This window comes from Mariprofundus sp. NF (assembly GCF_013387455.1).
Taxonomy (GTDB): domain Bacteria; phylum Pseudomonadota; class Zetaproteobacteria; order Mariprofundales; family Mariprofundaceae; genus Mariprofundus.
Genome location: NZ_VWNC01000002.1, coordinates 405,563 through 462,495 on the forward strand (window position 1 = coordinate 405,563; position 56,933 = coordinate 462,495).

The following is a 56,933-nucleotide window of genomic DNA, read 5'->3' on the forward strand; positions in this document are numbered from 1 at the left end:
CCCATCGTCAGCATGCCGCACATGTAAAAGAGATCGTCGCCAGCAAAGAGGCTGCTCAATCAACAGATGCAAAATCCTGCCCCAAATGCGGCAGTGAGATGGTGCTGCGTACCAGCAAGAAGGGCCCCAATGCAGGCAATGAATTTTGGGGCTGCTCCGCATTTCCAAAATGCAGAGCAGTTACTGCATTTGAATAAGCAAAGACTCGGTCACTTTAGCTTTTCTCTTGGTTCTAGGGTAACTTAAGAAATGGCAAGAGAATACTATTCAGGATTGATCGAAGAGTTTGTTAGCACATCTGTCGAAGAAGTGCTGGGCAAGTTAGCTGACAACAACCAATTCAGCTTGGAACTCACTCAGAAGAATGCTTGGAAAGAAGAGATTGTACTCTTGCAAAGCATACTCAATGGTTATGCTGGAAAGATTTACTTTGAGTATTCAATTCCTCGCATGGGCCAGCGCATTGACGTGTTGCTGCTGATCCATGGCGTGATCTTTGTGCTCGAATTCAAGGTGGGCGAGCGAGCATTTCATCAGCACCACATCGATCAGGTTTGGGACTACACGCTTGATCTGAAAAACTTCCATGAGACCAGCCATGATCTGGTGATCGCCCCGGTGCTGATTGCCACCAAGGCCAATGATGGACCGCTGAATATTTTGATGACGCCCCAAAACGACAACCTGCTTTTTCCCATCTTGTGCAATGCGGGCATGTTGCCGGAAGTGATTGCGGGGGTGTTGGCCTTTGTTGAAGCTAAGACCATTGAGCCAGCCCGCTGGGAGCAGGGCAGATATTATCCCACCCCAACAATCATTGAAGCGGCGATATCGCTCTATCAAGGCCACTCGGTTGAAGATATTTCACGGAGGGATGCCGAAGATATCAACTTGGGCGCGACGACCGATTCCATTTCAGGGGTGATCGAGCAGGCGCGGACGACAGGAAAAAAATGCATCTGTTTTGTGACCGGCGTGCCTGGAGCAGGTAAAACGCTGGTAGGGTTGAACATCGCCAACCAGCACATGGATAAAGCCAGTGAGCTCTACAGCGTGTTCCTCTCCGGCAATGGACCGCTTGTGGCCATATTAACTGAAGCTTTGGCTCGTGACCGAGTTCGGCGCTCAATTGAAGAGGGCGAAAAGATCAAGAAGGGTGTGGCAAGGAGTGCCGTCAAAGCGTTGATTCAAAACGTTCACCACTTTCGTGATGACTGTCTGCAAAGTGAAATTGCGCCGATTGAGCATGTGGTGCTCTTTGATGAGGCCCAACGCGCTTGGAATTTAGCGCAGACCACGTCCTTTATGCGGCAGAAGAAAGGCGTGCCCGACTTTGACATGTCGGAGCCTGAGTTTTTGATCTCCTGTATGGACCGGCACGAAGACTGGGCCGTTATCGTTTGCTTGGTTGGTGGTGGCCAAGAGATTAATACCGGAGAAGCTGGCATCAGCGAATGGATCGAATCGATCAATCGCGCATACAAGGATTGGCATGTCTATATTTCGCCGCAAATTCATGACAGTGAATATGCTGCTGGTGAAGCGGTCGCGATGCTTCAGCCCCACCGAGATGTGACCTATATTGATAGCCTGCATCTCTCTGTCTCGATGCGCTCATTTCGTGCCGAGAATGTCTCTGCATTGGTGAAGCAGATTCTTGATCTGGACCTGCAGGCTGCTCGCCAGTCATTCAATTCATTGCAGGGTAAATATCCCATCGTAGTGACGCGCTGCGTGAAGCAAGCAAAAGCGTGGCTGAAGCAGCAGGCCCGAGGCTCTGAGCGCTATGGCATTGTTGTCTCTTCCCAAGCTTCTCGCCTCAAGCCCTATGCGATTGATATCAAGTCACCGATGAATCCCGTGCACTGGTTTCTTGAGGGGAAGGATGATGTCCGTTCCTCTTACTATCTCGAAGATGTGGCGACTGAATTTCATATTCAGGGCTTGGAGCTCGATTGGGCGTGTGTGACTTGGGATGCCGATTTTAGATATAGCGAAGATGGGTGGCGACATTTCTCTTTCCGCGGTAACAAATGGCAACGAATCAATAAAGCTGAGCGGCAGATGTATTTGAAGAACGCCTATCGTGTGTTGCTGACCCGCGCACGGCAGGGAATGGTGATTGTCGTGCCTCAAGGTGATGCCGAAGACCCGACGCGGGATTCGGCCTTTTATGATGACACTTTTGAGTATCTAACATCGATTGGCTTGCCAGCTATTGAATGAACATTTTCTAAGTGCCAGGTTGGGTTGATGCTTACCCTGCACGAAGATGCGTTTTACGAATTCTTTCGCCCCTATCGGCATCCACAATCCAGTTGCGATATCTGGGGTGGCATCGGGCTGGAAACTTTTGGCGAGGATTTGAAACTGGTGAAATCGCTGCCCGCTGCGCATTTGTGGACGGTTGTGGATGGCGATGGCGACCAATGGATTCTGCCCGGCATTCATTGCGTGAATCGGATTTGTTATCTGGTTACTGAAGTTGCCCACGACTGGCGGGATCTTGAGTTTCGCATTCCTGCCAGAGGATATTCGCTGACCCAGTTAGGCCTTTTGCGTCAGCTCAATCAAGCCCGGAAATTCATGGGATCAATCAACGTATAATATGTAAAAAGAGAGCCGAGTGGCTCCCTTAAGTGTTAATTACTTGCAGGGGCCGAGGCGTTTGCCGGTGATGTGACTGACCATCTTCATGCCCTGGGTGTTCATGGTCGTCGTGCCTTTCATGGTCTCACCTGTGTAGGTGTAGGTGCCGTTCATATCTGAGGTGATGCCATCGTTGGTGCAGCGTATGTGCCATGTTACCGTGTGACCGGAAACAGACTGATCGATCATTTTACAGCTATCACTATCATGAGACTTCTGCCTGGGAACCATCATGTCGTTTGTGATGCACTGGCTATGCTGCATATCCGGCAAACTCGGCATGCCTTCAGGCATAGAACTCATATCTATCTTCGTGGTCATCTCCCACTCACCCTCATGCAGGATCTGCTCGGCAAAGCAGACCGAACTGGTGAAGAGAATCAGTAGTGCCGGGATAACTCTGTTGAAGTAATTCATGCTCTTCCTCCCCATCGTTGCAACAGATCGAAATGGTCTCATTAGTTTTACTATAGCATATAGTTTTAAGTCTCGGAAAGACTCCGAGACTTAATGAGAGCGCAAACTGTTAGATGAGTTTGTTGAGCTGGCTGCCTGAGAGGTCAAGCTTGTGGATCATCTTGCCGTGGATGTCGTAGAACTCCTGCTGGGTGCGGTCAAAGGGGTTCTGGTGCTGTTGCCAGCTGGTGCCGCTATAGGCCCGTACAGGTTCGGCATCGGTCTCAACCGATGCGATGTTTCTCATCTCGGCTGTAACGACCGGTGGCACTACCACTGCAGGCAGGCGATCGACGTAAAGTGTGATTCCATCTACCATCATCATGTTACTATTATAGCAGAATTTGCTAAATACCCCTATTTACGGACTCCTTCACCCGACCAGCTTGCCATGCGTGTGTAAAATCCTGCTTGATCAGCCCTTTCGGCTGCATATGATTCACACCCTGTTATCAGCCGGCATAGCTCAGATGGTAGAGCAGCTGATTTGTAATCAGCAGGCCACGGGTTCGATTCCTGTTGCCGGCTCCAGTTTAAAATTTGCAGTCATGAAGAGGGAGCCCGGCCGGCTCCCTTTTTTCATGCCCTGCCTCTTCGCTCTCCACCACAATCGGACAACCTCTTATCTGCTGCCAAACAGGCATAGCTATCTATATCCGCAAGGCAGGCGTACGGTGTACTGGATTAATCAGGAGCCAATACCATGGGTAAAGAACAGAAGAGCAGTAGAGAAGGAAAAAAAGAGGCGGCTAAAACGCCAAAAGAGAAGAAGGCAGCCAAAGCTGCAAAGAAGGCTGCCAGGTAAATTCGGCCTCTCAGTTGCCTGAACAAGCGCTGACTGAATATCGCATGATTTTATAAAAAAGGGGAGCCGATTGGCTCCCCTTTTGCCATTTGCACCGACAATGGGTCAGCAACAATAGTCATCATCGTCAGATTAACGTCGCAGTTAAGTTTGACAGTTCAAACGCTCACAAAGCAATTTTCCGGCAATTCTCCGCTCTCTTGCCCGGCCATCCCTGATAGCATCAACGAGCACAAGCAGCTCATAGAGAACGCTATCCTGTGCCGCTGCTGCTGGTACAGACTTATACAGTGGTGAGAGTGAAGGACCGCGATCTTTTCCCTCCGCATACGGCCATACCGGCGGATTCTGCTGATCATACACAAGCTCGCTCACTATGGGTTCGGCTGCGTAAGAGGTTTTCATACCTCTGGTGATGGTTCCATAATCCGGTGGAAAGGCATACTTAATGCCGTGCAGAAGAAACTCCTCCAGCGCCTGCCGATTAGGTCGTGGCTGAACGCCCTCACCAAGCTGTACCAGCAATTTTGCCCTGAGCGCTCGCTTTACACCGGCATTAATTTCCGAGGCACTCATGCACAACTCATTAGCCAGCTGTAGATAACTCCACGACCGATCTCCTAACGCAATCAGCTTTAGTACAACAACAATATCCTGTGGCTTTAAAATCATGCCCGTATGCTATTCGCGATTCGCGAATGGCGCAAACTTGGCAAGACGGGTACTTTTTCAGGCCTCACAACAAGCAGTGCTTTAGTTTTCTATAATCTGGCTGGCGAATGTTCTGATTGTTTTCTGATCCCCCGTTAGCAGGCTGCCGAGACAAATATTCTAAATCGGAGAAGAGCGGCGGAGCCGTGGCCGATTTTGAATATGCAGGATCGGGAACCCGAAGGGCGGGCTGGTTCCGGGGTGGCTTTCTATCGTTATTTCTTTGCCACCAAAGAAATGACAAGTGAATATATATTCACTTACATTGCCTTTGATTTGAAGCAACTCAGTTGCTGTTAGGGTAATTCCCGTAATTGCACGATGAACCCAAAAAAAGGGGAGCCAATCGGCTCCCCTTTTGTCATCTGTAGCGACAACGGATCAGATCATCTGATCTCTTATTTCTCGTCGGTCCAAGCCTGCAGCCCTTCAATAATCTGTTTGGCCTGCTTGACGTTGGTGATGTTAAACTTGGAGCGCGGGGTATATTCACCATTACGCTTCTGGAAACGGCGGATAGTGAATTTATCCTCGCCATACTCTTCCTTGGCAGCGTCCCAGTTCACATAGCGGAACATGATGGTGGTCCATGCACCCTTGCTGAGAATCACCTTATCCAGCTGCTTGGTGGTCACGATACCGCCCTCTTCATAATCGATGCTTAAATCGTCTGGTGTCATAAGATCCTCTTGCTTGATATGAGTTCGTAATTCGGGGCGCAGCCTATCGCCTCGCCCCGTTTTTGCACTGTTCAACTTAAATCAGCGCTCTACTGAGTGAATCCTCGCCTACTCCTGATAGTAGTAATCGTACTGGCTCAGCAGGGAGTCAGTCAGGCTCCACGCCTCGGTATATGAGAGGCCGCTCTCATCGGGAAAGACAATGCGCACATAGAGATTCTTGCCATGTTTCTTCTGCAGCTGTGCGAGTCGCTTATGCAAAGCGGTGCTATCGGTGGCTTGATATGCAGCATCGGTTGGCCTCTTGATGCCGATATGTAACTTGCCACCCTCCCGATGATATCGAACGAACACCACCTCCTTACCCAGCTGCGAACGGGCCGGACGGATCAGCTTATTATACTTGGTTTGCAGATCAACATGCTGCAGCTCCAGCAACTTCAGCCGCTCAAGTTGGGTGATGCCACTGCTTTTAAATTTGGCGATCTCTGCCTGACTCTCTCGGTTCTGCTGCTCCTGCAAGTTTAACGCCTGCAGTCGCTGTTCAAGCTCAGCTACCAGTTCAACCTGCCGCTTCTCCAGGTTCGCCTTCTCACTAAGTGCTGTATCCAGGCCCCGGGTAGCACCGGAGAGCTGACTCTTGAGCTGCATATTATCCTGCTCACTCTTTTTAAGCTGGCTTATTGCACGGCTATGCTCCTCGCCCAGATTCATCAGACGAAGACGTAGCATCGACGACGCCTCTTCCAAGCGTTTCAGCCGCATATTGAGTTCTGTGTTGATGTTGGTGGTGGAGTAGGCCTGTTCGGCAGCAGAGCGTTCCGCCGCCAGCGAATCCTGCAGCTGATGCACCAGATCCATGTTTTTCACCAGCAGCGTTAACATCGCCAGTAGAAAAACCAGCACGATCACCGTCATGATATCGGTGAATGATGGCCAGAACCCTTCATCCCGATGTTCGTTGCCCAGACGGAGATCGATAAATCCCTGCGGCATACCGCTACTCCTTCGGCAACCGGAAGCCATCTTGCAGCGCGGTTGAAATCTCACGCAGCTGTACAAGCAGCTCCTGATGCTGAAGCCGGGAATCTTCAGCTGCCCTGTCGATACTCTGCTTTAAACCCTCCGGATTAAGTGCTTCGAAATTATCATGCAGCGACTGCACCAGCAGATGCGCCTGACTGACAAGCTCCACGGCATGCAGATTCACACTCTCGCTGGTGACATTAAAGCGTGGCATCAGGCGGGTGGCGGTGATCTGCTCAACCAGAGCAAGGATATGGGTCTGCAGCCCCTGAATGGCAGTAAAGAAATAGGCCAGCAGCAGATAACAGATGATGGCACTCATGGTGGTGGAGAGCGCGGTGGACATACCGTGAATCACCATGCCCATACCGGTCGATGATACCGCCTCCTCGAGCAGGCTGGAGGCGCCGAACAGGGCAATCGACAGCGAGATAATGGTGCCCAGCACACCACAGAGAATCAGGATATTATGAATAAATCGAATCACACCCGTGCGGGTACTCTCGTGGGCTAAAAGCGTGGCTGCCAGCGATTGATGATGCACCGGTGCATGCTGAAGGCGCATGCTCTCCATGGTGTCATAGCGCAGGGATATGATCGAGTCGAGTTCAATGCCGTGCAGCAGATCCGGTTTATCCTGATCCAGGTTCTGCTGGAAAATGGTAAGTGCGGCCTCCTCACGTTGATAGTGAAACAGCAGCATCACGATGCGCAGCATGCCTGTAAAGAAGAGGGCAACGATCAGACCATTGATGGCATAACCTGCTGCCGTTTGCTGATTGGAGAAATAGATCATGGTCAGGGTATCGGAGAAATAGACCCCCAGCAGGATGGTTACCAGTGTGATAACCGCCAGCTGGATGAGAATGTTACGACTCATATGTTGTTGCATCACTGACATGCTGCCTCCCCTTGTGGCCCGAGCAGAAGATGAAAGCTGGAACATAACTTCACCTGATCCTTACTCCGCCCCATAAGAGATCATGAACGCTTATCACGCCCCCTTCAAGCATGAGTGCATGATAACAGGCATCATGCTTTGCATAATAGACTCACATCGCGTCTGTTTCCCATTCAACAAACATCGGCATTAAAGAAAAAAGGCTGCTATCACAATGGATAACAGCCTTATTAGTTGTTTGGATAGAATTACATGCTATCCAGTAAGTTTACAACTTCGATGTACTACCCACATTTAGAGTCGCCGCACTCCAGACAGCAGTTGCAGTTATCAAGACGCACAACAGCCATCGCACCGCACTTGTCACACTGCTGCCCTTTGGCAACGGCATCTGCACCCAGCTTGGTTTCAGCCTCCAGGCGTTTGGCCTGTAGTTCAGCGTTATTGAGCTGACCCTCCATCATGCCGATGGAGATCAGATGCTGCTGAATCACTTCACCAATCTCGGCAACAATCGATGGCATATATTTACCACCACGTTTGTAGTAACCACCGCGAGGATCAAATACCGCTTTGAGCTCCTCCACCAGGAAGGTGATATCGCCACCCTTGCGGAAGATTGCCGAGGTGATGCGGGTCAATGCCACGATCCACATGAAATGTTCCATATTCTTGGAGTTGATGAACACTTCAAACGGACGACGGTGTTCGTCCGGTGTGCCATGATTGACGATCACATCGTTGATGGTGATATACATGGCGTGATCCGAGTTCGGCGTTTTGATCTTGTAGGTGCTTCCCTCAAGGATATCGTCACGCTCAAGCAGCGGCGCGATATGGTGAACTGTTGCCACCTCTTTATCTGCCTCTTCTCCGGGTTTCTTCACTTCGTAACCGGTGATTTTACTGTCGATTTTAATAGCCATCACTTACCTCCTGCACAACCGGACACTTCTCCGGTTTTGCCCTGAATATTGCAGCGTATTTCCATGGTTGCCTTGCATGCCCGGACGCTGCGACCGGTATATGTGGGTGCCCTTAACTCCGTATAAACCAGACAGAGAAGGACCAGCCAATACCCACAGATTTTTTTCGGCCCCGGAGACAGCAAGCTGCCGCCACGACCGCGACACACGATGTGTCGCCAAAACTGAAGGGGTTATCTCTTCAGTTTTGTGAAGCAAGTGAAAACCACGTTTTTCGCTTGCTGTTAAAAGGGGAGGGGCCGGAGCCCCTATCCCGTATCAATCAGAATTTACCGTAGTAACCCTCTTTCAAGGCATCAAAGAGGTTGGCTGCGGTATGCATCTCACCATCATACTCGATCTCTTCATTACCCTTGGCCTCAATCTCGGTGCCATCTTCAAGTTTGAACTTGTAGGTGGTGTTGGTGAGATCTTCCTCTTTCACCAGAACACCCTGGAAGGCTTCAGGATTAAAGCGGAAGGTGGTACAACCTTTCAGCCCCTGCTCATAAGCGTAGAGGTAGATATCCTTGAACTCTTCATACGGAAAATCGGTCGGTACGTTGGCAGTTTTGGAGATTGATGAATCGACCCAGCGCTGCGCAGCGGCCTGAATATCAACATGCTGCTTGGGTGTAACCTCATCGGCAGAGATAAAGTAGTCCGGAAGTTTTGTCGCCTCATCATCGCTGAACGGCATCGCATCAGCATTGACCAGCTCACGATAAGCGAGCATCTCAAAGCTGAACACATCCACCTTCTCTTTCGATTTCTTGCCTTCACGGATGATGTTGCGTGCATAGTGGTGCGCGAAACTTGGCTCGATACCGTTGGAGGCGTTGTTGGCCAGCGACAGGGAGATCGTGCCGGTCGGAGCAATAGATGAGTGGTGGGTAAAGCGGCAGCCCTTCTCAATCAACGCTTCGATCATCGCCTTATCCTCGTCACTACCGGTAGCGAGGAACTTCTGCATATATTTGGAGTATTTCCCCCACAGTACCTTGCCTGCCAGCTTGTCACCGATCCTGATGCCGTCATCCAGCATCTCCGGACGTTTGGACATCATCTCAGCAGTCACTTCGTACTCCTGCTCAAGAGCCGGGGCGACACCCTTCTCTTCAGCCAGCTGCAGACCGGTCTGGAAACCTGTGCGTGCCATCTCATAAGCGATCTTCTCAGTGAACTCGAGTGAATCAGCTGTACCGTATGGCGTGCGCAGCATGGTCAGTGCAGAACCTAATCCTAAGAAACCCATGCCATGACGACGCTTGGAGAGAATCTCTTCACGCTGTTTGGGCAGTGGCAGACCATTGATATCAACCACATTATCGAGCATGCGGGTGAAGATGGAGACCACTTTACGGTAGGCGTCCCAATCAAAACAGGCGTTATCGGTGAATGGCTCACGCACAAATTTGGTCAGATTCACCGAACCGAGCAGGCAGGCGCCATAGGGTGGCAGTGGCTGCTCGCCACACGGGTTGGTGGCGCGCACATCTTCACAGAACCAGTTGTTGTTCAGCTCATTGACCTCATCAATGAGAATAAAACCGGGTTCGGCATAATCGTAGGTGCTAGCCATGATCACATCCCAGAGACGCTGTGCTTTCATGGTACGATAGACCTTACATGCCACATAACCGCGGTCATCCCTGACTGAACCTTTAGGGGCATTGGCCACATGTTTAAATACAATGCGGGTATCTGCATCATCGATCTCGGTCTTGCTGGCCGGGAAAACAAGATCCCAATCGCCATCACTCTTCACCGCTTCCATGAAATCACGGGTGATCAGGCAGGAGAGATTAAACTGACGCAAGCGACCATCTTCACGTTTGGCGCGGATAAAATCGGTAATATCAGGGTGTGAGATATCAAAGGTGCCCATCTGAGCGCCACGACGGCCACCGGCGGAGGAGACGGTGAAACACATCTTATCATAGATATCCATAAACGAGAGCGGCCCGGAGGTGTAGGCACCGGCACCGGACACGTATGCACCCTTCGGACGCAGGGTGGAGAACTCGTAACCGATGCCGCAACCGGCTTTCAGGGTCAGACCGGCTTCGTGAACCATGGAGAGGATACCATCCATCGAATCGGGAACAGTGCCAGAAACAGTGCAGTTGATCGTGCTGGTCGCAGGTTTATGTGCTTCAGCGCCGGCATTGGACATAATGCGGCCGGCAGGAATCGCGCCATTGGCCAGTGCCCAGGTGAACTTCTCAAACCACTCGTCACGTTTCTCTTCATCTTCAACCGCAACCAATGCTCTGGCAACACGCTCGTAGGTCGCTTCGATATTCTCATCAACAGCGTTGTGAAGCTTATCCTTGAGGCGATACTTCTTATCCCAGATATCCAGTGATGCAGGCTGAAAAGTGATATCCGCCACCCCTTTCTGCTGTGTCCCATTAATTGATGCAACCTTCAAAGCGTTACTGTTTGCGCTCATGCACTCCCCCCCGACTATGAACCGGCAGAGTTGCCGGAAACCGAAATCTTGGCAGCGAGTGTAAGCACAATATCTAGGGTGTCAAGCCGTCTCGCCACACTAACTGTAGTGTTTAGACACACACAATTCATCCACCAGTTATCCACAGCTTATTCACCAGTATGGCGTTTATTTTCCTGACTCCCCTATATATATAAAGGCTTTATTTGGAGAGTAGGCAAAGGCCTGATACGATGCGCATCCCATGAACGATACAAATCACAACATCGACACAAACACAATATCTGGTGCCACTGAAACTGCGACCCACTTCGGTTTTGAAACCGTAAGCGGCAGTGAAAAGGTCAACCGCGTGATGGGCGTATTCTCCTCGGTTGCCAGCCAGTATGATATTATGAACGACGTCATGAGTGGTGGCATGCACCGACTCTGGAAACGCTCGATGTTTGCCAAAGCGGCCATCGGTGCAGGCAGTCGAGTCCTCGATGTGGCCGCAGGCTCAGGCGATATTGCTATTGGCCTTGCCAAAAAGATGGGGCCGACCGGCCGCGTTGTATTGACCGACCTCAATGGCCCGATGCTGGCAGAGGGTGCACGCCGGGTTATTGATGAGGGACTGCTACCGGGCAGAGCTGACTGCATACAGTCTGATGGCACCAAACTCGCGTTTGCCGATAACTCATTCGACTGTGTCACCATCGCCTTCGGTATCCGCAACTTCCTCGATATCGAAGCGGGACTGGCTGAGTTCTACCGTATCCTCAAACCCGGCGGCCAGTTTATGTGCCTGGAGTTCTCACGTCCGACACTGCCCGGTCTTGATGTGATCTATGATGCCTACTCGTTCAATGTTATTCCGATGATGGGTGAGAAGGTGACCGGAGACCGTGAATCCTACCAGTATCTGGTTGAGTCAATCCGTCGTTTTCCGGATCAGGAGCGTTTCGCCAAACTGATCCGCAAAGCCGGTTTCGATCTGGTTCAATATGATAACCTCACCGGCGGCATCGTCGCTCTACATCGAGGGTATAAGGTATGATTCCTTACCGCAAAGGACGCAAAGGTGCGCGAAGGAAAACATACAGGGAGCTTTTAACTTGCGAAAAAATGTTCTCCTCTAGCGATCATTACCTGCCATCGTCATCTGACGGCTCACCTGCGACATCCCCGTTATACTCTCTCCCTTTGCGCACCTTTGCGCTCTCTGCGGTGAATAGAATCAGGTTCACAGGAGGTGGACTGTGAGTGTGATGTTTTTGCCTTTGAGATTAATACCGGTGCCGGTGCAGTGTGTGGTGATGACTACCGTACTGGAGCTGGTCTTCTCGCGTGATGCCAGCCTTAAACCCTATCTTGCCGATCTTGAAGGGCGCGTTTTCCGCATCCATGTCTCTGACACCAATGCCATTATGTTCCTCGGTTTTTCACGTGGCAAAGCGTGGGTTCACTCCACCTATGATGGCGAACCCGATGTGCGACTGGCCGGTACCACAGCTGGTTTTGCCCGCATGTGTTTTGCCCATGAAGACCCCGATGAACTGGTATTTCAGCAGGTATTGAAACTCTCCGGTGATTCCGATGCCATGCTGCGTTTTAAAAAGCTGTTTGCTGCCGCTGATCTGGATTGGGAGCGCGAACTGCGCGCCTCCTTCGGTGACTTCTTCGGCACCCGCGTAGCCAAGGCTGCACATGCGCTGGTTGCAGCCGAACAGAGACTGGCTGATAGCACCAAACAGATGCTGCAGAACAATCTTCATCAGATGGATATCCCTGATGCAGAGCGCTTGCAACAGTGGCAGGCCGGTGTTGAGCACTTCTCACATCAGATCAGCAAGCTGAAAGGTCGGGTGACCCGCGCCGAACATCGGTTTGAACATATCTGCGAAGAGAAGAGTGAAGCCTGATGCCGGTGCATAGGCCAGCGTGATCAAACTACCCTCCAACCTGCGCCGCAACCTGCGTCTGATGCGTATCGGCCACATTCTGGCCAGTCACGGCCTTGCCGCCCTGGCTGTGCGCATGCGCCTGTTCTACCCTTACGTCTGGCTGGTACAACTCTTCCGTGGTGATGATCTACCCAAAGATCTGGGTACTCAGATCCGTCTGGTACTGGAGGAGCTTGGCCCCACCTTTATCAAGTTCGGCCAGATGCTCTCCACACGTGTCGATCTGCTGCCACTTGAGGTGGCACTGGAACTGAAGAAACTGCAGGACGATGTGCCTCCGGAACCGTTTGAGAAGGTGCGCCGCGTTATTGAGCAGAGCTTTAAAAGACCATTAACAGGTGAAAATGGTGTCTATGCAACCTTTGATGAGACCCCGGTAGCCGCCGCCTCCATCGCTCAGGTCCACTTTGCCGAACTGACCGATGGCCGTCAGGTGGCAGTCAAAGTGCGCCGCGATCATATCAGCCGTACCATCGAATCGGATCTGGCCATCCTTAAACTTCTGGCCAGCCTCTTCCACCGCTATTTCCCTGAATACCATCGCCTGAAAGCACCGCAAGTAATTGAAGAGTTCGCCATCACTATTCGTGGTGAGTTGAATCTGCGTGCTGAAGCAGCCCACGCCAGTCGCTTTGCTGAAAACTTTGCCGAGATTGAAGGGGTACGTGTGCCCGAGGTGATGTGGGACTACACCCAGACCGAGGTACTGACCACCGAACGTATCTGTGGCACCCCGATTGATGAGAGAGCCAAGCTTGAAGCGGCAGGGCATGACTGTCTGAAACTGTGCGAACGCGCTGCCACCCAGTTTTTCCGTATGGTCTTCACCGATGGTTATTTCCATGCGGATATGCATCCGGGCAATATCTTTGTCGGTGATAACGGTGACATCATCTTTATTGACTTCGGCATTGTTGGCAGACTTGATATTAAATCGCGTCGCTATATTGCCGGCATGCTGCTGGCTTTTCTGCAGGAGGATTACCGTCGCGCTGCCGAGGTACATGTAGAAGCCGGATATGTCCCGGCCGATACCGACATCTCCGCGTTTGAAGATGCCCTGCGTGAAATTGCCGTACCGATCTTTAACCGTCCTCTGGGTGACATCTCGATTGCCGAACTTCTACTCTCAATGTTTGCGGTAACTGAACGTTTCAAGATGGAGACACAGCCGCAACTGCTCTTGCTACAGAAGACTATGGTGGTGATTGAAGGGGTGGCTCGCGAACTGGCCGATCAGGCCAACATCTGGATGCTGGCACGACCGATGATCAGCGAGTGGATGACACGCCACATGGGCCCCGTCGGCAAAGCTGAAGCGATCGGTGAAGAGATTCGCGATCAACTGCATGACTGGATGCGACTTCCAGCCAAGATTGATGGTGTGCTCTCACGCATTGAGGAGGGCAAGGTCACCTTCAACAGTGAACCGTCACACCTCTCCGCTGTGATGGGGGCAATGCTCTCTGCAGGTGGTGGCGGCTGGCTGGCCTGGAGCCTCGCCAACGGTGCGGGAACCGGCATACTGGTTCTCTCTACCACAGTGATGGGCCTCGGTATTCTGCTCGCCATCAGCCGCAGTTAATGGCGATTTGGTGCTTTTCTATCTTTCGTCTATACTCCGCCATAATGTTTCCCCAGTTTAAACTCTATTCCAACTACAGGGCAGGAAATTCATGAGCAATAATTTTGTGTTTACATCCGAATCGGTCTCCGAAGGGCACCCGGATAAGGTCGCTGACCGCATCTCCGATAGCGTACTGGATGCGATTCTTGAACAGGACAAATATGCACGCGTAGCGTGTGAAACCATGGTCACCACGGGTCTGGCTCTGATTGCCGGTGAGATCACCACCTCTGCCGTACTCGATTATCAGGATATAGTGCGTAGCGCGATCAAGGACATCGGTTATAACTCATCTGCGATGGGTTTTGACTGGGAGTCATGCTCGGTACTGGTAAGTCTCGATAAACAGTCACCGGATATCGCCATGGGCGTGAATGTCGGCGAAGGTCTCGATCTTGATCAGGGCGCAGGCGATCAGGGACTGATGTTCGGTTATGCCACCAACGAAACCGACGTATTGATGCCAACCCCGATCCATCTCTCACATCTACTGGTAGCCAAACAGGCTGAAGTTCGTAAAAACAACACTCTGAAATTCCTGCGTCCGGATGCCAAATCACAGGTCACGGTTCGTTATGAAAACTTCAAACCTGTAGCCATTGATGCGGTTGTGCTCTCCACCCAGCATGATCCGGATGTAAGCCACAAGGATCTCTCTGAAGCGATCATGGAAGAGGTAATCAATCCAATCCTTGGCGATACCGGCCTGCTGCATGCAGGTACCGCTTACCACATCAATCCAACCGGTCGCTTTGTGATCGGTGGCCCTGTAGGCGATTGCGGCGTAACCGGTCGTAAGATCATCGTTGATACCTACGGCGGTTTCGGCCATCACGGTGGCGGCGCCTTCTCCGGTAAAGATCCAACAAAGGTTGACCGCTCTGCATGTTACATGATGCGTTATGTAGCCAAGAATATTGTTGCTGCAGGCCTTGCTGACCGCTGTGAAGTACAGGTGGCCTATGCTATCGGCGTTGCACATCCTCTCTCTGTCATGGTTAACACCTTCGGCACAGGCAAGATTGATGACAGCAAGCTGGCTGACATCGTAACTGAAGTGTTTGACCTGCGTCCTAAGGGCATTGTGCAGGCGCTTGATCTGCTGCGTCCAATCTACGCTCAGACTGCTGCGTACGGCCACTTTGGCCGCGAACTGCCAGACTTCACCTGGGAAAAAACCGACAAAGTAGACGCCATCAAGGCTGCTGCAGGGGTTTAATTGAAAGCCGGATAAATGCATCGTGCATTTCCCGGCTAACGCAAAGCCAAAAACGTCACAAAAGAGCTGGAGCTTTTTGGACGGCTGCAAGCCGCCCGAAGGGCGAGGGTCAGGAAGACCCGAGTCACTTTGACTTAACCTGCTTTGACCAGGATAAACAAACCGACCACCTTTGTGTGGTCGATTTGCTTCCAGACTGAGGAGCACTGCAGTGCCGCTACAGCGGCACCAGGCTCAGTCGAAAAATGTTCAACGGTGCTCATATTTTTATGCCTGGGTCATTTGAAAAGCACTCGGGCGAGCCATAGGAGTATGAGAATGTCTGATTTTACCGATTATAAAGTAGCCGATATGTCCCCTGAAACCATTGCATGGGGTCGTAAAGAGCTGACCATCGCCGAAACTGAAATGCCCGGCCTGATGGTGACCCGCGAGAAGTATGCGGCATCCCAGCCGTTGAAAGGCGCACGCATTGCAGGCTCCCTGCATATGACCATCCAGACCGGCGTGTTGATTGAAACACTGACTGCACTGGGTGCTGAAGTGCGCTGGGCATCATGCAACATCTACTCTACGCAGGATCACGCTGCTGCAGCTATTGCTGCTGAAAACATTCCGGTTTTTGCCCACAAGGGTGAGACGCTGGAAGAGTATTGGGAGTTTTGCCACTCTATTATGGAATGGCATGATGGCGGCACACCAAATATGATTCTCGATGATGGTGGCGATGCTACTACCCTGCTGGTTCTGGGCGCCAAGGCTGAACTGGATGCTTCGGTACTGGATAATCCAGGCAGTGAGGAGGAAGTAGCCCTCTTCGCATCAATTAAGAAACGTCTGGCCTCTCAGCCTGGTTACTACACTACCCGTCGCGATGCGATCCGTGGCGTAACCGAAGAGACCACCACCGGTGTACATCGTCTGTATCAGATGTTTGAGCGTGGCGAGCTTCCGTTCCCTGCTATCAACGTGAATGATTCAGTAACCAAATCCAAGTTCGACAACCTCTACGGCTGCCGCGAATCCCTGCTCGATGGCATCAAACGCGCAACTGACGTGATGATTGCCGGCAAGATCTGCGTTGTACTCGGTTATGGTGATGTGGGTAAAGGTTGTGCACAGGCGTTCCGCGGCATGGGTGCCACCACCTGGGTAACCGAAATTGACCCGATCTGCGCACTGCAGGCGGCGATGGAAGGCTACCGTGTTGTAAATATGGACGAAGCATGTGCACTGGGCGATATTTTCGTCACCACCACAGGCAACTACCACGTCATCACCCACGACCACATGATTGCGATGAAGGATCAGTCCATCGTCTGCAACATCGGCCACTTCGATAATGAGATCGATGTTGCCAGCCTGAAGAAATATGAGTGGGACAATGTGAAACCGCAGGTAGACCAGATTATCTTCCCCAATGGCAACCGCATCACTCTGCTGGCTGAAGGCCGTCTGGTGAATCTGGGTTGCGGAACAGGTCATCCAAGTTTCGTGATGTCCAACTCATTCACCAACCAGACACTGGCACAGATCGAGCTGTTCACGCAGACCGGTGAGTATAAGAATGAAGTGTACACACTGCCTAAGAAACTGGATGAAGAGGTAGCACGACTGCATATGGCTAAGGTTGGTGTTAATCTGACGCCACTTTCGCAGGAGCAGGCTGACTATATCGGCGTGCCGGTAGAAGGTCCGTACAAACCAAACCACTACCGCTATTAATAGTGGTCCGGGTGTTCGCACCCAGATAAAGTAGTCACACAACAGCACAGGGAGGGTAGCAGCTATGGATACAAAAACGTCTCTATTAGCCGCTACCCTTTTTGCTTTTTTACTGGTCAGCAACAGCTGGGCGGCAGGCGGACTGACAGTGGATGCCCGCTTTGATCTGACTGATGACGGCATTGTTGATGCCTCTGACTGGCAGCGCATGACCGAAGATACCAAACGCGCCTATGCCTATGAATCGGTCAAAGCACTCGGCGAGGACCCATATGCCGTCCTGGAAGGGCAACAGACCCGAGGTGACCGTTTTTTAAAGGGCTTGCGCTCTGTCTATGAGTAACAGCTTTATACAACGTCTTGCGGATTCCTGAAAATGGCCTATTCTCACATTTGTGGGAGGATCTAATATGTTAAGAACCGTTTTACTCGCTGCCCTGTTTACACTTTTCTCCGGCTGCGCCAGTGATAGCACACAAGTTTCAGATGCTGATATTCAGAGCGACAACCAGCGACTGAAAGCTGAGGCTGCTGCACTTCGCAATGAGATCAATCAGCAAAAGGCTGAGCTGGAAGCGCTGAAAGGAAAATAGGATTGTTCTTCTACGAACAGTTCCTCCACGAACAGATCAGGAGATAAGATTTATGTCAAAGTTAAGGGTTTCATTAATCATTCTACTGCTACCGCTCTTCTCAGGCTGCGCGGCTATTGATGCATTTCTCTTTGATGCATATCCCGATGGCACGCCGATCACACAGGATCGGCCGCAGCAGGCTGAGCACGTAGCTCCGGCTGCAGATGAATCTACCGGTGATGTCGCACTGCGCGATGAAGCGGCAGCGCTAAGAGAAGAGATCAAACAGCAACAGGCAGCGCTGGCGGCGATGAAGCAGAAGAAAGCCGCCGAAGAGGCTGCTGCCGCAGCTGCTGTTAAAGAGCAGCTCTGGGTCAGAATTGCATTCAAATCAGGCCAGACAGCTGTGACCTCTCAGACCAGACGCACCATCAAAGATCTCTCGAAAAAGTTTCTTGCTCAGCCTCGCACCCAGACTATCGAGGTTCGCGGTTACTGTGATGATGAGCCCATTGGCGGCTACAGCGGCAAACAACGCTCTGCACACAGTTTTGATTCTCAGGTTGCATTGAGTCAGGCACGTGCCAGCGCGATTGCAGCTGAATTCAGGAACGCAGGTATCCCTGCTGAAGCAATTCATGCCCAGGGTTTTGGTGCCACAGACTTTATTGCTGATAATGCCACTGTTGAAGGGCGCAACAAAAACCGTCGTGTTGATATCTTCCTGGTTGAAAACTAAACAGCGAAGAGTCTGTTAATCTCTTAAAAAGGCGCCCCGATGGGGCGCCAGACTGCTGACAAAGTCCTCGCCTTATGGTGGGGATTTTGTTTTTTTAAGGGTCAGGTTTCTGTATGATTAAAGGATGTTACGAAAGTCATCCAACAAACAAATTAGTCTTGAATTTGTCAGTATCGAGGATCTTGTTCCAAAGAACCATCTGCTACGCAAGATCGACCACATTATCGATTTCGAATTTATACGGGAAAAGGTGAAGGGCCTTTACTGTGCCGATAACGGTCGTCCTGCTGTAGATCCTGTTGTGCTGTTCAAGATGCTGTTTATCGGTTACCTGCAAGGCATCCGCTCAGAGCGTCAACTGGTGCGGGATATTCAGGTGAATGTGGCTTACCGCTGGTTCATCGGCTTTGGTCTGACGGACAAGATTCCAGATGCATCGACCTTCAGCCAGAACCGGCGCAGGCGTTTTACCGAGAGTACGGTTTATCAGGATATATTCGATGAGATCGTGATGCAGGCGATGAGGAAGAAGCTGGTCAATGGCCGGGTTCTCTATACCGACTCAACACACCTGAAGGCGAGTGCCAACAAGCACCGGTTTGAGAAGATAGAAGTCGAATCCTCCACGCGTGGCTATCTGGACGAACTGGAAGCAGCGATTAATGCTGACCGTAAGGCGCACGGCAAGAAGCCTATGGCAAAGAAGATAAAAGAACCTGCCAGTCGTGAGATAAAATCCAGCACGACCGACCCGGACAGTGGTTATATGGTGCGTGAAGGTAAGCCAAAAGGTTTCTTCTATCTCGATCACCGTACCACATGCGGTAAACATAATCTGATCACCGATACCTATGTTACCTCAGGTAATGTGCACGACAGTATCCCTTATCTGGAGAGACTGGATCGACAGAGGCAAAGGTTTGGTTTCTCCACCGCAGCCGTAGGCCTTGATGCCGGTTACATGAATGCTCCGATCTGCAAAGGGCTGGAAGATCGGGAGATTTACGGTGTCATCGGCTATCGCCGACCGAACCACATCAAAGGGAGATTGTACAAGCGCGACTACATCTATGATGTAGAGGCTGATGTTTATCGCTGCCCCAATGGCAAGGTACTGACCTATCGTACCACCAACCGGAATGGTTATCGGGAATACAGATCCAATCCGGAACAATGCCGTGACTGCCCTCTGCGAGGTCAGTGCACCAGCAATGCGCAGTGCGTCAAAACAGTCACCCGGCATGTATGGGAAGATCACAAGGAAACCGTGGATCTGCGGAGAACCACTCGCAAAGGCAAGGCGATCTACAAACGACGAAAGGAAACGGTGGAGCGCAGCTTCGCCGATGCCAAGCAGTTACATGGGCACAGGTACATGCGCATGCGTGGGATGCTGCGGGCGCAGGAGCAGTGTCTGCTTGCTGCTGCATGTCAGAATATGAAGAAGATGGCTTTGCTGCTTTGCAAACCTGAAAAACAGGATGATTTCGATGCTAAAAACAGTTTTTGCATGAGATTGCTTCGTCTCATCTGCGACATGACCCTGGCTTCAGGTCAATTACGTCGACAATTAGCCTGACCGATCATCAAGTCCAGCCACAAAAAAACAAACCCCACATCCGGAAATGCAGGGTTTGTCAGCGATCTGGCGCCCCGATGGGGCGCTTTTTTTTGTGATTCGCCACATCCATGTGGCTCACCCTTTGGGCGAGCTGAAGCTCGTCCCATTCGGCTCTCCTGCCGAATGGTGATTCTCCGCAGAGTATCGAACTGATCCCTTGCGAAAAGTATGTTTTTCAAACACCCACAAAGCTCAGCCTTGGGCAATAAGCCGTCAGCTCTTGGGAAGTAGGGACTCGATATGATCAATCCGGATCGGTGCAGGCGGATGTGAATCGTGCCATGCGCTATAAACAGGGTCAGGTGTCAGCGTAGAAGCATTGTCTTCATACATCTTCACCAGCGCTGAAACCAGTGCTTCACCGCTGCTGTTGGCCACGGCATAAGCATCGGCCTCAAACTCATCTTTGCGTGAGAAATAACTCATCAGTGGTGTCAGCACAAAGGTAAAGACCGGCATCACCAGCATAAACAGTAGCAGGGCCGCAGCATCTGATGGCTCAGTGATACCTAACCCTGCATAGAACCATGACTGCTGGCTTAACCAGCCAAGCAGCGCAAAACCGATCAGGGTAGTGAAGACCATCACCGCCAACCTTTTTTTCACATGCCCATGATGGAAGTGGCCTAGCTCATGCGCCAGCACCGCCTCAGTCTCTATCGGCTCCAGCTGATTGATCAGGGTATCAAAAAAGACGATGCGCTTGGCATTACCCAGACCTGTAAAGTAGGCATTACCATGGCTTGAACGTTTGGAACCATCCATTACAAACAGGCCGTTACTCTCAAAACCACAGCGCTTTAACAGCGCTTCAATGGTTGATTTCATCTCGCCATCAGCCAACGGTTCGAACTTATTAAACAGAGGCGCTATCAGCGTCGGATAACCCCACATCATCAACAGCATAAATGCTGTCCAGAAGAGCCATGCGTAGAGCCACCAGAGTGAGCCTGTACTCTGCATCAGCGTCAGGATCACCCATGCCAACGGCGTTCCGATAGCCAGCATCAGCACAAACTGTTTAGCCATATCACTGAAGAAGAGCGGCAGAGTCATTTTATTGAATCCGAAACGTGCCTCGATGGCAAAGGTGCCATACAGCTCCAGCGGCAGATCGATAAGGGAGCCGATCAGGAAGAACAGCAACATGAACAGGACACCGCTCCAGACAACAGAGAGCTCGAACGATGCAGAGAGATCACCCAGCCACGCCAGCCCGCCACCGACTGTCCAGATGGCCAGCAGCAGCAGACCCCAGATGCTTCCGATTGAGCCCAGACGCAGCTTGGCAGCTGTATAATCAGCCGCTTTCTGATGTGCAGTTATTGACACCTTTTCAGCAAAACGGGCAGGCACTATTCCTCTGTTAGATTCAACCGAACGCTTCTGTCGCAGAGAGAGGTAGAGACCCGTCACTGTCGCCAGCAGTGCAAAACCGAAAACCATCCATGTCCATGCCATCATCAATATCACCTCAAAAAATATAGTGTAAGTATTCAACAGAACCTGTGAGAAGGTAACTCTGCAAGCAGGCGGTGCGCAGTCAAAGCAGCACGCCAGATCAGCCCCTATTGGTTAAACGTAATGGAAAATTTAAAACTCTTCGACAGTGGCAAAGCCGCGATGCAGAGCCAGTGATGATTGCAGTAGAGGCATCAACAGGGCTGCCCCTTTGGCACCGCTTAAACTACGTTGCAGATGCATCAAAGGTTCAAGACCCAGCTCCTCAAGTGCCAGAATGTGAGCACGATCCTCAGAGACAAAGCTAGCCAGCATCCAGCCGGTAATACGCACATCCCATGCTGCTGCTGCAAGAGCCGCGGCAGCTGATGCCTTACCATCGAGAAGAACCGGTACACCCTTACGCGCTGCGGCCCGATAGAAGCCAGCCATAGCTGCCAGCTCAATACCACCCACCTCTCGCAGGATATCGTGAGAAGAGGTGCCCTGAGCGCGATCAAGCGCCACCTCTACAGCCATCAACTCCTCTGCATAGGTTTTGTGACTGCTCGCCTCCAGCGCCTCTTCAGGCGCAACACCTGCAAGTTCACAGATCAGAGCTGCAACGGCCACACGATCACCGGAGACAAGCGAGCTTGCTGTAAGCAGATTGGCGCCTTCACTAATAGCACGTGCAGCCAGCTCTTCACCAATGCCAACCGCTTCCCAATACTGCGCTTCACTCATTGCCGATTCGACCCTGATATCGGCTGACCCAGACTCCCGAACCACATCAACCTCTACGCCAGAGAGCTCACCTTTGACACCCAGATCAACAATGGTCAGTGATGCGCCAGCCTCTTCAGCCAGCTTGCGAATAACCGATTGCTCTGAAACTGCATGCATAACCCGTTCTGCTGTGCTTGGTCCGGCTTCAGGATGCGTGAGTGCAGAGGTTACGCCGTGATCGGCAGCAAAGATGACAATGGCCGGTTTCAAATTATCAGGCAGAAGCTTGCCCTGGCGCTTGGCAATCCAGTTGGCCACATCTTCCAGTCTGCCCAGACAGCCAACGGGCTGCAGCAGCGCACTGCGATGATCATGATCCGAATTAATGGCAGGGATTTCCATCATCACTCTCTCTCCTGTACCTAAGCGATCTTTTGGTTTGTAGCTCTAATTACCAGTATAGTCTAAACGACGATCTTTGCGACCCTTCCAAGGTCAGCCATGCCGGAAGGAGTCTATCAGTCGAATAATCGCATCCGGATCGACATCTTCGGCAAGGAAAGCATCGCCGATACCACGCAGCAGAATATACCGGATTCGACTGCCGACATTCTTCTTATCATGCCCCATCGCATCCAGCCACTGCGTGGCTGAGAACTGAGGCACAGCAACCGGCAGGCCGATACGCTGGTAACAGGCCCGAATCGAAGTTTCTGTACCTTCAGGCGCATAACCCAGCTGCTCGGAGAGGCGTGCGGCCATCACTGTACCAATGGCCACACCTTCACCATGTAGATAGGTGCTGTAGTGGGTCATCGACTCAATGGCATGGCCAAAGGTGTGGCCAAGATTGAGTAGGGCACGCTGCCCCTGTTCGGTCTCATCAGCCATCACCACTTCAGCCTTATGACGGCAGGAGGTGTGAATCATGCGTGCCAGCACATCGGCATCAAGATCGAGTGCAGCTTGCTCATTATCCTGCATCCATGCAAAGAAGTCCGGATCGCGAATTAGTCCATATTTTATCGCTTCAGCGATACCAGCCCTAATCTCACGCATCTCAAGCGTTGTCAGTACCTTCGGATCAATCCAGACCAGCTTCGGCTGGTAGAAGGCGCCAATCATATTTTTACCGTGCGGATGGTTGATTGCGGTTTTACCACCCACACTGGAATCCACCTGCGCCAACACCGTTGTCGGCACCTGAATAAAGGGGATACCACGCCGATAACATGAAGCTGCAAAACCGCTCATATCACCCACGACACCGCCACCGAGTGCGATAATCGGCTCATTGCGTGAGAGTTTACTCTCCATCAAGGCATCCATAATCAAGCCGAAACTCTCCATGGTTTTGTAGCGTTCACCGTCAGCGAGGATACATTCAGAAACTGCCCAGCCAGCCTGCTCCAGTGAACTGCGCACGCGCTGCATATACAGTGGCGCAATGGTCACATTACTGATCACCATGCAGCGGGTCGGTCTGGCAAACAGCTTGGCCATCTCCTGTCCAAGACCATCCAGACAGCCGGGTTCAATATGGATATCGTAGGAGCGCACTCCCAGATCAACATGGTAGTTATGTATGTTCACTTCTGATTCAGCCATCAGCGGAGTCTGACATTTTCCCGGCCGTCAGAGAAGCCGGAAAAAACCGTTATAAACATCCCCTCTGTGATCAGGCGGCAATGAATTTCAGCGCTACACCGTTGTTGCAGTAACGCAGCCCTGTCGGTTCAGGCCCATCTTTGAACACATGTCCCTGATGACCACCACAGCGGGCACAGTGGTACTCGGTGCGAGGCAGGATCAGCTTGAAGTCGCGTCTGGTCTCGACATGCCCTTCGATCGGCGCATAAAAGCTTGGCCAGCCGGTGCCGCTGTCGAACTTTGTCTCGGAACTGAACAGCTCAAGATCACAGCCGGCACAGTGATACACGCCTTTGCCATACTGCTTGTTCAGATCACTGCTGAAAGGAGGTTCAGTTCCCTCATTGCGCAACACATCAAACTGCGCATCGGTCAATATATTACGCCATTCAGCATCCGTTTTTTCAATCTTCTCAATCATCGAAACACTCCTCTCACTGCCAGCTTTGAGCAGACGCGGGGCCACCAGAATCAGGCCGGCAACCAGACTCAATCGCAGGAAGCCGCGCCTATTCATGGCTGCCTCCCCATAGCTGCTGTAGTCGCTGATCACGGCCACAATTATACCGGTAGAATTTATAACGAACCGGATTTTTCAGGTAGTAGTCCTGATGGTACTCCTCAGCAGGCCAGAAAGTGGTCGCTTTGCTAATCTCAGTCACTATATCCTCTCTGAACTGTTTGTTCTGCTGCACGGACATTTTCGATGCTTCTGCCGCCTGTTGCTGTGCCGCAGAGTGATAAAAGATGCCAGGGCGATACTGTGAGCCGACATCGCAGAACTGCCGGTTGGCAGTCGTCGGATCAGAGTTTCGCCAGTAAACCTCTAAAAGTTTCTCATAACTGACCAGCACCGGATCAAACACGATCTGAATCGCCTCGGTATGACCTGTCGCACCTGCCGAGACCTCCTTATAGGTCGGCTGATCTTTGAAGCCACCGGTGTAACCGGAGGTGGTCGAGATCACACCGGGCAACTCATCAAAAGGGTGCTCCATGCACCAGAAGCAGCCCGCCGCAAAGGTCGCCGTTTCTCTCTCTTCTGCTTGTGCACTGCTCACCATTGTCATGAGGCTCACCATCACCAGTAATAATATTCGCTTCATAAAACCTCCTGTTCGCCCTGTTAGACGACCAGATTGGCGGATCATTACAGATTAATTCTGAATTTCAGATGAATGATGCGTCGATGATGTGCACAATCGGGCTATGGATAGTTATGATGTGATTGTGATCGGTGCCGGTGCGGCCGGGCTGATGTGTGCAGGAACCGCTGCCACATGTGGAAAATCGGTGCTGCTGCTCGATCATGCCGAGAAGGTGGGCAAAAAGATTCTTATCTCCGGTGGCGGACGCAGCAACTTCACCAACCGCTCAGTCACTGCCGCCAACTACCTCTCGCACAACCCTCACTTCTGCAAGTCAGCGCTCTCCCGTTACACCGCCGCCGATTTTATTACGATGGTCGAAGAGGCAGGCATCGCTTACCACGAACGCGACCACGGCCAGCTCTTCTGTGATGAGTCTGCCAAACAGATTGTTGAGATGCTGCTGCGACCCTGTCGCGAACATAGTGTGAAGATTCAGCTGCAGACCACAGTTACAGATGTGAGAAAAAACGACCATTTTGAAGTGACTACCGACAGAGGACTCTTTCAGGCTGAAAGTCTGGTGATCGCAACGGGTGGCCTCTCCATCCCCAAAATGGGAGCCACCGCCTTCGGGTTGAAGCTGGCTGAGCAGTTCGGAGTGAAAATCATTCCACCTGTGGCTGGTCTTGCACCCTTCACCTTCACCGGCAGAGAGAAGGAGGCGCTGCAGACACTGGCAGGCATCTCAGTTGATGTTGCTGTGCGCTGTCGGGGTAAACTGTTCAGGGAGGCGATGCTCTTCACCCACCGCGGCCTCTCAGGCCCGGCCATACTGCAGATCTCATCCTACTGGCAGCCCGGCGATGAAGTGGAGATCGATCTGTTACCGGAGCAGGAGATCACCACCTTTCTGAAACTGAAAAAGCTCTCCCGCCCACTGGCGCAACTCTCGACAGTGCTTGCCGAACTACTGCCCAAGCGACTGGTGCAGCTTCTTACCAGTGGATATATCGATGAAACACGCATGCAGCAGCTCAGTGACAAACAGATTGAACAGCTGGCCGATCAACTGCACCACTGGCGCCTTAAACCCAACGGCACAGAGGGCTATCGCACTGCCGAGGTGACCGTAGGTGGCGTTGACACCAATGAACTCTCATCCAAAACCATGGCATGCAGAAAGGTCCCCGGGCTCTATTTCATCGGTGAAATGGTCGATGTGACCGGCCATCTGGGTGGTTTTAATTTCCAGTGGGCCTGGTCATCCGGTTACACCGCCGGCCTCGCCGTTGCAGGCCTCATTTAAGAAGCACTACTTCCGCACAAGAGGTGCGGCTTTAGTGAGCTCCCGCAAAACCACGCTTTTGTGGGTGCGTTAAAGGATAAGGGCAGGACGCCCGCATTCCGTATCTAACGATCTATCTAAAATATGCCGCATCGATATTGTATTTTTTCAATAGTTTACGCACGGTATTACGATTCAATCCCAGCATATCAGCTACTTTCAGCTGATTACCATTGCAGCGTTCCATAGCCAGAATCAGCAGCGGTGGCTCCACCTGCTCAAGCATATGCTGATACATATTGATCGCTTTGGCATAACCGAGCTGATGCAGATACTGGCGCGTACAGCGGGTCACCGCGTCCGAAAGTGTCTCCTCACCCTTCTGCATGTTATCAACATTACCCAGCGCCAGTGCCACATCGGAGAGGGTGATGCTGGCTCCCGGCGTGAGTACTGCCAGCCTGCGCATCACATTCTTCAGTTCGCGTACATTGCCCGGCCAGTCGTGGCGGGTGAGCAGATCGGCTGCATCATCCAGCAGGATAGGTGCCTCCATACCTAGCTCCTCCACCGCTTGATCAAGCAGGAAGTTGGCCAGCTCCTTGATATCATCACGCCGCTCACGCAGTGGCGGGATATGTACCGGGATCACATTCAGGCGATAGTAGAGATCCTCCCTGAACTCCCCTTTTTTGATCTTCTCAGGCAGATGCTGATGGGTGGCTGCAAGCAGTCGCACATTAACCACTTTGGACTGACTGCCACCGACACGCTGCACACGCCCCTCTTCCAGCACGCGCAACAGCTTGGCCTGTAGAGCAGCTGGCATATCGCCAATCTCATCAAGGAACAGGGTGCCGCCATCAGCCTGTTCAAAGCGCCCTTCGCGGAACTTATCGGCACCGGTAAATGAACCCTTCTCATGACCAAACAGCTCTGACTCCAGCAGCTCGGCAGGGATCGCAGCGGTATTGATGGCTACAAAGGCTTTGTCTGCCCGCTGACTGCGATCATGCAGGGTTCGCGCCACCATCTCTTTACCTGTTCCCGATTCACCGGTCACCAGCACGGTAAGATCGGAGGCGGCCACACGCCCGAGTGTACGAAAAAGATTCTGCATCGCCTGACTACGCCCGATAATCATATCGTGCTTCACATTGATGACAGGTTTACTCTTTTTAGCTTTTTTCTGCGGACGTACTCGTTGAATAAGCTGACGCACCTCATCCAGATCAAACGGTTTGGGCAGATACTCCATTGCGCCTATGCGGTAGGCCTCAGCGGCATGACCGAAGGTGGTTTCGGCAGTCAGCATCACCACAGGCATGGTAAACACGCCCGAAGCAAGCAGATCCATGCCGTTGCCATCAGGCAGATAGACATCAAGGAAGGCCATATCGATCTCATGTTCAGCCAGCGCCTTTTCAGCCTCCCCAATCGTGCCTGCCTGGATTACTTCTAACCCCTCCTCCTGCAATACCCGATCAAGAACCCAGCGGATTCCCTCATCATCATCAATCACCAATGCCCGCATCTTCTACTCCTGTTCCAACTGCTTTATCGGCAGATGCAGTGTCATGGTGGTGCGTCCATTTTCACTGCGCACACTTACCCTGCCGCCATGCTCCACCATCACCCGCTCCACCAGCGCCAGCCCCAAGCCACTGCCACGCGACTTGCCTGTCACATAGGGATCAAACAACCGCTCGCGCAGCTCCTGCGGCACCATGCGACCATCATTGGTGATACGAATTTCCATCACCTGACCACTGTGCCCAGGCAGATGCACCAGTGGCGCCATGCGCGTTTGCCACTCGATACTGCTATCGGCCGCCTCGACAGCGTTCTGCCAAAGATTCTCAAGGGCCTGTCTGAGCCGGGCCGGATGCACCAGCGTCTCAGGCAGACTCGGATCAAACACCCGATGCACCTGAATACCCTTCTGATAGACGATCACATCCTGAATCAGGGCATGAATATTGGTCATCTCCATGGCCACCTGTGCCCTTGGCCCGACCTGCAGAAAGGCATCAATACGATCACGGATGCGATCCACACCAAGCAGCATCTGCGCTACCGCCTCTCTGTTACTTGTCGGGATATCCTTCTGTTCGGAGAGCCATTGGGCTGCACCTCTGAGTGCGGCCAGTGGATTTTTCACCTCATGCGCCATCTCCAGCGCAATCCGCGCCACTGACTCTGCCATCTCGTGGCGTTTGGCATGCTGCTCCACCTCGGCACGTGCCGCTTCGGGAATAAACAGGGCGGAGATACCCTCATCATGACAGCCCAGATGCAGAGATACAGGCATGCCGGTGGCAAGGATACAGATCTGATGATCGGAGACACCGCTGTAGGGGGTCAGCCGCGCAAAGAGATTCTCGATCTCCACCTTGGGAGAGAAAAGATCGGAGATGTGCAAGCCGATCAGTCGGCGTTCCGATTTCCCCAACGCCTCCTGAGCCGGAATATTACAACCAAGCACCCGAGCCTCATCATCCAGCAACAGCATCGGCACAGGCACTACCGAGAGTGACATCGAATCAGGCAGCATCGGCCAATTCGCTCTGATCATCAACAGCCAGCCCCAGGAAATAGGCCTCGGCACTATCGAGCATCTTCTGCCAGTCGGTCTCCACCTGAAAGTGACCCCGGAAGTCGGCGGAGCCGCGCAACCCCTTGCTGTACCAGAGCACATGTTTACGGGCCATTTTTGAGGCAAACTGCACACCGTGATGTTCAGCCAGATTGAGCATATGTTCATGCACAACAGCCCAGCGCTCTTCTGCAGTCGGCGCAGCCGGCTTCTCTGCACCAATCAGTGCAGCATAGACCTCTGCCAGCACCCACGGATTACCCTGCACAGCACGCCCGACCATCACACCATCGCAATTGGAGATACGGATCATCTCTCTGGCTGTTTCGCCATCAACAATATCGCCATTGCCGATCACAGGAATCGAGCAGGCCGCTTTGGCCAGACCGATATCTTCCCAGTGGGCGTGACCATGAAACATCTGAGCACGCGTGCGCCCGTGTACGGTGAGCAGCTGGATACCACTCTCTTCAGCAATGCGGGCGATATTCTCCACATTCTTCGATGAGTCATCCCAGCCGGTACGAATCTTCAGGGTGACCGGTACCTCTACCGCTTTCACCACCGCTTCCAGTACACGTGCCACCAGCGGCTCATCCCTGAGCATCGCCGAGCCTGCACTCTGTTTGCATATTTTCTTTACCGGGCACCCCATATTAATATCAACGAAATCGGCACCATGACCAACCGCCCAGCGCGCCGCCTCAGCCACAAACACCGGATCAGAACCTGCAACCTGAATCGAAATAGGGTGCTCATCCGGCCCAATCTCCGCCATGCGCTCGGTACGCACGCGCCCCATATCCACAGCCCGCGATGCAATCATCTCGGTCACCATCAGCCCTACGCCAAAGCGTTTGCATATCTTACGAAACGGCAGGTCAGTAATGCCCGCCATCGGTGCCAGCACCAGCGGTACATCGATATTATAATTTCCCAGCTTAAAGCCCGGGAGAAGATGGTTATCTCTGTTCAATGCAACATCCTTCCAAAAGGCTCACGCCTTTTCTGCCTAATATTTGGGCAATCTTACTTAAGCACAACCAATGCACCAGCCTTATAAACACTGATTGCACTTACTTTAAGCAATCGTCAGCCTTGGGGGCATGAGTAGAACCATTCACTGGCCCAGTACCACCTTCATTCAATCGGTAGCCGATCCGAAACTGTTTCCCGATATCGATCTGCCTCAGATCGCTGTGGCGGGCCACTCCAACGTGGGAAAATCATCACTGATGAACTCGCTGTTTGGTCGCAAAGGATTGGTAAAGACCTCCAAGAATCCCGGTTGCACTCGTCTGCTCAACCTCTTTGATGTTGATGATCAGCTACTGGTGGTCGATCTGCCCGGTTACGGTTATGCCCGTGCGCCCAAGAAAGAGCAGAAACGCTGGATCACTATGATTGAAGGTTACATGGCCAACGCCGACCTGAAACTGGTGCTACTACTGCTCGATATCCGCCACGGCCCTAAAGATTCCGATATGCAGCTGATTGAATATCTCAACGAAGCCGGTCTGCGCTGGCTGCCTGTGGCCACCAAAGCCGACAAACTGACCGGCAACAATCGCGGCAAACGCCTGAAAGAGATGTTTGATGCAATGGGGCTGTCCCCGATTCCAACCTCAAGCCTGAAAGGCATGGGCATCGATAAACTTCGTGCCGTAGTTCAGGAAGAGGCGTTCAGATCACCCTACGCCGGTCTTATCCCCGACATCGAGGATTAAACCTCGTAATCGACCACGGTGCGGGCAACAGCTGCGCCTTTCACAAGTGGAATCACTGCAACATGTTCGGGATGCGCCTGATAAGTTTCCAGTGCAGCTCTGTCTTCCAATTCTGAATAGAGCACCACATCCGCAGACTGCTCCGACTCCAGAAAGTCGATCCCAACCTCAATCTTGATCAGCCCCGGAATCTTGCCCTGCAAAGCCTCCAGCCGCGCCTTAATCTCCGCAGCATCAGCCTTATCTTTCAATTTCCACATCACGATATGTTTAACCATTCACATTCCCCTAAAATAATCTTTTTATAATGTAGACCCTTGTCAGTTAGCGCCCATATGGCAATATGAATTAATGCGGGTATTCGGACACATTCCATCATGACTCAATTCACTCAAGCTATTAGCGCATGGGGCACAGCCGATTTCAAGGCCGTGCTTATGCGGGAAATTGAAGGGTTGTCGGCTAACGAGTTGCCACTACAGCAGGGGCTGACGACGGGCAGTCATGCGTTGGATGATGATATTCAAGCGATGATTCTCAATGTGCAGGAAACCGAATCATCTATTCGGGTGAAAGCGGGTATCTTTTATAAAGCCATTATAGCCGGATGCAGTTGTTCGGATGATCCAACGCCAATTGATGAGTGCAATGAGCACTGCGAAGTGATGATTGAAATTGATAAAAAGTCAGCCGAGGCAACGATTACGCTGTTGCCCGACTGACAGGGATCTGACTTAAGCTAGATGACTTACGCGTTGGCCATGCGGCGGCTGGACGGGGTTGGGTTCTCCATCGGGCGCAGACCGAGTTTCTCAAACAACTTCTGATCGTTGCTGGCTTCCTGATTGCCGGTGGTGAGCAGCTTCTCACCGTAGAAGATGGAGTTGGCACCAGCCAGGAAGCAGAGCGACTGCATCTCTTCACTCATCTCTTCACGACCGGCGGAGAGACGTACATGTGAAGCAGGCATAGTGATGCGGGAGACGGCGATGGTGCGGATGAATTCGAAGTTATCCAGCGTATCAGCAAACTGCTCATCTTCAGCAACCGGCGTGCCTTCAACCTTGACCAGCATATTGATCGGCACAGACTCAGGATGCGGGCTCATGCGCGCCAGCTGAGCAACAAGACCGGCACGATGACGACGTGATTCGCCCATGCCGACAATACCGCCACAGCAGATGCTCATACCTTCAGCACGCACATTTTTCAGGGTATCAAGTCGCTCATCGTAGGTACGGGTCGAAATGACCTCTTTGTAATATTCAGGATCGGAATCGAGGTTGTGGTTATAATAATCCAGACCTGCACCTTTGAGTTTATGCGCCTGATCGGGGGTGAGCATACCGAGTGTGGCACACGCCTCCATATCCATCTCTTTGATCTCGGAGATCATATCGCAGACCAGATCAAAAGCGCGACCTTTTGGCTCACGCCATGCCGCACCAATACAGAAACGTGATGCACCCTTCTCTTTCGCCGCTTTCGCCGCTTCAATCACCTGCGCTTTTTTCATCAGCAGTTCGGATTCAACATCGGTATTGTAACGCGAGCTTTGTGGACAGTATTTGCAATCCTCAGGGCAGCCGCCGGTTTTGATCGAGAGCAGGGTAGAGAGCTGAACCTCATTGGCATCGAAGTTGCCACGGTGTACCTGCTGAGCCAGGAACATCAGATCATTAAACGGCATCTCAAATAGCTCTTGAATCTCATCAACTGTCCAATCAAAACGCATGCTTCTCTCCTACGGTTAACCTTTGGGCGGCGAAGAGTAAACGGCTTGAGCCATTTGGGCAAAAGTTGAATGATGCACTAAACGGAGCGCCACAGATTAGTGACAGGCTAAGTTGGGTTGTTTTTCTATCATTGTGCTGCTTTCACCTTTTTATTGCCTTGAGAATTGCTGGCAAGAATAAGTTATTTTCCACTTACATCATGATCACTTTTCATTTATTATGACTGTATAGTTGGAGTCAAACATGTCCGATCATACTTCTGTTATCACAATCAACAGCAATGTTTATAAAACCCTGCTGGAATCCACGCTGGCCATTCCATGGAAAATAAATTGGGCAACCATGACCTTTGACTATATTGGCCCGCAAATTGAAGAGCTGCTTGGCTGGTCACCATCGAGTTGGAAAAGCGCAGAGGACTGGGCGGCACGAATGCACCCGGATGATCGACAACATGTTGTCGATTATTGTGTTGCTCAATCTAAGGCTGGAATCAACCATGAGGCTGATTATCGAGCCCTGAAAAAAGATGGCGGATATATATGGATCCGGGACGTGGTGCATGTGGCACGTAAAGATGGCGAGGTGGATTCGCTGGTAGGCTTTATGTTCGACATCAGTGAACGAAAAGCGCTGGAACAGTCTCTTCAGGACTCTAATACGGAACTTAAAGCCTCAAACGAGGCACTGCAGATGGCTCTGAAAGCCATCAAAACCATTGGTGGTATCATTCCAATATGTGGATGGTGCGGCCATAAAATTAAGGACTCTGATAATCAGTGGATTTCTGTTGAAAAGTATATGATAAGTCACACCGAGGCTGACATCTCTCACGGCATGTGCCCTGACTGCAAAGAAGATTTCCTCAAGACATATAAGGATAAACTGGATTCACAACATAATACAAACACTTGATTCAGACATCGACACAACCTGCTGAGAACAACCTAAAGCGTCGGATTGTATTTCAGCTGGCTAAGCTGACGACGAATCAATAGTAGCTTATTCAGACTCATCGACAGCGCGTCCATATCAAGATTAAGCAGGGTTTCGGTCCACTCGGGCTTGGCAGAGAGCTCACCACAAAGCGCGATCGGAATACCCTCTTTTTTGGCTGCGGCAGCAGCAAGTTTAATAAGCTGAAGAATAGCCGGGTGGCCTGATTGATAGAGATCAGCCACCTCATCATCGGTGCGGTCCGTAGCCAGCGTGTACTGCATCAGATCGTTGGTGCCGATAGAGAAGAAATCACTCACTTTGGCCAGATCATCGGCAATCAGTGCGCTGGCTGGCACCTCAATCATGGTACCGATTGAGACCGGCTTGGTCAGCCCCAGCTCTTCACGGCACTGCAGGGCCATCTCACGCACCCAGTTCACCTCATCGCAATTGGTAACCATCGGAATAAGGATATGCACCTCACCCTCTTCAGCGGCGCGCAGCATAGCCCGCAACTGCGTGCGCAGAATATCGGGCCAGCGCAGCAGCAGTCGCACACCTCTTAGCCCCATGGCCGGATTTGCGCCGCCTTCGATATTGGAGGTGAGCTGATGGTAGTGCCACGGTTTATCACCACCGACATCAAGCAGGCGCATGGTGACCGGTTTACCAGGCATTCGCCGAACAAGAGAGACATACTGCTCAAACTGCTGCTCTTCATCGGGTATATCCGGGGTATTAAGGAAGAGGAACTCACTGCGGTAGAGACCGATGCCATCGATACCAACCTGCTCGGCAACATCCAGCTCTTCGGGAAATTCAATATTGGCCATCAGTTTGAGCGGATGACCATCCAGACTCGTTGAAGCGATACCGGCATAGGCCTCCAGCTCCACCTGTGCCTGCCAGAATGAGTCAATGGTGACGGCATAAGCTGCCTCCTCTTCAGGCGTGGGATTATGAATCCAGACTCCTCTTTCAGCATCAAGGATTAGCAGGTCGCCATCTTCAATGTCGTTGAGGATACCAACCGCACCCACCATGGCCGGCAGACCGATACCTCGGGCGACAATAATATTGTGAGCATCCACCCCACCCTGCTCAATCACCACACCGGCCACACCGCGCCGCCACATCATCACCATATCGGAAACAGAGAAATCTTCACCGATATAGATAATGGTTTTGCTGATGTTTCGCGCCTCTTCAAGACTGGAGCGTATGCCTGACTGAGTGCCCTGCAGATGGCGCAGAATCCTTTTGCCTGCATGTTCGACATCATCCTTACGGTTGCGCAGGTACTCATCTTCGATCTGCTCAAAGGTCTGCTGAATCGCATCCATCTCCTGCCTGAGTGCCCACTCGGCATTGATCTGGCTCTCGACAATTCGGTTACTGGCTCGATTCAGAAGCTCGGGATCGGCAATCAGCATGCGATGCACATCAAGCATAATTACCATATCATTGGTGCCGGTTTTCAACAGATGGCTGCGTTCGAAATCGACCTCCGAGCGCGCCTCATCAATGGCACCGAGCAGGCGCAACACCTCTGATCGAACCTCAGAAGCTTCAATGGAGTGCTCCGGAATCGGCTGCCTGCCATGGCGAAGTTTCTGTACGTGACCGATAATGATGCCGGAGCTCGATGCTGCGGCTCTGCCCTCACGGCGAAGCTTCTGCTGCACTGCTGGCATCTCGGTAACCGGCACCCCTATTCACCCTCTCCAAAACGATCATTGACCAGTGCTTCGATGGCATCCAGAGCAGCATCAGCATCCCGCCCTTCAGCGCGCAACATCAGCTCAGTGCCTCTGCAGGCAGCCAGCATCATAATGCCCATAATGCTCTTACAGTTCACATCGATCTCATCTTTTACCAGCGTCACCTCGCATTCAAAACGACTCGCTTCAGTAGCCAGCTTGGCTGATGCACGCGCATGCAATCCCAACTTGTTTTGAATTCTGATCAGCCGCTCAGCCATGACTTAACTCCTCACCCTTGTGCCGTGCGGAGCGATACGCATATACATCCTGCCCGCCTCTACTACCTGCTCGGCAAAAGCAGCAAGATCATGCGCTGAACTGCGCAGCGTTGCAGCCTTGACCAGCAGCGGCAGATTAAACCCTGAGACCACCTCGACTTGCCCCTTGGCAAGGGTTCCCATCGCCACATTGCATGGCGTACCACCAAACATATCTGCCAGCACCAGCACGCCATCACCAATATCGCAGGCGCGAATGCGTGTATCCAGAGCCTTGGCAAGCTCTTCAGGCGATTGCCCGGTTACCACATCAATCGCATCGATCAGCGGCTGCTCACCAACAACATACTCCAGTGCTTTAAGCATCTCAGATGCAATGCATGCATGGCCGATTAATACGATTCCGATCATCACTCTTCTCCCTCTTGCCCGGCATGTCTGCGCTCGACAATAGCCAGCTCTCTATGCTGGATTACCGGTAGTGCCATCTCTTCAGCCTTTAACCAGTCAGCCAGCCTCTCTGCCATATAGACTGAGCGATGACGGCCGCCACTACAGCCGAAAGCGATGGTGAAATATTGTTTTCTCTCTTTCTGAATCATCGGCCAGGAAAAAGCCAGCCACTGGCAAACCCTCTCTAGCGCCTCCCCGACCTCATCACGAGCCTCCAGAAAGGCGATTACATCACTGTCGCGCCCTGTCTGCTGAGCCAATTCAGGCAGATAGTGAGGATTAGGTAAAAAACGCATATCAAACACCATATCGGCCATGGCTGGTAGTCCATGTTTGTAGCTGAATGACATCACAGTACAGCTCATGCGATGTCGTTTTGAACCCGGCTTACGCCAGAACTGCTCAGCATTGTCAGCCAGTTCATAGGGGGTCAGGTGACTGCTATCGAGAATCAGATCAGCCATACTTCTGATCGGCAGCAGACTCTCACGCTCCTGCCTGATCGAATCCATCAGATCCACGCCCGCCGGATAGGGATGCCTGCGTTTGACGGTTGAGAAGCGGCGTTGCAACACCTCATCCTCAGCCTCAACAAACAGCAGTTGCCACTCATCCTCAGCCAGATTCTCTTCAATGGTTCTACGGATCGCCTGGGCAGTAAAACCACTGCGTGCATCCAGGCATACCGCGGCAGGGCGTTTGCGTGCCTGCATGATCATCGACCACTCCCGCAGCATCTCCAGCGGCAGATTATCGGTGCAGAAAAAACCTGCATCTTCCAGCGCATGCAATACGGTACTTTTACCTGCTCCGGAGAGCCCGCTGATTAGAAGCATTTAGGGCCTGTTAACACGATCACCCTCCCTTCTGGATGCGTTCCTGAAGGGATTGTACAAAAGCTTCGCCGCTATAAATACCACGCTGTTTGAGTAGCTGGTTGCGTGTTGCCACCTCAATCAGGATGGCCAGCGAACGGCCGGTACGAATCGGAATCGGAACACGGGCAATCGGCACTTCAAGAATTTCGATCTCACTCTCTTCACCCAGCACGCGATCCTCGGCTGCCACCTGATCCCACGGCACCAGCTCCACCACCATACTTAGGCGTTTGGCATCAGTGATCGCAGCGGCACCATAGAGGTCACGGATATTAAGGATACCCAGACCACGAATCTCCATATGATAACGCAGTGTGTCCGGACTGCGACCGACTATAGTGGTGGGGCTTTTACGTGAAAACTCGACCATATCATCAGCAATCAGGCGATTACCACGACATATCAACTCAAGCCCGACCTCACTTTTGCCGATACCGCTGGAGCCGGTAATCAGCACACCAAGTCCAAAGACATCCATATAGACGCCATGCTGATAGACCACTGGCGCCAGCCGATGCGAGAGGAAAAGCATCATATTGGTCATAAAGGTTGAGCTGGGAAATTCTGATAGCAGCAGCGGCGTATCGGTACGTCTGGCCGCCTCAAGAATGATTGCAGGAGGTTGCTGATTACGCGTAATCACTACACCGGCAAGGCGTAGTTCAAACACAGCATCGACAACACGCTTCTGCTCCTCAGGTGAACGGGTAGCAAGGTAGTTCAACTCGGTTTTTCCGATCACCTGCAGACGGTAATCGCTCAGGTTTTCAATAAATCCGGCAAAAGCCAGTGAAGGCTTCTGCATGCGCGGGTGATCAATGTAACGGTCCAGACCGGCTTCGCCGGCTACCAGATGCATTTTTGCAGCATCACCCTGTGCGGCCAGCAGCTCACGAATCGTGATACGGCGGGCCTGAATCATCAGGCCAGCCTCACCCGATCAGCAAACAGTGCTGCAATTGCTTCACTGCTATCAGCCTGCATCACCTGATCCCTGATACTCTCCTGCTGCAGTGTCCTGGCCAGCTGGGCCAGCAGTTCAAGATGTTGTCGATCATCCGAATCGGGAACCAGCAACATCACGGCGATATAGACCGGTTCGCCATCAATGGAGTCGAAATCGACCCCCTGTGGATGCCTTGCCAGTGCCAACACAGGCATAGGAAGGTCTGGCATACGCCCATGTGGAATGGCAACACCATGGCCGATGCCGGTGCTGCCAAGGTGCTCACGGGCCATGACGACCTCCATCACCCGATCCGGGTCGATGGAGGTCAACAGGTTAGCCATCTCGGTGATCAGCCCCCGTTTACTTAAGGCAGCTGAGTCGAGCAGCACATGCTCGGGCGTTAAAAGGTCCACGCTCAAAACATCCTGAAATTAAGCGGCTTCAGGTTCGATCCAGCTCAATGCACCGTCAGCACGACGGTAAACTGCATTCAGTTGCTCGGTCTGACCATTGGTGAAGAAAATCAGATCGCGACTGCCAAGCTCCAGCTGCATCACAGCTTCATCGACACTCATCGGCTTGGCGTCAATCTGCTCATGACGCAAAGTTTCAGGCTGATGATCTTCAGTCAGTTCATCCTTGTCGACGGCCATATCAAGAACCTTATGAGAGACCTTGATTTCGCGACCAGCCGCATCACCGCGATGGCGGCGAAGTTTTGCACGATAACGTTTGAGCTGACGATTCAGCTTATCAACAACGCCGTCAATCGATGCATACATATCCTCCGTCTCGTGACTGCCGTGGATATTAATACCACTGGCCTGCATGCTGACTTCACAACGCTGGCGAAATTTCTCAACCGACAAAACAACATGAACATCTACGACATGGTCGAAAGAGTGTTTCAGATGCTGCAGTTTGTCGTCCACATACGCCTTAAGCGGATCCGTGAGTTCTACATGACGTCCGGTAATGGATACTTGCATAGTTGTTACCTCCACATTGGATTGAATATAGTAGAAAACCCTTCCATGGACTCTCTACTTTTGGGCGCGCGCCTGCTGCCTCGCTCCCGATTGCTTGATGAACTGATCTTCAGATCATCAGTCGGCCGGTTGTGTTACACCGGCCTTAACGTGATTTTGCGACACGCCTGCGCTGGCTGCTCGGAGGCAGCCCTAACTGTTCCCGGTACTTGGCCACCGTACGGCGGGCAATTTCGATCCCCTCGGCCTGCAGGCGATCTGCAATCGCCTGATCCGAGATCGGTCTTCCGACCGGTTCTGAGTCGATCAGCGCTTTCACACGCTGCTGCACACGATAGACAGAGATAGTACCACCACCACGTGTCGGCAGACCAGCAGAGAAAAAGCGGCGCAGTTCAATCATGCCGATCGGTGTATCTGCAAATTTGCCGTTGGTAACACGTGAAATGGTTGATTCATGCAGGCCAACCTCTTCAGCTACATCCTGTAGTGTCAGTGGCTTCAGCCCCAATACGCCATACTCAAGAAAGGCACGCTGACGCTGGGCCAGACAGAGTGCGACCTTCATCAGTGTCTCACTACGCTGATCCAGTGCATGCAGAAGCCATTTGGCCTCCTTCATCGCCTGACTCATAAAATCTTTATCTTTGCCTTTCCACTCATGCGTCTGCCACTGCTCATTGAGGCGAATACCGCGCCAGCCCGATGCCGGAACCTCCACCTCAATCTCATTGCCGCTGGTGCGGCGGAAAATGATTTCCGGGCGGATATAGAAGTTGTTATCACCATGCATGCCGTGGCCGGGAAAGGGGTCAAGGCGACGCATACGGGCACGTGCCTGAGCGACCATCTCCTCTGTGCACTCCGCTTTTTTCGCCAGATCGGCATCGGAGCCAAACAACTCCAGTGGAAAATGGAGCAGCAGCCGCTGCACCCAGAGATCAATCTCAGATTCGCCATCCAGTTGCATCAACAGACATTCAGTCAGATCCCTCGCACCCAAACCGGCCGGTTCAAGCTGCTGAATCACCTGTGTCAGTACGGTTTCAACCATCTCACTATCAACGGTCATCTGCTCAGCCATTTCAGCTGCAAATTCCTTCGGATCGTTGCGGAAATAACCATCATCATCAAGGGAGTCGATCATGGCATGGGCCAGTTCGCGCTCAATGTCATTCATCGGCTGCCGATCCACCTGCTCATGCAGTGAATCGCCCAGATTCTGCTCGCCCTGCCAGAGCTGCTCACGATCAGGCATGCTGTCACGGCTGGAGGAGGAGTAGAGCGTCTCCCAACGGTTGTCACCCTGCTCTTTCCACTGCTCACGCTCATCCATCTCAATAGCGCGCTGCTCCTGAGCCCCTGATTCAGGCGGGGTGAATGAACCCTGATCCATATCCAGCATCGGATTACACTCAATGGACTCCTCGAGATAATTCTCCAGTTCCATTGAGTTCATTGCCAGAACCTTGAGGCTCTGGGTCAGTTGTGGGGTCAGTGCCAGACGCTGACCGAGTTTATGGGTAAGTTTAGTTTCCATCAGTTATTAAAAAGCGCCCACTTCTGTCATTTGCTTGGCGTTCAGGTTGTAGAGTTGCTGCTGCGGAGAGGTTCCGCTTGGAGAGTCGCTTTGGAAATAGAAATAGAGTACCATCAACATCCTTGTTATAACCCAAATCGCACAAAACCACAAGTCAAAATAGTTGGTTGGAAGCTTGTTCGGAGAGCTTACGCTTCTTTTTTCAGCGGCGCCAGCAGTTCAGCCAGCTCACCATTCTCCTGCATTTCAGAGACAATATCGCATCCGCCAATGAATTCACCTTTGATGTAAAGCTGTGGAATTGTTGGCCAATCAGAGTAATCCTTGATGCCCTGACGAATCTCTTCGCTCAGCAGCACATTGACCGCAGCAAAGGGGATCTCATAACTGGAGATGATGCCGCCCACGCGCTGAGAGAAACCGCACTGTGGGAAATCCGGAGTGCCCTTCATAAACAGAACGATATCGTTTCCTTTAACCACCTGATCAATCTGATCTAATACTGTTTCGCTCATGTCTACTCCTTGGGAACCGAGGTTTTCAACGCCAATGCGTGAATCGCCTCTCTCATATGATCACCCAGCGCGGCATAAACCATCTTATGCTGAGCGATGCGTGATTTGCCTGCAAATGCTGCCGAGACAACCTCCATCTCGAAGTGGTCATCGCCGGAATAGAGGCGTACATCCACGATTGCATCGGGAAGCCCCTGTTTAACCATCACTGCAATCTCTTCGGGTGTCGGTGTCATAAACGTCCTGTCTCTTGTTATTGTTTCTAGAAATGGTGGGCTCACCAGGACTCGAACCTGGAACCAACCGGTTATGAGCCGGTAGCGCTAACCAATTGCGCCATGAGCCCGTCGTTTTCACGGCAGGCGGGCAGACTAGGGCCAATAATCCCGGACTGCAATCCCAAGCGGCGTGTGGAATTAGTCACCAGCAATGGTAATATCATCAACATTTGTGGCAAGGTAATCGCCGAGCGCGTACAGTTGCCGCCATGAAACAGACCCTTGTCATCAAACCGACCCTATTTACCGAACTCCACCTCCCTGAAACGCTACTCAAAGGCATTGAGGAACTTGGCTTTACGGAGATGACAGATGTTCAGCAAATCGCCCTGCCGATAACGCTGGCAGGCAAGGATGTCGCCGGACAGGGACGCACAGGCACGGGCAAAACAGCCACCTTCCTGATCACCGCCATCAATCGTCTGCTCACCACTGAGCCCAAACAGGGGCGCAACAAGCAGCATCCACGCGCACTGATCATCGCGCCAACACGTGAACTGGCCGTTCAGATCTCCGATGATGCTGCCAAACTGGCAAAACATACCGGCCTGAAATTGCACACGGTCTACGGCGGTGTTGATTATGAGAAGCAGCGCCTTGGTTTTGATAAAGGAGTCGACATCCTGATCGGCACACCGGGTCGTCTGATTGATTACCTGAAGAAGCGGGTCTATTCGCTCTCCAAAGCTGATATGCTGATTATCGATGAGGCCGACCGCATGTTCGATCTCGGTTTTATTAATGATCTGCGTTTTATGCTGCATCGCCTGCCCAAATATGATCAGCGCCAGTCGCTGATGTTCTCGGCCACCCTCTCTCACCGCGTACTGGAAATGGCCTACGAGCACATGAACGAGCCTGAGAAGCTGCGCGCCGAAGAGGGCGACCTGACTGCCTCCGGCATCACTGAATCGATGTACCACACCAGTATGGATGACAAGTTCCCGTTACTGGTTCACCTGCTGCGCGAAGCCGACGTCAAACGCGGCATGATCTTCATCAACCAGAAGCGCACCGGTGAAAAAGTGGCGCGCAATCTGGCTCGCTACGGTTTTTCCGTCGGCATCCTCTCCGGCGATGTGCGTCAGCAGAAACGCACGCGCATCCTCGAAGACTTCACCAACGGTAAGCTACAGCTGCTGGTCGCCACCGATGTTGCCAGTCGCGGCCTGCATATCGATGGCGTATCCCACGTATTCAATTATGATCTTCCGGAAGATGCAGAGAACTATGTCCACCGTATTGGCCGCACCGCCCGTGCCGGCGCAAAAGGCACGGCCATCTCTTTCTCATGCGAGCGTTTCTGTTTTGGCCTGCCCGATATCGAGACCTACATCAGCCGCCAGGTTCCGATCTGTCATATCGAGCACGACATGCTGCAGATCGGCAAGCCGACCAGCCCGAAGGCTACAGCTGAAGGACTGAAAGCTGAGGATAAGGCTGAGCAACATGATCGTCCGAAACCGGGAGGACGCCCCGGTGGCAACCGTAACAGTCGCGGTGGTGGCGGACGCCCACGCCGCTAAACCCGGTTGTTCAGTCGGCTCAGAAAATCAGCACCTGTTAACGTTTAACCTTGCCGCCGCATTTGGCGCAGGTCTCTACCGTGGTCAGGATCTTCTTATTGGCCAGCATCTTTCCGCATGACTCACAGAAATAGAAACCTTTAAGGTTGCTGTAGACAATTACGGCCACCGCCACCAGCAATATCGCGTAACCTTTGGGTGGAAAATCCAGCACATAAGCCAGCGCCAGCAATACACCGGCCAGAGAGAAGATAATCATCGGCCAGAGCTTCTTCTTCAGCTGAATATCGATATTGATGGCAAACACGGCCAATCGGGCTGTCACAAACAGAACCCAGAAAAAGACACCAAAGAAAACCAGATCACTTGTACTCAAAGCAGCACCCCAAATTTCACGAATATCGCGCACACTAATCCAAGCCACCAAATGGTGAAACCACAGGAATCAGGCCCCCTGCACGATTGACCTTTTATTTTATGGCTACTGCCTTATATTGTTGCAATGGCGATTGAGAATAATAATAAACCTGAAGGTGAGGAGTTTCACGCTGAACAGACGGATGACAAACGGGCGCAGGACCATACCCACCTCCATGGGCATCACTACGACATTCACAGCGATGAAGAGAGTGAGGCCGTCCATCGCCTCAGAGAGAGACACAAACAGGTCAAACATGAGCATGAAACTCACGATACGCGTGAAGCGGCAAAGCAAATTCCAAAAAAACAGAACCGGATAACACCGAAACGGCACAAAGCCCATAAAAAAGGCAAACATCGCACTATCTTCTGGGGCCAGATTATCATTACCCTGTTCATCTTTATCACTGCAGGGCTAACCATCCGCGCCATTGAGATGGCCACCATCAAAAGTGGATCCCCTACCTGGATGGATGAGCTGAAGCAGGGGAATATCAGTCTGGCTGTAGAAAAATTTTCAATCACTGCCTCAGCTGCTGTTTCTCAGGTCTTCAACTCTGATCTCTCTATCGAAACGCTTATGAAGGATTTCAACGATGCCCTGCCGCACCTGAAAAAAGCGGGTTATATCCTTATCGAGATGGAGGTGGAGCTCGGCATCCCACCAAAGCTGATCCCCCACTTCTATCACGATGGTGATATCGAACTGGAGATGGATGAGACCCTTAAAGCACTTGGGGATAACAACATCGGCAAAGCACTGATTATGGCACTCTCCCAAGCCGGTGAGCTGCAAAAACAGATTGAAGTCGCCGATATGAAGTTCGACTACATTGAGGTGGAGCTAGGGCCAATCCCCGGGCTTAAGCTGCAGTACAAAAATTATTACGCCGTGAAAAAGAAAATTTTCAGATAACGCCACAAAACAGCCTTCTGGCAAGCGGCAGCAAGCGAAGCTAGGCTTGCCGCCAATTTATCAGGGAGCTCAGCGTGTTAACTTTTCAGGATTTGATTCTCACCTTACAGCAGTTTTGGGCCAGACAAGGCTGCGTGGTTCAACAACCATACGACTCATCGATGGGAGCGGGTACCTTTCACCCCGCCACTTTCCTGCGTGTGCTCGACGATAACGACTGGAACACAGCTTATGTGCAGCCGTGCCGTCGCCCTACCGATGGCCGCTATGGTGAAAACCCCAACCGACTGCAGCACTACTACCAGTTTCAGGTGATTCTCAAGCCTGCACCGGAAAACATTCTCGATCTCTATCTGCAGTCGCTGAATGAGATTGGCATCGATACTGAAGTGCATGATATCCGTTTTGTCGAAGATGACTGGGAAAGCCCGACTCTCGGTGCCTGGGGACTCGGCTGGGAAGTCTGGCTCAACGGCATGGAGGTGACGCAGTTCACCTATTTCCAGCAGGTGGGCAGTGTTGAATTGACCAAAACACCGGGTGAAATCACCTACGGCCTTGAGCGCATGGCGATGTACCTGCAGGGCGTGGACAACATCTATGATCTGATCTGGGTGGAGACCCCTGATGGCAAGAAGGTCACCTATGGCGAAGTATTCCATCGCAATGAAGTGGAGTTCTCCGCTTACAACTTCGATGAAGCCGATACCGATCAGTTGCACAAACAATTCGATCATGCCGAAGGCGAATGCAAACGCCTAACTGAAAAGAATCTGGTTCTGCCAGCTTATGAGGAAGTGATGAAAGCATCGCATGCGTTTAACCTGCTTGATGCGCGAGGTGCAATTTCCGTCGCTGAGCGCCAGCGCTTTATCGGACGCGTACGAGGCCTCGCCAGAACCGTGGCCCGTGCCTATGCGGAGGTGGACGCATGAGGATTGTTCAGACCGCTGCCATGCCATCCGTAGCATGGCCGCTCCACGGCAATAAAAAAGCGTCGTTTTTCATTGCCTCACAAATCACAGAGGTGATTTGCTCACCCATCCATGGGTTCGAAATGTCTATGAGAGGTTCCGATGTCTGCGCTTAAACCACTATTGATTGAAATCGGCATTGAAGAGATCCCGGCTGGACTGGCTGAAAAGCTGCAGAACAATCTGGCAACAGCCGTTGACAGACTACTCAAGGCTAACGGCATTGAACTCAATAGTGATAGCTGGACACACGCCTGCACACCGCGCCGTATCCTTGTGCATAGCAACGACTGCCCGGCCAAACAGCCTGATCGTGATGAAACCATCTGGGGCCCACCTGAGAAGGTAGCCTTTGATGCTGATGGCAAACCAACGCGTGCAGCTGAAGGTTTCGCTAAAAAATCTGGCCTCTCAATTGATGACTTTTCGCTCGAAGATAAAGGCGATGGCAAAGCACGTTACATGCAAGCGGTTGTTCACAAGGCTGGCCGTGATGTGACCGACATCCTCGGAGAAGCGCTACCTGATATCTTGCGCAAACTGCCAAGCCCGAAACAGATGAAATGGAACGATGGCGAAACGCGTGACGATGCCTTCATCCGCCCTGTGCGCTGGATTGTAGCGCGCCTTGGTGATGCGGTGATCCCCTTCTCCTATGCCGGCGTAAGCAGTGGCATTGAGAGCCGTGGCCATCGTATCTCCGGCTCGGTTGGTGAACTGGATCTCAATGATCCGATCACATGGCTGGCTGAGCAGAAAGTGATGGCCAAGCGTGAAGATCGCATCAACCATATCAACAGCGCCATGCAGACCCTTTGTCAGACTGAAGGGCTGAAAGTGGTGGCTGATGATGAACTGGTAGAAGAGGTGGCTGACCTGACCGAGTGGCCAGTGCCGCTACTGGCAGAGTTTGGCAGTGATTATCTGCGCCTGCCTGAAGAGGCGATCCGCATTACACTCAAAGCACATCAGCGCTGTTTTGTTACCCACGATAGTGCAGGCAGCATCTCTAATAAATTTATTGCTGTTGCCAATATTGAATCAAAAGATGTCAGCAAAGTTGCTGAAGGTAATGCCCGCGTGGTTAATGCCCGACTGGCGGATGCCGCCTTCTATTTTGATCGCGATCCATCTGAAACACTCGATGCCCGTGTTGAGAAGCTTAACAGTGTCACCTTCCAGGAGGGACTTGGCATGGTTGGCGATCAGGTGCGCCGCATGCGCTCATTTGTACTCGACAGTGCCAAAGCTATTGGTGCAGATGCTGATGCCGCACAGCGTGCCGCCTATCTCTGTAAATCTGATCTCACCACAGGTCTGGTCTATGAATTCCCTGAACTGCAAGGTTATATGGGTGGCGTCTATGCCCGCATGAATGGCGAGCCCGAGGTTGTAGCTCAGGCCATTGCTGAGCACTACCAGCCAGCAGGTGCCGAGGATGATCTGCCTGATTCTCCGGAAGCGCGTGCGATCGCCATTGCTGAGCGCATCGACAAGCTACTCGGCTACTTCCATCTCGGTCGTATCCCGACTGCCAGTGCCGATCCGTTCGGCCTGCGCCGCGCTGCCATCGGCCTGATCAGACTGCTTGCCGACACCACACAGCCGGTTGAGATGACACTGGATCAGGTGATCAACGAAGCCGCCAAACAGTGGAATCAGCAGCGTGTCACCATTGCCATTCAGGATGAGACCAAACAGCAGGTGCGCGCCTTTATTATTGAACGCCTGCTGGGGCAGAGTGATGCACTCGGCTTCTCCAAAACATCGATGGATGCAGCGGTAAACTCATCGGAAACACGTCCACTCTACCGCGAAGCGTTGATTGCCCGTCACCTGATGGGGTTTGAAAGCTCGGAAGAGGGGCAGGCCATTGCCGCTGCCAACAAGCGTATTGCCAATATCCTCAAAAAAGCGAAATCCGTTCCTTCCGCCGTTGAAACCGCACTCTTCTCTGAAGCTGCGGAACAGGCTCTCTTTGATGCGCTGCTAGAAGCTGAAGCAGGTTTCAGTGGCGCAGTAAGCAGTGGCCCGTTTGAAGCGAGTATCTCTCCGGCACTGGCTGAACTGGCCAAACTGCGAGGCCCGGTAGATCAGTTCTTCGATGATGTGATGGTGATGGCAGAGGATGAGAAGGTGCGCGGCAACCGTCTGGCACTGCTCTCCCGCTTGAGAACACTGTTCCTCAATCTGGCGGATATCTCTCGCCTCTGATGACAATCCTTGAAAGCCACGCCGCCGGGCAGCTGAAATGAACAACTTCAGCTGGTGGCGGCGCGGCGATCTCGATGGTTTCTTCGGTCTGTTTGTCGATAACCTGATCCAACTGATTCTGATCACCGTGCTCTGCACGCAACTGCTCGGTTTCCCTCCAGAACTGCTGTTTGGAAAAATTCTGCCCGGTGTGGCAATCAGCCTGCTGATCGGCAACCTCTATTATGCATGGCAGGCCAAACAGCTGAGTCTGGCAACCGGTCAGCCTGCCACAGCGCTGCCCTATGGTGTGAATACCGTATCCCTGTTTGCCTATGTCCTGTTTGTCATGCTGCCGGTAGTGAAAAGCACCGGTGATGCTGAACTGGCCTGGCAGATGGGCCTTGCCGCCTGCCTTGGCTCCGGCCTGATCGAGCTGGCCGGTGCATGGATCGGAGCGCGCGTTAAAAAGGTGACACCGCGCGCAGCCCTGCTTGCCACGCTGGCCGGTATCGCCATCACCTTTATCTCGATGGATTTTGCTTTCCGCATCTTTGCCGATCCGCTGATCGGTTTTGCGCCGCTGGCGCTGATCTTTATGCAGTATATCGGTCGATTGCCACTGCCTCGTGGTATCCCGGCAGGCCTTGCCGCCATTATCGTCGGCACCCTTCTCGCCTGGAGTCTGGGTCGCATGGATGGTGCAGCCCTGTCAGCGGCCTTCTCGATCTCACTGCATCTGCCAACCCCACAACTGCTGGAGCTTTTCTCAGCCTTCACATCACCTGAGCTAATCGGTTTCATTGCAGTGATTCTGCCGATGGGGCTGTTTAATCTGATCGGCTCACTGCAAAACCTTGAGAGTGCGGAGGCCGCAGGTGATTGCTATGCGGTAAAACCTTCACTGGCGGCCAACGGTATCGGCACGATTGTCGCCGCCTGTTTCGGCAGCTGCTTCCCCACCACCATCTATATCGGCCATCCCGCCTGGAAGGATATGGGGGCAGGGGCAGGTTATTCGATTGCCAACGGTGTTGTCATTACCCTGCTCTGCACACTCGGGCTGGTCGGTTTTGTCAGTGCCCTGATTCCTATAGAGGCGGGTGCAGCAATCCTGCTCTGGATCGGCATCATCATTGCGGCACAGGCATTTAAAGACACACCTTCCCACCATGCCCCGGCCGTGGTTGTCGGACTGATTCCGGCTATCGCCGCATGGGGTCTGTTGATGCTGGAGAGTGGGCTGCGTGCCGCCGGAACCTCGATTGGCGGGGTCGGCATTGAGACACTTGCCATGCAGTTTCCGATTGCGGGCATGATCGCGCTTGAGCGCGGTTTCATCTTCACCTCCATGCTGCTGGCTGCAATGACCGTTGCGCTTCTCGATGGCCGATACAAGATCGCCGCCAACTGGGCCTTTGCCGCCGCCCTGCTTAGCAGCACTGGCATCATCCACGGTTATGAGGTTGGCCAGTTTGCCATACTCAACAGCTACGGCCCTGCCAACAGCTGGCCCTTTGTGATCGGTTATCTGATGGTGGGTACGCTTTTCTGGTTACTGTCGGGCAACAGGGAGAAAGATTGAGATGAGGCCTCTTCCTGAATTGCCATCCGCCACAAACGACTATCTGATCGATCACATCCGACTGCTCAGCGACAGCCTTGCCCACTGGAGTGGCTGCGGCCTGATGGATGATGAAGCCGATCCGATCATTGCAGCACGCAGGCTCTACTTCGCCCCCTTCGCGCTGCTCTCGCACGGCATCGAAGCAGACCCTATCATCAATTACGCCAACCACACTGCCCAGCAGCTCTTTGAGATGCAGTGGCATGAAATCACCATGCTACCATCACGCCTTTCGGCCGAAGCGGTGGTGCAGCAGGAGCGCAATGCGCTGCTTAAAAGGGTAACTGATCACGGTTATATCGATGATTACTCAGGTGTGCGCATTGCCAAAAGCGGTAGCCGTTTTCAAATTGAGGATGCTACGGTATGGAATCTGCAGGATGCGTCAGGAAACTACTGCGGCCAGGCCGCCATGTTCTCTATCTGGCATCGACTCTGATCAGCCTGCTCTTAATGGCTGAGTTTTAGCGCAGCCACCTCTCTGATAATAGGCTCACACACCGCCCATGCTGCATCATGGCCAGGCAGGCTCTCTCTTGCTCTTCTACTCTGCAGTAGAAGCTCGCTGCGGGAGAGCTGCTGCTGCAGTACATCCGCACAGTGATTCAAGGATGTAGGGCCATAACTGCTGTAGGTAAAACCAGCTGAAAACATCAAAACCAGCAGCCCTGCACTGCATGTAAGCAGGTGGTTTTTCATCTTATCTATCTTATGCAGCTGCGATCACATGTTCAGCGTTGGGCTTATGGCGATAAAAGCCAAAGCCATCATAGCAACCACGATCATTATCTTAACGCTTAATTTCATATGCATATAACCTCCTCTCATCCAATGAACCTACAGATGTGCGAAGAGGCTCCATTCAGACCTCTTCTATGAAGAATCTAATGCTACAAGCAGAGGGCATAAATCATGCGTGAACTATTTCACAGATTGGAAAATATCTTTATGAAGTTGGCATATGAGGGGCTGTTTAAGTCCACTTATTAGAGGTTATGCAGAAAAAATGGCGCGCGGTACAGGAGTCGAACCTGTGACCTTCGGCTTCGGAGGCCGACACTCTATCCAGCTGAGCTAACCGCGCATTTCCATTGATCAGAAATCCCGCCGCACGATACTGGCTTGTTGGCAAAAAAGCCAATTGTCTGGATGCGACACAACATTTGTCGACAGCAAACGGTAGAAATGCTTAAACTGCCCTATGCCACTTCAACCCTCTGCAGAGACCACTTATGCCTGAACTTAATATCAGTATTGAGCAGCAGGAGCTGATCATCTCATTTGAGATCGGTGAAACCGACCTCTCCCTTAAAGATCTGCTCGACAACCACGGCTTCCCTCTGCCGAGCAGCTGTGGCGGGGTGGGTAAATGCGGACTCTGTCTGGTGCAGATCAATTCTGGTGACTGCTCACCGCTATCACTCTCGGAGAAAGGTACACTCACTGCCGATGAGGTCGCCAGAGGTTGCAGGCTGGCCTGCCAGGTTAAACCACTTACCGCTCTTCACATAACGATTGATAAAACAGAAAATCCGGCCGCATGGTCTGAGCTCGAAGCAGATGGCATCACTGGCAGCGCCTCCGGATCGAACAGGCTTGGATTGGCCATTGATTTTGGCACCACACAGATACGGGCGACACTGTGGAACCTTGATAGCAAACAACGTATTGATGGCATCACATCACTCAATCCGCAGAGCTGCTTCGGTGCAGATGTGCTGACCCGGCTTGCTGCAGCCAAGGCATCGAAAGGCCAAGCAGACCAACTCACCCAGCTTGCCAGAGATGCCGTTGATCAGGCTCTCCAGCTGCTCACATCACGTCACGAGTTGGCTACGACATCGATCCGATCCATCAGAATCGTTGCCAACACCGCCATGCTGGCGCTGCTTGCCGGAAAGAATTATGAACATCTTCTGGATCTGGACTACTGGGAGAAGCCGGTGGATTGCCTGCCGGAGAATATCAGCTTGTGGCGAGATGCCTGGGCACTGCATGAGGATGCTGAGATTGAACTGGCACAGCCGCTGGCCGGCTTTGTCGGCTCCGATCTTCTGGCTGCACTCCTCTCCACCGAGCTGACCGGCAGTGAAGATGCCGCCCTGCTGGTTGATTTCGGCACCAACTCCGAGATTGCCCTCTGGGATGGCAAAGCCTTGTGGGTTACATCGGTGCCGGGAGGCCCTGCCTTTGAAGGCAGCGGCTTAAGTTGCGGGGTGCCGATGATGGAGGGAGCGATCTACAAAGTTGGCGATACCGGGGCGAATGAACCGCTAGCCTGCAGTGTGATTGGTGACGCTCCTGCCAAAGGGGTTTGTGGTTCAGGGCTTGTTGATGCCATCGCCTGCCTGTTAAGTCGAAAAGCCTTGAATCCTGTTGGCAGGCTTGCCGAGCCCTATGCCAAAGCGGGTTTTCCGCTCGATGAGGCGGGCTCCATTCGCATTAGAAATCACGATATCGACCTGTTTCAGCGCGCCAAAGGGGCTACGGGTGCAGCTATTGTCTACCTTCTTGAAGAAGCAGGCTTGCAACAGGCGTCGCTGAAACGGCTCTGTATCACCGGCGCATTCGGCAGCGGCCTTGATTGCCGACACGCCTCTCAAATCGGTCTGATTCCGGATGTTGATCCCGATATTATCGAACTCTACAGCGACAGTGCCCTGAGCGGATGTGAGGCGCTGCTCCTGAACGCTGACGCCCATCAGCAGCTCGCCTCATTCAGGAGAGATGCCAGGCTGATCAATATGTCACTGGCGCCTGAATTCGATATGTTGTTTGTTGATAAGCTGTTTCTTAAACCCTTGTAAGAAAACGGCATTAATGTTGCTTGTATGCTATACTAACCAATAGCAGGCAGAACTTCCCCGACACCTGCAACAGGGGGCGCTATGCAGACAGAAATCATCAAAGCCTATAACGAAGCGGTCTATGATACTGACCGCGACAGAGCCCTTGAAATTATTGATACTGCTCTGGAAAAGGGGGTAACCCCTGAAGAGATCGTATTTGATGTCATTATCCCCGCCATGGAGTCGATGATGAAATCGATCAGCGAGGATTTTGACGCCAACCTCGCCCAGCACTTCATGGCTGCCCAGATCTCCGCCGAAGTGACAGAAAAGATGCTTACGCAATTCAAAACGCCGCCCGAATCACTCGGCTGCATTGTCATCGGCACCTCAGTCGGTGATATGCATACACTCGGCAAACGCATCGTCTCCGGCTGTCTGCGCTCAATGATGGTCGATGTCGTTGATCTGGGCGTAAACATCAAACCAGAAGCCTTTGTTGATAAAGCGGTTGAGATCGGTGCGCCGGTAATCGCCATCTCCTCGATGATGATGCACACCGCCACCAGCGAAAATGGCTGCCTGCGGGTGCGCGAAATACTTAAAGAGCGCGGCCTTGAAGATAAGATCAAGATCGTGGTTGGCGGTGCCCCCTACCGCTGGGATAACGACCTCTATAAAAGCGTAGGCGCTGATGCCTGGGCTGATAACGGTATCACCGCCGGCGAAGTGATTAAAAAAATTGTTATGGAGGCCCGCTCATGATTACAGGCATGGACAGGCTGATCGCAGCCATCAACGGTGAAAAATCGGACCGCATTCCGGTCTTCTGCAACCTGCTCGATCAGGGGGCTGCTGAACTCGGCATCTCATCGCTTAAAGAGTATTACGGCAACGGCGAACATGTGGCCGAAGCGCAACTGAAGATGCGCGAGAAGTATGGCCACGACAATGTCTGGAGCCTCTTCTATGTCGGCAAGGAGGCCGAACTTCTGGGCTGTGAAAAGATCGTCTTCTCCAAGGGCGGCCCACCCAATGTCGAGGATTTCGTCATAAAATCCTATGATGATATCGTCAATCTTGAGATTCCCGATGATCTCGCTGCCATGCCTGCCTTTGCGGAGAACCTCAAGTGCCTGAATATCCTCAAACGCGAAGTGGGTGGCAAACAGCCGATCTGTGCCTATATCACCGCAGGAATGACACTGCCGGCGATCCTCATGGGTATGGACAAATGGCTCGAGTTGCTGCTGCTGGGACCAACCGATATCCGTGATCTGCTGCTGGAGAAGTGTTCAGACTTCTTCCAGAAGGAGATCAAGGCATTCAGGGATAACGGCGCTGATGTCTGCGTCTACTCCAATCCCTTCGGCTCCACCGATTTTGTCTCGATGAAACAGTTTGATGCGCTATCGATGCCGTGGATGAAGCGGGATATCGAGCCCGGAGGCGTTGCAGGCCTGGTCTACTACTGCGGCAGTTCGCGCTTTAACAAAGTAATCGACCGCGTTATCAAAGAGCTGGGCATCGGCGTCTTCTATCTCAGCCCCAAGGATGATATTGCCGAAGCCAAGAAGATCATCAACGGCCGCGCACTCACCTGCGGCGTGATTAACGATATCAAGCTGGTGAGCTGGAGCAGGGAGGAGATCAGAGCCGAGGTAAAAAGGATGTGTGAGGCCGGCATGCCGGGCGGCAAGTTCCTCTTCGGCACGCTGGTGATGCCGTATGATATTCCTGAGCAGAATATCCGGGCGATGCTGGAGGCGGCCTATGAATATGGCAGTTACTGAATCCACGGATAACAGCGACAGGCTGCTACTTATCGGCTGTGGCATCCTGCAGAAGGAGATTCGCTACCTGATCAAAAAGAACGACTGGCCACTGGATAGCTCCTTCATGCGCTCTGCCCTGCACAACAATATCGGTAAGCTGGAGAAGGGTTTAAAGGGCTCGCTGGCTAAGCGGGCTGATCGCGAGACCATCGTCTTCTACGGCTGCTGCCACCCCGATATCGATAACATCGTAGCCAGAGGCAACGCTGTCCGCACACCGGGTCAGAACTGTGTTGATATTCTGCTGGGGCGTGAGCTGTTCGATCTGGAGCTGGAGCGCGGTGCCTTCTTCCTGCTGGAGGAGTGGGCTGAGCGCTGGAGTCCGATCACCGAGATGGTGTTCGGTAAGAATCCGGAGGTGATCCGCTCAGTTTTTCAAGAGGCGCACAAATATATTCTGGCCATTCGCACCCCATGCTCTGATGACTTCAGTGAAGAGGCGCAGGAGGTTGCCTCGATTGTCGGGCTACCGTTGCAGTGGATGGATACAGGACTTGAACATCTCGAAGCAACCCTCAAACAGACGATGGAGCAGAAACTGAAGGAACGCGATGACTGAGCAGGAAAAGCAGCTGAGCAGCGGGGAAATTAAGGAGCTGCAGGAGCGAGCTAAAAAGCTGGCGATGGAGAAGTCTTATCTCCAGCTGGTGCAGCAGATGATCACCAGCATCGGCGAATCATCGGGTCTGGAAAATGTCATCCAGAGCATGCTTACCAACACCATGAATGTTGTCGGCGGCAGCAACCTGAAAATCTACTATAAGATCGATGAGCAGCTCTATTATGCCGATGTGATGGGAGAGAGCAGGGAGCTGGAAACATTTCCTGATGAGGTGATCGCCCGGGTCTACAACAGCGGCCAGGCGGAGGAGCTTGAGGCCGAATTCGATCAAACCCGGCTGCAGACCCCGAAATTCACCAAGGCCTATACCTGGATCTATCCGCTCCTGGCTAACAACGAAGTAATCGCCGTCTGCAGATTGGAAAATCTGAGCATGGATTTGCAACAGATCTACGGTCAGCTGCCCGCCTTTTTCAACTTTTCAGCGATGGTGCTGAAGAATGAGATTCTCGGCCACTCACATCTGCAGAAGCTCAATGAACAGCTTGAGGTTGAGGTGACCGAACGCAAAGCGCGCGAAAGTGATCTGAAGCAGGTAAAAATTACGCTTGAGCAGACTGTGGAGAAGCGCACTGCGGAGCTAAAGGAAAAGTCAGATGAGCTTAATCTCTTCTTCTCCTCGGCTCTTGATCTGCTCTGCATCGCCGATTCAGAGGGTTATTTCCGCAAATTGAATCCTGAATGGGAGAAGGCACTTGGCTATCCATTGCGTGAACTTGAAGGAAGAAAGTTTCTCGAGCTGATACACCCCGATGATCTTGAATCCACCCTGCAGGCTATTGCGACACTCTCAGCGCAGCATCCGTTGCTGAACTTCTCAAACAGATACCGGCATAAAGATGGCTCCTATCGCTGGCTTGAGTGGCGCTCGCATCCGGTGGGCGACAAGATTTACGCCTCTGCCCGCGATATTACCGAGCTCAAACTGGCCGAAGAGGAGATCAGGCGCTTTAACAGTGAGCTGGAGCAGATCGTTGAAGAGCGTACGGAAAAACTGAATGAAACCAACAAAAGGCTGGAGTCGTTTAATGAGCTGATGGCAGAGCGCGAAATGCGCGTGGTTGAGGTTAAGCAGGAGGTGAACCTGCTGAGTCAGAAGCTGGGCCAGCCGATGCCTTACAAGGAGGTTTGGGATGCGCTACAGGAGTAATAGATCCACACTGAGTCATCATGGCTGGCTCGGCATGTTAATGATGCTTGCCTGCACTACGCTGCTCTTTGGCTGCTCCGAAAAAGAGGTGATGAGCATCGACAAAGTACGGCTTGGTTTGCCACTACAACCCTCCAGCTCTCTGGTGCTGATTGCTGCCGAGAAGGGCTATTTCAGCCAAAGTGGGCTCGATGTTGAACTGAGCAGCTTCCCCAGCGGTAAACGAGCACTGCTCGAAGGATTGCTGCCGGGCAATGTGGATATTGCCGTTTCAACAGAGGTGCCGATTGCCGCTGCCGCCCTGCGCGGTGAGAAATTCAACATCGTCGCCTCCACCTTCACCGCCAGCAATGTTAACCGAATTATTGCCCGCAAAGATGCAGGCATAGAAAAACCGGCTGATATCGCAGGCAAACGCATCGCCACCCAGAAGAACTCGGCGGTTCACTACTTCCTGCATCTCTTCCTGCTGGAGCACAAGCTCTCCGAAGCTGATATCAAACTCTCCTTTGCCAAAGCTGAATCTCTGCCTCCGGCACTGGAGTGGGGCACCATCGACGCCTTCTCGATGCGCGAGCCCTATATTTCTCAGGCTGCAGAGCGGCTTGTGGACAACCATCTCATCTTTGCGGCACCCGGTGTCTATAAACAGTTCGATGTCGTTGTGGTGAGCCCTGAGCTGCAGAAGCAGCGGCCGCAGGTGATTGAGAAGTTCCTGCGTGCACTGCAGATGGCTGAGCAATTTATACAAGAGCAGCCAAAACAGGCGCAGCAGATCGTGGCCGGAAAACTGGGTGTGCCGGTAGAAACAGTTGCCGCCGGATGGGATCAATACACCTTCCGGCTCGGTATGGAGCAGACACTTCTTCTGCTGCTGGAGGATATCTCTCGCTGGATGGCCTCTGAAGAGAGAGAGAAGCAGATGCCCAATTTTCTCGGCATGATGACCTTTGACGGACTGGAGAGGGTGAAACCCAATGCCATTACCGTGTTCAGATAGGCTGTGAGGAGTAGCCATTGAGCATCCGACACCGACTGCAGCTGCTCATCCTGCTATTTATCGTAGCAGGTGCGACAACGCTTGGCCTGCAGGAGTGGAGCCACCGCATCATGGAGGCTTCGACAGCTGCAGACCGCAGCGTTGATGCCATTGAGCGTAGCGCCTTTCAGCTGGCGATGCTGACCACCGAAATCGCCGCCAATCCGAAAGCAGTACGCCCTCAGCAGCAGTGGCTCTCTGGTTATGAACAACTGATGCAACTCTTGCGTCAGCCGCAGCTCAGGGTTGAGAAGGGTGCTCAGCAAGCTATCAACCGCCTTCAACAGAACATGGAAGATATGCATCTACAGCGGCAGCGCCTGATCAAAGCGGCGAGTGAAGCTGAGGGTAGCCGATATTTCCAGGTTCGCCTGAACCGGGAGCTGCAGGCGACCATGCTGCAGATGCAGGGTATTATTGCCTCTGCCACGGTTGTGAGAAATATCATGGATCAGCACTACAGTGATGAGCTGCACCGGGTCCGCTTTTTCAGCCTTGCTCTGACATCTGCAACCATCATCCTGCTTATTCTGTTTGGCCTGCTGATGACCCTGAAAATCGTCAGCAATCTGGATATTCTGCAAGCAGGCATCAGGCGTTTCTCTGCCGGCAAGCTGCATGAAGAGATCAAGCTAAAGAGCAGGGATGAGCTGGCCGCCATTGCAGACAGCCTCAACAGCATGGCAAGCCGCCTCACTGAAACAATGGCCTCTCGTGATCAGATGGAAGCGATTGTAAAAGAGCGCACTACAGCGTTGCAGAGGTCGCGGCTGGCTGCAATCAGCGTGATGGAGGATATCAACATCCAGCGCCATCAGACTGAAGAGGCAAAGCAGGCACTCGAAGCGATCAATATCGATCTTCAGCGTGAGGTGAAGGTAAGAAAAGCCAAAGAGAGTGAACTGCGCCGTAAAGAGGCGCTGCTCAGGCAGGCCAAATCCGGAGCCGAACAGGCCAGCCGCTCCA

General features: G+C 52.4%; 58 protein-coding genes, 3 tRNA genes, 1 pseudogene and 1 riboswitch (2 of these 63 running past the window's edge). Of the genes and pseudogenes, 30 read left to right on the forward strand and 32 right to left on the reverse strand.

Translation table 11 applies throughout. The features are described 5' to 3' along the window. The 3 genes in view from F3F96_RS04920 to F3F96_RS04930 are tightly spaced (at most 52 nt apart) and all read left to right on the forward strand, a layout consistent with a single transcriptional unit that may run on beyond the window. On the forward strand, positions 1 to 197 hold the end of the coding sequence (locus F3F96_RS04920) for an NERD domain-containing protein (RefSeq protein ID WP_176962206.1). Its footprint begins 595 nt before the window's first position; 197 of the gene's 792 nt are visible here — the last part of the coding sequence; its start codon lies off the left edge, out of view; it ends in the stop codon at positions 195 to 197. 52 nt (positions 198 to 249) lie between these two features. Next, positions 250 to 2,226, forward strand: a complete 1,977-nt coding sequence (locus F3F96_RS04925) for a DUF2075 domain-containing protein (protein ID WP_176962119.1) — start codon at positions 250 to 252, stop codon at positions 2,224 to 2,226. A gap of 27 nt (positions 2,227 to 2,253) precedes the next feature. After that, a complete protein-coding gene (locus tag F3F96_RS04930; RefSeq protein WP_176962120.1) occupies positions 2,254 to 2,607 on the forward strand; it encodes a hypothetical protein in 354 nt (117 codons plus the stop codon). A 39-nt stretch (positions 2,608 to 2,646) separates the two neighbouring features. On the opposite strand, the gene F3F96_RS04935 is transcribed toward F3F96_RS04930, so the two are convergent. Both F3F96_RS04935 and F3F96_RS04940 read right to left on the reverse strand, forming a co-directional pair. Next, on the reverse strand, positions 2,647 to 3,066 hold the full coding sequence (locus F3F96_RS04935; protein ID WP_176962121.1) for a DUF3617 family protein: 420 nt from the start codon (positions 3,064 to 3,066) through the stop codon (positions 2,647 to 2,649). Positions 3,067 to 3,175: 109 nt separating this feature from the next. Further along, on the reverse strand, positions 3,176 to 3,430 hold the full coding sequence (locus F3F96_RS04940; RefSeq protein WP_176962122.1) for a hypothetical protein: 255 nt from the start codon (positions 3,428 to 3,430) through the stop codon (positions 3,176 to 3,178). Positions 3,431 to 3,560: 130 nt separating this feature from the next. On the opposite strand from F3F96_RS04940, the gene F3F96_RS04945 reads away from it, so the two are divergent. Beyond that, positions 3,561 to 3,636: transfer RNA gene (locus F3F96_RS04945), tRNA-Thr, on the forward strand. A 418-nt stretch (positions 3,637 to 4,054) separates the two neighbouring features. Here the strand turns inward: F3F96_RS04945 and F3F96_RS04950 are convergent. The 6 genes from F3F96_RS04950 to F3F96_RS04975 form a co-directional block, all read right to left on the reverse strand. After that, positions 4,055 to 4,582: a hypothetical protein gene (locus F3F96_RS04950; protein ID WP_176962123.1), complete on the reverse strand. Its 528-nt coding sequence runs from the start codon at positions 4,580 to 4,582 to the stop codon at positions 4,055 to 4,057. A gap of 437 nt (positions 4,583 to 5,019) precedes the next feature. Continuing rightward, complete coding sequence (locus F3F96_RS04955; RefSeq protein WP_176962124.1) at positions 5,020 to 5,301, reverse strand: hypothetical protein; 282 nt, start codon at positions 5,299 to 5,301, stop codon at positions 5,020 to 5,022. A gap of 108 nt (positions 5,302 to 5,409) precedes the next feature. Continuing rightward, positions 5,410 to 6,297, reverse strand: a complete 888-nt coding sequence (locus F3F96_RS04960; RefSeq protein WP_176962125.1) for a hypothetical protein — start codon at positions 6,295 to 6,297, stop codon at positions 5,410 to 5,412. A gap of 4 nt (positions 6,298 to 6,301) precedes the next feature. After that, positions 6,302 to 7,228: a hypothetical protein gene (locus F3F96_RS04965; RefSeq protein WP_176962126.1), complete on the reverse strand. Its 927-nt coding sequence runs from the start codon at positions 7,226 to 7,228 to the stop codon at positions 6,302 to 6,304. 284 nt (positions 7,229 to 7,512) lie between these two features. Beyond that, the gene (locus F3F96_RS04970; protein WP_176962127.1) at positions 7,513 to 8,154 is read right to left on the reverse strand and encodes a TSCPD domain-containing protein; all 642 of its coding nucleotides are present in this window, start codon (positions 8,152 to 8,154) and stop codon (positions 7,513 to 7,515) included. Between the two features lie 322 nt (positions 8,155 to 8,476). Then, positions 8,477 to 10,648: an adenosylcobalamin-dependent ribonucleoside-diphosphate reductase gene (locus tag F3F96_RS04975; RefSeq protein WP_176962128.1), complete on the reverse strand. Its 2,172-nt coding sequence runs from the start codon at positions 10,646 to 10,648 to the stop codon at positions 8,477 to 8,479. A 244-nt stretch (positions 10,649 to 10,892) separates the two neighbouring features. On the opposite strand from F3F96_RS04975, the gene ubiE reads away from it, so the two are divergent. The 9 genes from ubiE (at position 10,893) to F3F96_RS05020 (ending at position 20,058) form a co-directional block, all read left to right on the forward strand. After that, the gene (gene ubiE / locus F3F96_RS04980) at positions 10,893 to 11,687 is read left to right on the forward strand and encodes a bifunctional demethylmenaquinone methyltransferase/2-methoxy-6-polyprenyl-1,4-benzoquinol methylase UbiE (protein WP_176962129.1); all 795 of its coding nucleotides are present in this window, start codon (positions 10,893 to 10,895) and stop codon (positions 11,685 to 11,687) included. A 211-nt stretch (positions 11,688 to 11,898) separates the two neighbouring features. Then, the gene (locus tag F3F96_RS04985; RefSeq protein WP_186338907.1) at positions 11,899 to 12,552 is read left to right on the forward strand and encodes an SCP2 domain-containing protein; all 654 of its coding nucleotides are present in this window, start codon (positions 11,899 to 11,901) and stop codon (positions 12,550 to 12,552) included. A gap of 19 nt (positions 12,553 to 12,571) precedes the next feature. Then, entirely contained in the window at positions 12,572 to 14,179 is a 1,608-nt protein-coding gene (ubiB, locus tag F3F96_RS04990; RefSeq protein ID WP_370465501.1) for a 2-polyprenylphenol 6-hydroxylase, read from the forward strand. Between the two features lie 91 nt (positions 14,180 to 14,270). Then, positions 14,271 to 15,440 carry a methionine adenosyltransferase gene (gene metK / locus F3F96_RS04995; RefSeq protein ID WP_176962131.1) on the forward strand — a complete coding sequence of 390 codons (1,170 nt, stop codon included), beginning with the start codon at positions 14,271 to 14,273 and terminating at the stop codon, positions 15,438 to 15,440. Between the two features lie 192 nt (positions 15,441 to 15,632). Then, positions 15,633 to 15,708: riboswitch (S-adenosyl-L-homocysteine riboswitch) on the forward strand. 50 nt (positions 15,709 to 15,758) lie between these two features. Next, a complete protein-coding gene (gene ahcY / locus F3F96_RS05000) occupies positions 15,759 to 17,165 on the forward strand; it encodes an adenosylhomocysteinase (RefSeq protein ID WP_176962132.1) in 1,407 nt (468 codons plus the stop codon). A 64-nt stretch (positions 17,166 to 17,229) separates the two neighbouring features. Beyond that, a complete protein-coding gene (locus F3F96_RS05005; protein ID WP_176962133.1) occupies positions 17,230 to 17,508 on the forward strand; it encodes a hypothetical protein in 279 nt (92 codons plus the stop codon). 67 nt (positions 17,509 to 17,575) lie between these two features. Further along, on the forward strand, positions 17,576 to 17,758 hold the full coding sequence (locus F3F96_RS05010) for a hypothetical protein (protein WP_176961754.1): 183 nt from the start codon (positions 17,576 to 17,578) through the stop codon (positions 17,756 to 17,758). A gap of 52 nt (positions 17,759 to 17,810) precedes the next feature. Continuing rightward, complete coding sequence (locus F3F96_RS05015; RefSeq protein WP_176962134.1) at positions 17,811 to 18,479, forward strand: OmpA family protein; 669 nt, start codon at positions 17,811 to 17,813, stop codon at positions 18,477 to 18,479. Positions 18,480 to 18,603: 124 nt separating this feature from the next. Then, positions 18,604 to 20,058, forward strand: a complete 1,455-nt coding sequence (locus F3F96_RS05020) for an IS1182 family transposase (RefSeq protein WP_241697650.1) — start codon at positions 18,604 to 18,606, stop codon at positions 20,056 to 20,058. Between the two features lie 255 nt (positions 20,059 to 20,313). On the opposite strand, the gene F3F96_RS05025 is transcribed toward F3F96_RS05020, so the two are convergent. The 5 genes from F3F96_RS05025 to msrA form a co-directional block, all read right to left on the reverse strand. Further along, positions 20,314 to 21,564 (reverse strand): M48 family metallopeptidase, encoded by a 1,251-nt coding sequence (locus F3F96_RS05025; RefSeq protein ID WP_176962135.1) that lies wholly within the window; start codon positions 21,562 to 21,564, stop codon positions 20,314 to 20,316. 129 nt (positions 21,565 to 21,693) lie between these two features. Continuing rightward, entirely contained in the window at positions 21,694 to 22,674 is a 981-nt protein-coding gene (locus F3F96_RS05030; RefSeq protein WP_241697651.1) for a nicotinate-nucleotide--dimethylbenzimidazole phosphoribosyltransferase, read from the reverse strand. A 90-nt stretch (positions 22,675 to 22,764) separates the two neighbouring features. Then, positions 22,765 to 23,877, reverse strand: a complete 1,113-nt coding sequence (gene aroB / locus F3F96_RS05035) for a 3-dehydroquinate synthase (RefSeq protein ID WP_176962136.1) — start codon at positions 23,875 to 23,877, stop codon at positions 22,765 to 22,767. Between the two features lie 70 nt (positions 23,878 to 23,947). Further along, positions 23,948 to 24,436 (reverse strand): peptide-methionine (R)-S-oxide reductase MsrB, encoded by a 489-nt coding sequence (gene msrB / locus F3F96_RS05040; RefSeq protein ID WP_176962137.1) that lies wholly within the window; start codon positions 24,434 to 24,436, stop codon positions 23,948 to 23,950. Further along, on the reverse strand, positions 24,429 to 25,025 hold the full coding sequence (msrA, locus tag F3F96_RS05045) for a peptide-methionine (S)-S-oxide reductase MsrA (RefSeq protein ID WP_176962138.1): 597 nt from the start codon (positions 25,023 to 25,025) through the stop codon (positions 24,429 to 24,431). Before msrA ends, msrB begins: the two co-directional genes overlap by 8 nt. Positions 25,026 to 25,128: 103 nt before the next feature. Between msrA and F3F96_RS05050 the strand changes: the two genes are divergently transcribed. Beyond that, entirely contained in the window at positions 25,129 to 26,316 is a 1,188-nt protein-coding gene (locus F3F96_RS05050; protein ID WP_176962139.1) for an NAD(P)/FAD-dependent oxidoreductase, read from the forward strand. A 112-nt stretch (positions 26,317 to 26,428) separates the two neighbouring features. Here the strand turns inward: F3F96_RS05050 and F3F96_RS05055 are convergent, their stop codons facing one another. The 3 genes from F3F96_RS05055 to dusB are packed head-to-tail and all read right to left on the reverse strand — an operon-like array spanning position 26,429 to position 29,867. Beyond that, entirely contained in the window at positions 26,429 to 27,829 is a 1,401-nt protein-coding gene (locus F3F96_RS05055; RefSeq protein WP_176962140.1) for a sigma-54 dependent transcriptional regulator, read from the reverse strand. Positions 27,830 to 27,832: 3 nt separating this feature from the next. Then, positions 27,833 to 28,870: a nitrogen regulation protein NR(II) gene (locus F3F96_RS05060; protein ID WP_241697652.1), complete on the reverse strand. Its 1,038-nt coding sequence runs from the start codon at positions 28,868 to 28,870 to the stop codon at positions 27,833 to 27,835. Further along, a complete protein-coding gene (gene dusB / locus F3F96_RS05065) occupies positions 28,839 to 29,867 on the reverse strand; it encodes a tRNA dihydrouridine synthase DusB (RefSeq protein ID WP_176962141.1) in 1,029 nt (342 codons plus the stop codon). The genes F3F96_RS05060 and dusB overlap by 32 nt, the downstream gene beginning before the upstream one ends. A 130-nt stretch (positions 29,868 to 29,997) precedes the next feature. On the opposite strand from dusB, the gene yihA reads away from it, so the two are divergent. Next, on the forward strand, positions 29,998 to 30,618 hold the full coding sequence (gene yihA, locus F3F96_RS05070; RefSeq protein ID WP_176962142.1) for a ribosome biogenesis GTP-binding protein YihA/YsxC: 621 nt from the start codon (positions 29,998 to 30,000) through the stop codon (positions 30,616 to 30,618). On the opposite strand, the gene F3F96_RS05075 is transcribed toward yihA, so the two are convergent. Then, positions 30,615 to 30,896 carry a Dabb family protein gene (locus F3F96_RS05075; RefSeq protein ID WP_176962143.1) on the reverse strand — a complete coding sequence of 94 codons (282 nt, stop codon included), beginning with the start codon at positions 30,894 to 30,896 and terminating at the stop codon, positions 30,615 to 30,617. The genes yihA and F3F96_RS05075 overlap by 4 nt on opposite strands. Positions 30,897 to 30,995: 99 nt before the next feature. Here F3F96_RS05075 and F3F96_RS05080 point away from each other — a divergent pair, with 99 nt between their 5' ends. After that, entirely contained in the window at positions 30,996 to 31,340 is a 345-nt protein-coding gene (locus tag F3F96_RS05080; protein WP_176962144.1) for a hypothetical protein, read from the forward strand. Positions 31,341 to 31,366: 26 nt separating this feature from the next. Here the strand turns inward: F3F96_RS05080 and bioB are convergent, their stop codons facing one another. Next, positions 31,367 to 32,353 carry a biotin synthase BioB gene (gene bioB / locus F3F96_RS05085; protein WP_176962145.1) on the reverse strand — a complete coding sequence of 329 codons (987 nt, stop codon included), beginning with the start codon at positions 32,351 to 32,353 and terminating at the stop codon, positions 31,367 to 31,369. 244 nt (positions 32,354 to 32,597) lie between these two features. Between bioB and F3F96_RS12690 the strand changes: the two are divergent. Beyond that, positions 32,598 to 33,026 (forward strand): annotated as a pseudogene (locus F3F96_RS12690) (PAS domain-containing protein); the annotation flags it as partial. 275 nt (positions 33,027 to 33,301) lie between these two features. On the opposite strand, the gene ptsP reads toward F3F96_RS12690, so the two are convergent. The 11 genes from ptsP to F3F96_RS05145 form a co-directional block, all read right to left on the reverse strand. Then, positions 33,302 to 35,002 (reverse strand): phosphoenolpyruvate--protein phosphotransferase, encoded by a 1,701-nt coding sequence (ptsP, locus tag F3F96_RS05095; RefSeq protein ID WP_370465502.1) that lies wholly within the window; start codon positions 35,000 to 35,002, stop codon positions 33,302 to 33,304. 2 nt (positions 35,003 to 35,004) lie between these two features. Next, on the reverse strand, positions 35,005 to 35,274 hold the full coding sequence (locus tag F3F96_RS05100) for an HPr family phosphocarrier protein (protein ID WP_176962147.1): 270 nt from the start codon (positions 35,272 to 35,274) through the stop codon (positions 35,005 to 35,007). Positions 35,275 to 35,277: 3 nt separating this feature from the next. After that, on the reverse strand, positions 35,278 to 35,685 hold the full coding sequence (locus tag F3F96_RS05105) for a PTS sugar transporter subunit IIA (protein WP_176962148.1): 408 nt from the start codon (positions 35,683 to 35,685) through the stop codon (positions 35,278 to 35,280). After that, entirely contained in the window at positions 35,685 to 36,563 is an 879-nt protein-coding gene (gene rapZ / locus F3F96_RS05110; RefSeq protein WP_176962149.1) for an RNase adapter RapZ, read from the reverse strand. The genes F3F96_RS05105 and rapZ overlap by 1 nt, the downstream gene beginning before the upstream one ends. 19 nt (positions 36,564 to 36,582) lie before the next feature. Next, entirely contained in the window at positions 36,583 to 37,527 is a 945-nt protein-coding gene (gene hprK, locus F3F96_RS05115) for an HPr(Ser) kinase/phosphatase (protein ID WP_176962150.1), read from the reverse strand. Beyond that, positions 37,527 to 37,967, reverse strand: coding sequence for a PTS sugar transporter subunit IIA (locus F3F96_RS05120; protein ID WP_176962151.1), 441 nt, complete (start codon positions 37,965 to 37,967; stop codon positions 37,527 to 37,529). Before F3F96_RS05120 ends, hprK begins: the two co-directional genes overlap by 1 nt. An 18-nt stretch (positions 37,968 to 37,985) precedes the next feature. After that, the gene (gene hpf / locus F3F96_RS05125; RefSeq protein WP_176962152.1) at positions 37,986 to 38,543 is read right to left on the reverse strand and encodes a ribosome hibernation-promoting factor, HPF/YfiA family; all 558 of its coding nucleotides are present in this window, start codon (positions 38,541 to 38,543) and stop codon (positions 37,986 to 37,988) included. Positions 38,544 to 38,688: 145 nt separating this feature from the next. After that, positions 38,689 to 40,083 (reverse strand): RNA polymerase factor sigma-54, encoded by a 1,395-nt coding sequence (gene rpoN / locus F3F96_RS05130; protein ID WP_176962153.1) that lies wholly within the window; start codon positions 40,081 to 40,083, stop codon positions 38,689 to 38,691. A gap of 188 nt (positions 40,084 to 40,271) precedes the next feature. Beyond that, on the reverse strand, positions 40,272 to 40,598 hold the full coding sequence (gene grxD / locus F3F96_RS05135) for a Grx4 family monothiol glutaredoxin (RefSeq protein WP_176962154.1): 327 nt from the start codon (positions 40,596 to 40,598) through the stop codon (positions 40,272 to 40,274). 2 nt (positions 40,599 to 40,600) lie between these two features. After that, the gene (locus F3F96_RS05140; RefSeq protein WP_176962155.1) at positions 40,601 to 40,834 is read right to left on the reverse strand and encodes a BolA family protein; all 234 of its coding nucleotides are present in this window, start codon (positions 40,832 to 40,834) and stop codon (positions 40,601 to 40,603) included. 33 nt (positions 40,835 to 40,867) lie between these two features. Further along, positions 40,868 to 40,944: transfer RNA gene (locus F3F96_RS05145), tRNA-Ile, on the reverse strand. A 141-nt stretch (positions 40,945 to 41,085) separates the two neighbouring features. Between F3F96_RS05145 and F3F96_RS05150 the strand changes: the two genes are divergently transcribed. Further along, positions 41,086 to 42,402 (forward strand): DEAD/DEAH box helicase, encoded by a 1,317-nt coding sequence (locus tag F3F96_RS05150; protein ID WP_176962156.1) that lies wholly within the window; start codon positions 41,086 to 41,088, stop codon positions 42,400 to 42,402. A gap of 37 nt (positions 42,403 to 42,439) precedes the next feature. On the opposite strand, the gene F3F96_RS05155 is transcribed toward F3F96_RS05150, so the two are convergent. Next, a complete protein-coding gene (locus F3F96_RS05155) occupies positions 42,440 to 42,826 on the reverse strand; it encodes a hypothetical protein (RefSeq protein WP_176962157.1) in 387 nt (128 codons plus the stop codon). Positions 42,827 to 42,904: 78 nt separating this feature from the next. Here F3F96_RS05155 and F3F96_RS05160 point away from each other — a divergent pair, with 78 nt between their 5' ends. From F3F96_RS05160 to F3F96_RS05180, 5 genes are all read left to right on the forward strand, one after another. After that, positions 42,905 to 43,738 (forward strand): hypothetical protein, encoded by an 834-nt coding sequence (locus F3F96_RS05160; protein WP_176962158.1) that lies wholly within the window; start codon positions 42,905 to 42,907, stop codon positions 43,736 to 43,738. A gap of 74 nt (positions 43,739 to 43,812) precedes the next feature. After that, positions 43,813 to 44,673, forward strand: coding sequence for a glycine--tRNA ligase subunit alpha (locus F3F96_RS05165; RefSeq protein WP_176962159.1), 861 nt, complete (start codon positions 43,813 to 43,815; stop codon positions 44,671 to 44,673). Between the two features lie 141 nt (positions 44,674 to 44,814). Then, on the forward strand, positions 44,815 to 46,926 hold the full coding sequence (glyS, locus tag F3F96_RS05170) for a glycine--tRNA ligase subunit beta (protein ID WP_176962160.1): 2,112 nt from the start codon (positions 44,815 to 44,817) through the stop codon (positions 46,924 to 46,926). 37 nt (positions 46,927 to 46,963) lie between these two features. Continuing rightward, a complete protein-coding gene (locus tag F3F96_RS05175) occupies positions 46,964 to 48,490 on the forward strand; it encodes an NCS2 family permease (protein ID WP_176962161.1) in 1,527 nt (508 codons plus the stop codon). 1 nt (position 48,491) lies between these two features. Then, positions 48,492 to 48,971: an MEKHLA domain-containing protein gene (locus F3F96_RS05180; RefSeq protein WP_176962162.1), complete on the forward strand. Its 480-nt coding sequence runs from the start codon at positions 48,492 to 48,494 to the stop codon at positions 48,969 to 48,971. A gap of 11 nt (positions 48,972 to 48,982) precedes the next feature. Here F3F96_RS05180 and F3F96_RS05185 read toward each other — a convergent pair whose 3' ends face one another. After that, entirely contained in the window at positions 48,983 to 49,231 is a 249-nt protein-coding gene (locus F3F96_RS05185; RefSeq protein ID WP_176962163.1) for a hypothetical protein, read from the reverse strand. Between the two features lie 308 nt (positions 49,232 to 49,539). Further along, a tRNA-Arg gene (locus F3F96_RS05190) sits at positions 49,540 to 49,616 on the reverse strand. A gap of 148 nt (positions 49,617 to 49,764) precedes the next feature. Between F3F96_RS05190 and F3F96_RS05195 the strand changes: the two genes are divergently transcribed. From F3F96_RS05195 to F3F96_RS05225, 7 genes are all read left to right on the forward strand, one after another. Further along, entirely contained in the window at positions 49,765 to 51,339 is a 1,575-nt protein-coding gene (locus tag F3F96_RS05195) for an ASKHA domain-containing protein (RefSeq protein WP_176962164.1), read from the forward strand. Between the two features lie 81 nt (positions 51,340 to 51,420). Continuing rightward, entirely contained in the window at positions 51,421 to 52,086 is a 666-nt protein-coding gene (locus F3F96_RS05200; RefSeq protein ID WP_176962165.1) for a B12-binding domain-containing protein, read from the forward strand. Next, positions 52,083 to 53,114 carry a uroporphyrinogen decarboxylase family protein gene (locus F3F96_RS05205; RefSeq protein ID WP_176962166.1) on the forward strand — a complete coding sequence of 344 codons (1,032 nt, stop codon included), beginning with the start codon at positions 52,083 to 52,085 and terminating at the stop codon, positions 53,112 to 53,114. The genes F3F96_RS05200 and F3F96_RS05205 overlap by 4 nt, the downstream gene beginning before the upstream one ends. Next, the gene (locus F3F96_RS05210) at positions 53,095 to 53,715 is read left to right on the forward strand and encodes a DUF1638 domain-containing protein (protein WP_206675271.1); all 621 of its coding nucleotides are present in this window, start codon (positions 53,095 to 53,097) and stop codon (positions 53,713 to 53,715) included. The genes F3F96_RS05205 and F3F96_RS05210 overlap by 20 nt, the downstream gene beginning before the upstream one ends. Beyond that, the gene (locus F3F96_RS05215; protein WP_176962167.1) at positions 53,708 to 54,928 is read left to right on the forward strand and encodes a PAS domain S-box protein; all 1,221 of its coding nucleotides are present in this window, start codon (positions 53,708 to 53,710) and stop codon (positions 54,926 to 54,928) included. Before F3F96_RS05210 ends, F3F96_RS05215 begins: the two co-directional genes overlap by 8 nt. Then, a complete protein-coding gene (locus F3F96_RS05220; RefSeq protein ID WP_176962168.1) occupies positions 54,912 to 55,928 on the forward strand; it encodes an ABC transporter substrate-binding protein in 1,017 nt (338 codons plus the stop codon). The genes F3F96_RS05215 and F3F96_RS05220 overlap by 17 nt, the downstream gene beginning before the upstream one ends. Positions 55,929 to 55,945: 17 nt before the next feature. Continuing rightward, positions 55,946 to 56,933 carry the beginning of an ATP-binding protein gene (locus F3F96_RS05225; protein WP_176962169.1) on the forward strand. The gene runs 1,415 nt beyond the window's last position, so 988 of the gene's 2,403 nt are visible here — the first part of the coding sequence; the start codon lies at positions 55,946 to 55,948; its stop codon lies beyond the right edge, outside the window.

Coding starts and splice junctions, on each gene's coding strand:
- F3F96_RS05105 (WP_176962148.1), bottom strand. CDS start 35,685: ATGATCGGAATCGTATTAATCGGCCATGCATGCATTGCATCTGAGATG.
- F3F96_RS04930 (WP_176962120.1), top strand. CDS start 2,254: ATGCTTACCCTGCACGAAGATGCGTTTTACGAATTCTTTCGCCCCTAT.
- F3F96_RS05020 (WP_241697650.1), top strand. CDS start 18,604: ATGTTACGAAAGTCATCCAACAAACAAATTAGTCTTGAATTTGTCAGT.
- F3F96_RS04965 (WP_176962126.1), bottom strand. CDS start 7,228: ATGTCAGTGATGCAACAACATATGAGTCGTAACATTCTCATCCAGCTG.
- F3F96_RS05140 (WP_176962155.1), bottom strand. CDS start 40,834: ATGACACCGACACCCGAAGAGATTGCAGTGATGGTTAAACAGGGGCTT.
- yihA (WP_176962142.1), top strand. CDS start 29,998: ATGAGTAGAACCATTCACTGGCCCAGTACCACCTTCATTCAATCGGTA.
- F3F96_RS05195 (WP_176962164.1), top strand. CDS start 49,765: ATGCCTGAACTTAATATCAGTATTGAGCAGCAGGAGCTGATCATCTCA.
- F3F96_RS04985 (WP_186338907.1), top strand. CDS start 11,899: ATGTTTTTGCCTTTGAGATTAATACCGGTGCCGGTGCAGTGTGTGGTG.
- F3F96_RS05075 (WP_176962143.1), bottom strand. CDS start 30,896: ATGGTTAAACATATCGTGATGTGGAAATTGAAAGATAAGGCTGATGCT.
- F3F96_RS05015 (WP_176962134.1), top strand. CDS start 17,811: ATGTCAAAGTTAAGGGTTTCATTAATCATTCTACTGCTACCGCTCTTC.
- F3F96_RS04955 (WP_176962124.1), bottom strand. CDS start 5,301: ATGACACCAGACGATTTAAGCATCGATTATGAAGAGGGCGGTATCGTG.
- F3F96_RS05215 (WP_176962167.1), top strand. CDS start 53,708: ATGACTGAGCAGGAAAAGCAGCTGAGCAGCGGGGAAATTAAGGAGCTG.
- F3F96_RS05175 (WP_176962161.1), top strand. CDS start 46,964: ATGAACAACTTCAGCTGGTGGCGGCGCGGCGATCTCGATGGTTTCTTC.
- glyS (WP_176962160.1), top strand. CDS start 44,815: ATGTCTGCGCTTAAACCACTATTGATTGAAATCGGCATTGAAGAGATC.
- F3F96_RS05080 (WP_176962144.1), top strand. CDS start 30,996: ATGACTCAATTCACTCAAGCTATTAGCGCATGGGGCACAGCCGATTTC.
- F3F96_RS04935 (WP_176962121.1), bottom strand. CDS start 3,066: ATGAATTACTTCAACAGAGTTATCCCGGCACTACTGATTCTCTTCACC.
- F3F96_RS05010 (WP_176961754.1), top strand. CDS start 17,576: ATGTTAAGAACCGTTTTACTCGCTGCCCTGTTTACACTTTTCTCCGGC.
- bioB (WP_176962145.1), bottom strand. CDS start 32,353: ATGCGTTTTGATTGGACAGTTGATGAGATTCAAGAGCTATTTGAGATG.
- msrA (WP_176962138.1), bottom strand. CDS start 25,025: ATGAAGCGAATATTATTACTGGTGATGGTGAGCCTCATGACAATGGTG.
- F3F96_RS05050 (WP_176962139.1), top strand. CDS start 25,129: ATGGATAGTTATGATGTGATTGTGATCGGTGCCGGTGCGGCCGGGCTG.
- F3F96_RS04960 (WP_176962125.1), bottom strand. CDS start 6,297: ATGCCGCAGGGATTTATCGATCTCCGTCTGGGCAACGAACATCGGGAT.
- F3F96_RS05150 (WP_176962156.1), top strand. CDS start 41,086: ATGAAACAGACCCTTGTCATCAAACCGACCCTATTTACCGAACTCCAC.
- F3F96_RS05205 (WP_176962166.1), top strand. CDS start 52,083: ATGATTACAGGCATGGACAGGCTGATCGCAGCCATCAACGGTGAAAAA.
- F3F96_RS04975 (WP_176962128.1), bottom strand. CDS start 10,648: ATGAGCGCAAACAGTAACGCTTTGAAGGTTGCATCAATTAATGGGACA.
- aroB (WP_176962136.1), bottom strand. CDS start 23,877: ATGGCTGAATCAGAAGTGAACATACATAACTACCATGTTGATCTGGGA.
- F3F96_RS04940 (WP_176962122.1), bottom strand. CDS start 3,430: ATGATGATGGTAGATGGAATCACACTTTACGTCGATCGCCTGCCTGCA.
- F3F96_RS04970 (WP_176962127.1), bottom strand. CDS start 8,154: ATGGCTATTAAAATCGACAGTAAAATCACCGGTTACGAAGTGAAGAAA.
- F3F96_RS05220 (WP_176962168.1), top strand. CDS start 54,912: ATGCGCTACAGGAGTAATAGATCCACACTGAGTCATCATGGCTGGCTC.
- grxD (WP_176962154.1), bottom strand. CDS start 40,598: ATGAGCGAAACAGTATTAGATCAGATTGATCAGGTGGTTAAAGGAAAC.
- rapZ (WP_176962149.1), bottom strand. CDS start 36,563: ATGCTTCTAATCAGCGGGCTCTCCGGAGCAGGTAAAAGTACCGTATTG.
- F3F96_RS04950 (WP_176962123.1), bottom strand. CDS start 4,582: ATGATTTTAAAGCCACAGGATATTGTTGTTGTACTAAAGCTGATTGCG.
- ubiE (WP_176962129.1), top strand. CDS start 10,893: ATGAACGATACAAATCACAACATCGACACAAACACAATATCTGGTGCC.
- F3F96_RS05100 (WP_176962147.1), bottom strand. CDS start 35,274: ATGGCTGAGCGGCTGATCAGAATTCAAAACAAGTTGGGATTGCATGCG.
- F3F96_RS05005 (WP_176962133.1), top strand. CDS start 17,230: ATGGATACAAAAACGTCTCTATTAGCCGCTACCCTTTTTGCTTTTTTA.
- F3F96_RS05180 (WP_176962162.1), top strand. CDS start 48,492: ATGAGGCCTCTTCCTGAATTGCCATCCGCCACAAACGACTATCTGATC.
- F3F96_RS05185 (WP_176962163.1), bottom strand. CDS start 49,231: ATGAAAAACCACCTGCTTACATGCAGTGCAGGGCTGCTGGTTTTGATG.
- hpf (WP_176962152.1), bottom strand. CDS start 38,543: ATGCAAGTATCCATTACCGGACGTCATGTAGAACTCACGGATCCGCTT.
- F3F96_RS05060 (WP_241697652.1), bottom strand. CDS start 28,870: ATGATCAGAGCGAATTGGCCGATGCTGCCTGATTCGATGTCACTCTCG.
- rpoN (WP_176962153.1), bottom strand. CDS start 40,083: ATGGAAACTAAACTTACCCATAAACTCGGTCAGCGTCTGGCACTGACC.
- F3F96_RS05055 (WP_176962140.1), bottom strand. CDS start 27,829: ATGCGGGCATTGGTGATTGATGATGATGAGGGAATCCGCTGGGTTCTT.
- F3F96_RS04925 (WP_176962119.1), top strand. CDS start 250: ATGGCAAGAGAATACTATTCAGGATTGATCGAAGAGTTTGTTAGCACA.
- F3F96_RS05200 (WP_176962165.1), top strand. CDS start 51,421: ATGCAGACAGAAATCATCAAAGCCTATAACGAAGCGGTCTATGATACT.
- F3F96_RS05210 (WP_206675271.1), top strand. CDS start 53,095: ATGAATATGGCAGTTACTGAATCCACGGATAACAGCGACAGGCTGCTA.
- F3F96_RS05160 (WP_176962158.1), top strand. CDS start 42,905: ATGGCGATTGAGAATAATAATAAACCTGAAGGTGAGGAGTTTCACGCT.
- metK (WP_176962131.1), top strand. CDS start 14,271: ATGAGCAATAATTTTGTGTTTACATCCGAATCGGTCTCCGAAGGGCAC.
- ahcY (WP_176962132.1), top strand. CDS start 15,759: ATGTCTGATTTTACCGATTATAAAGTAGCCGATATGTCCCCTGAAACC.
- F3F96_RS05025 (WP_176962135.1), bottom strand. CDS start 21,564: ATGATGGCATGGACATGGATGGTTTTCGGTTTTGCACTGCTGGCGACA.
- F3F96_RS05030 (WP_241697651.1), bottom strand. CDS start 22,674: ATGATGGAAATCCCTGCCATTAATTCGGATCATGATCATCGCAGTGCG.
- msrB (WP_176962137.1), bottom strand. CDS start 24,436: ATGAATAGGCGCGGCTTCCTGCGATTGAGTCTGGTTGCCGGCCTGATT.
- hprK (WP_176962150.1), bottom strand. CDS start 37,527: ATGATTCAGGCCCGCCGTATCACGATTCGTGAGCTGCTGGCCGCACAG.